The sequence below is a fragment of the Paraburkholderia aspalathi genome, from assembly GCF_900116445.1.
Taxonomy (GTDB): domain Bacteria; phylum Pseudomonadota; class Gammaproteobacteria; order Burkholderiales; family Burkholderiaceae; genus Paraburkholderia; species Paraburkholderia aspalathi.
In genome coordinates, this window is the sequence record NZ_FPBH01000046.1 from 1 (window position 1) to 57505 (window position 57505).

The 57505-nt window shown below is 62.5% G+C and carries 49 protein-coding genes (1 of these 49 cut by a window edge); 20 read left to right on the forward strand and 29 right to left on the reverse strand.

What is annotated here, in order from left to right; genetic code table 11:
* The first annotated feature begins 92 nt into the window (after window positions 1–92).
* Window positions 93–200 (forward strand): type II toxin-antitoxin system YoeB family toxin, encoded by a 108-nt coding sequence (locus tag BM438_RS46815; protein ID WP_279630583.1) that lies wholly within the window; start codon window positions 93–95, stop codon window positions 198–200.
* A 78-nt stretch (window positions 201–278) separates the two neighbouring features.
* Here BM438_RS46815 and BM438_RS40450 read toward each other — a convergent pair whose 3' ends face one another.
* Both BM438_RS40450 and BM438_RS40455 read right to left on the reverse strand, forming a co-directional pair.
* Entirely contained in the window at window positions 279–2417 is a 2139-nt protein-coding gene (locus BM438_RS40450) for a TonB-dependent receptor (protein WP_093646355.1), read from the reverse strand.
* 502 nt (window positions 2418–2919) lie between these two features.
* The gene (locus tag BM438_RS40455; protein WP_093646358.1) at window positions 2920–3840 is read right to left on the reverse strand and encodes a DMT family transporter; all 921 of its coding nucleotides are present in this window, start codon (window positions 3838–3840) and stop codon (window positions 2920–2922) included.
* A gap of 114 nt (window positions 3841–3954) precedes the next feature.
* Between BM438_RS40455 and BM438_RS40460 the strand changes: the two genes are divergently transcribed.
* Window positions 3955–4842: a LysR family transcriptional regulator gene (locus BM438_RS40460; protein ID WP_093646361.1), complete on the forward strand. Its 888-nt coding sequence runs from the start codon at window positions 3955–3957 to the stop codon at window positions 4840–4842.
* Between the two features lie 45 nt (window positions 4843–4887).
* Here the strand turns inward: BM438_RS40460 and BM438_RS40465 are convergent, their stop codons facing one another.
* The 6 genes from BM438_RS40465 to BM438_RS40490 form a co-directional block, all read right to left on the reverse strand.
* Complete coding sequence (locus tag BM438_RS40465; RefSeq protein WP_093646363.1) at window positions 4888–5946, reverse strand: ABC transporter ATP-binding protein; 1059 nt, start codon at window positions 5944–5946, stop codon at window positions 4888–4890.
* 39 nt (window positions 5947–5985) lie between these two features.
* The gene (locus BM438_RS40470; RefSeq protein WP_093646365.1) at window positions 5986–7590 is read right to left on the reverse strand and encodes an ABC transporter permease; all 1605 of its coding nucleotides are present in this window, start codon (window positions 7588–7590) and stop codon (window positions 5986–5988) included.
* Window positions 7591–8622, reverse strand: a complete 1032-nt coding sequence (locus BM438_RS40475) for an iron ABC transporter substrate-binding protein (protein ID WP_093646367.1) — start codon at window positions 8620–8622, stop codon at window positions 7591–7593.
* 82 nt (window positions 8623–8704) lie between these two features.
* Window positions 8705–10093, reverse strand: coding sequence for a Dyp-type peroxidase (locus BM438_RS40480; RefSeq protein WP_093646370.1), 1389 nt, complete (start codon window positions 10091–10093; stop codon window positions 8705–8707).
* An 84-nt stretch (window positions 10094–10177) separates the two neighbouring features.
* Entirely contained in the window at window positions 10178–11329 is a 1152-nt protein-coding gene (locus tag BM438_RS40485) for an NHL repeat-containing protein (RefSeq protein WP_093646373.1), read from the reverse strand.
* A gap of 100 nt (window positions 11330–11429) precedes the next feature.
* Window positions 11430–12953: a carbohydrate porin gene (locus tag BM438_RS40490; protein ID WP_425270763.1), complete on the reverse strand. Its 1524-nt coding sequence runs from the start codon at window positions 12951–12953 to the stop codon at window positions 11430–11432.
* A 404-nt stretch (window positions 12954–13357) separates the two neighbouring features.
* Between BM438_RS40490 and BM438_RS40495 the strand changes: the two genes are divergently transcribed.
* From BM438_RS40495 to hutC (BM438_RS40530), 8 genes are all read left to right on the forward strand, one after another.
* Window positions 13358–14197: an arylamine N-acetyltransferase family protein gene (locus BM438_RS40495; RefSeq protein ID WP_093646452.1), complete on the forward strand. Its 840-nt coding sequence runs from the start codon at window positions 13358–13360 to the stop codon at window positions 14195–14197.
* A 52-nt stretch (window positions 14198–14249) separates the two neighbouring features.
* A complete protein-coding gene (locus BM438_RS40500) occupies window positions 14250–14930 on the forward strand; it encodes a methyltransferase family protein (RefSeq protein ID WP_093646375.1) in 681 nt (226 codons plus the stop codon).
* Window positions 14931–15255: 325 nt separating this feature from the next.
* On the forward strand, window positions 15256–16080 hold the full coding sequence (locus BM438_RS40505) for a transporter substrate-binding domain-containing protein (RefSeq protein ID WP_425270764.1): 825 nt from the start codon (window positions 15256–15258) through the stop codon (window positions 16078–16080).
* 92 nt (window positions 16081–16172) lie between these two features.
* On the forward strand, window positions 16173–16895 hold the full coding sequence (locus BM438_RS40510) for an ABC transporter permease (RefSeq protein WP_054040266.1): 723 nt from the start codon (window positions 16173–16175) through the stop codon (window positions 16893–16895).
* A gap of 15 nt (window positions 16896–16910) precedes the next feature.
* Window positions 16911–17666 (forward strand): ABC transporter permease, encoded by a 756-nt coding sequence (locus BM438_RS40515; RefSeq protein ID WP_093646381.1) that lies wholly within the window; start codon window positions 16911–16913, stop codon window positions 17664–17666.
* Window positions 17667–17700: 34 nt separating this feature from the next.
* A complete protein-coding gene (locus tag BM438_RS40520) occupies window positions 17701–18492 on the forward strand; it encodes an ABC transporter ATP-binding protein (protein WP_028197383.1) in 792 nt (263 codons plus the stop codon).
* 54 nt (window positions 18493–18546) lie between these two features.
* Window positions 18547–20196, forward strand: a complete 1650-nt coding sequence (locus BM438_RS40525) for an HAL/PAL/TAL family ammonia-lyase (RefSeq protein WP_093646383.1) — start codon at window positions 18547–18549, stop codon at window positions 20194–20196.
* 227 nt (window positions 20197–20423) lie between these two features.
* Window positions 20424–21107 carry a histidine utilization repressor gene (gene hutC / locus BM438_RS40530; protein WP_093646454.1) on the forward strand — a complete coding sequence of 228 codons (684 nt, stop codon included), beginning with the start codon at window positions 20424–20426 and terminating at the stop codon, window positions 21105–21107.
* Window positions 21108–21147: 40 nt separating this feature from the next.
* Here the strand turns inward: hutC (BM438_RS40530) and hutC (BM438_RS40535) are convergent, their stop codons facing one another.
* From hutC (BM438_RS40535) to BM438_RS40555, 5 genes are all read right to left on the reverse strand, one after another.
* Window positions 21148–21948, reverse strand: a complete 801-nt coding sequence (gene hutC / locus BM438_RS40535) for a histidine utilization repressor (RefSeq protein WP_093646386.1) — start codon at window positions 21946–21948, stop codon at window positions 21148–21150.
* Window positions 21949–22018: 70 nt separating this feature from the next.
* Window positions 22019–22888, reverse strand: a complete 870-nt coding sequence (locus BM438_RS40540; protein WP_054040256.1) for an amino acid ABC transporter ATP-binding protein — start codon at window positions 22886–22888, stop codon at window positions 22019–22021.
* Between the two features lie 19 nt (window positions 22889–22907).
* Window positions 22908–23570: an amino acid ABC transporter permease gene (locus BM438_RS40545; RefSeq protein WP_093646389.1), complete on the reverse strand. Its 663-nt coding sequence runs from the start codon at window positions 23568–23570 to the stop codon at window positions 22908–22910.
* Between the two features lie 30 nt (window positions 23571–23600).
* Entirely contained in the window at window positions 23601–24251 is a 651-nt protein-coding gene (locus BM438_RS40550) for an amino acid ABC transporter permease (protein WP_054040252.1), read from the reverse strand.
* 27 nt (window positions 24252–24278) lie between these two features.
* A complete protein-coding gene (locus BM438_RS40555) occupies window positions 24279–25106 on the reverse strand; it encodes a transporter substrate-binding domain-containing protein (RefSeq protein ID WP_093646392.1) in 828 nt (275 codons plus the stop codon).
* A gap of 275 nt (window positions 25107–25381) precedes the next feature.
* On the opposite strand from BM438_RS40555, the gene BM438_RS40560 reads away from it, so the two are divergent.
* Both BM438_RS40560 and BM438_RS40565 read left to right on the forward strand, forming a co-directional pair.
* Complete coding sequence (locus BM438_RS40560; protein ID WP_093646395.1) at window positions 25382–26371, forward strand: isopenicillin N synthase family dioxygenase; 990 nt, start codon at window positions 25382–25384, stop codon at window positions 26369–26371.
* Entirely contained in the window at window positions 26368–27792 is a 1425-nt protein-coding gene (locus tag BM438_RS40565) for an FAD-binding oxidoreductase (protein ID WP_093646397.1), read from the forward strand. Before BM438_RS40560 ends, BM438_RS40565 begins: the two co-directional genes overlap by 4 nt.
* A 63-nt stretch (window positions 27793–27855) precedes the next feature.
* Here the strand turns inward: BM438_RS40565 and BM438_RS40570 are convergent, their stop codons facing one another.
* The 3 genes from BM438_RS40570 to BM438_RS40580 form a co-directional block, all read right to left on the reverse strand.
* Window positions 27856–28638, reverse strand: coding sequence for a substrate-binding domain-containing protein (locus BM438_RS40570; protein WP_093646457.1), 783 nt, complete (start codon window positions 28636–28638; stop codon window positions 27856–27858).
* Between the two features lie 203 nt (window positions 28639–28841).
* Window positions 28842–32252 (reverse strand): alpha/beta fold hydrolase, encoded by a 3411-nt coding sequence (locus BM438_RS40575; RefSeq protein WP_093646400.1) that lies wholly within the window; start codon window positions 32250–32252, stop codon window positions 28842–28844.
* 212 nt (window positions 32253–32464) lie between these two features.
* A complete protein-coding gene (locus BM438_RS40580) occupies window positions 32465–33256 on the reverse strand; it encodes a hypothetical protein (protein WP_093646402.1) in 792 nt (263 codons plus the stop codon).
* Window positions 33257–33610: 354 nt separating this feature from the next.
* Here BM438_RS40580 and BM438_RS40585 point away from each other — a divergent pair, with 354 nt between their 5' ends.
* Window positions 33611–35392, forward strand: coding sequence for an ATP-binding response regulator (locus BM438_RS40585; RefSeq protein WP_093646459.1), 1782 nt, complete (start codon window positions 33611–33613; stop codon window positions 35390–35392).
* A gap of 48 nt (window positions 35393–35440) precedes the next feature.
* Here the strand turns inward: BM438_RS40585 and BM438_RS40590 are convergent, their stop codons facing one another.
* The 6 genes from BM438_RS40590 to BM438_RS40615 form a co-directional block, all read right to left on the reverse strand.
* On the reverse strand, window positions 35441–36199 hold the full coding sequence (locus BM438_RS40590) for a response regulator transcription factor (protein ID WP_093646405.1): 759 nt from the start codon (window positions 36197–36199) through the stop codon (window positions 35441–35443).
* Between the two features lie 340 nt (window positions 36200–36539).
* Complete coding sequence (locus tag BM438_RS40595; RefSeq protein ID WP_093646407.1) at window positions 36540–36731, reverse strand: hypothetical protein; 192 nt, start codon at window positions 36729–36731, stop codon at window positions 36540–36542.
* On the reverse strand, window positions 36706–37710 hold the full coding sequence (cydB, locus tag BM438_RS40600) for a cytochrome d ubiquinol oxidase subunit II (RefSeq protein WP_093646409.1): 1005 nt from the start codon (window positions 37708–37710) through the stop codon (window positions 36706–36708). The genes BM438_RS40595 and cydB overlap by 26 nt, the downstream gene beginning before the upstream one ends.
* A gap of 35 nt (window positions 37711–37745) precedes the next feature.
* Window positions 37746–39158: a cytochrome ubiquinol oxidase subunit I gene (locus BM438_RS40605; protein ID WP_093646412.1), complete on the reverse strand. Its 1413-nt coding sequence runs from the start codon at window positions 39156–39158 to the stop codon at window positions 37746–37748.
* 386 nt (window positions 39159–39544) lie between these two features.
* Window positions 39545–39832 carry a helix-turn-helix domain-containing protein gene (locus BM438_RS40610; protein WP_093646414.1) on the reverse strand — a complete coding sequence of 96 codons (288 nt, stop codon included), beginning with the start codon at window positions 39830–39832 and terminating at the stop codon, window positions 39545–39547.
* Window positions 39819–40151: a type II toxin-antitoxin system RelE/ParE family toxin gene (locus BM438_RS40615; protein WP_054040239.1), complete on the reverse strand. Its 333-nt coding sequence runs from the start codon at window positions 40149–40151 to the stop codon at window positions 39819–39821. The genes BM438_RS40610 and BM438_RS40615 overlap by 14 nt, the downstream gene beginning before the upstream one ends.
* A gap of 611 nt (window positions 40152–40762) precedes the next feature.
* Here BM438_RS40615 and BM438_RS40620 point away from each other — a divergent pair.
* Window positions 40763–41584 (forward strand): alpha/beta fold hydrolase, encoded by an 822-nt coding sequence (locus BM438_RS40620; protein WP_054040238.1) that lies wholly within the window; start codon window positions 40763–40765, stop codon window positions 41582–41584.
* An 88-nt stretch (window positions 41585–41672) separates the two neighbouring features.
* On the opposite strand, the gene BM438_RS40625 is transcribed toward BM438_RS40620, so the two are convergent.
* The gene (locus BM438_RS40625; protein ID WP_093646417.1) at window positions 41673–42212 is read right to left on the reverse strand and encodes a DUF2867 domain-containing protein; all 540 of its coding nucleotides are present in this window, start codon (window positions 42210–42212) and stop codon (window positions 41673–41675) included.
* A gap of 419 nt (window positions 42213–42631) precedes the next feature.
* On the opposite strand from BM438_RS40625, the gene BM438_RS40630 reads away from it, so the two are divergent.
* Window positions 42632–43459 carry an NAD-dependent epimerase/dehydratase family protein gene (locus BM438_RS40630; protein WP_093646419.1) on the forward strand — a complete coding sequence of 276 codons (828 nt, stop codon included), beginning with the start codon at window positions 42632–42634 and terminating at the stop codon, window positions 43457–43459.
* Between the two features lie 29 nt (window positions 43460–43488).
* Entirely contained in the window at window positions 43489–44781 is a 1293-nt protein-coding gene (locus tag BM438_RS40635) for an MFS transporter (protein ID WP_093646421.1), read from the forward strand.
* Window positions 44782–44952: 171 nt separating this feature from the next.
* Here the strand turns inward: BM438_RS40635 and BM438_RS40640 are convergent, their stop codons facing one another.
* From BM438_RS40640 to garL, 3 genes are all read right to left on the reverse strand, one after another.
* Window positions 44953–47148, reverse strand: a complete 2196-nt coding sequence (locus BM438_RS40640; RefSeq protein WP_093646424.1) for a glycoside hydrolase family 28 protein — start codon at window positions 47146–47148, stop codon at window positions 44953–44955.
* A gap of 278 nt (window positions 47149–47426) precedes the next feature.
* Window positions 47427–48341, reverse strand: coding sequence for a 2-hydroxy-3-oxopropionate reductase (locus BM438_RS40645; protein ID WP_093646426.1), 915 nt, complete (start codon window positions 48339–48341; stop codon window positions 47427–47429).
* A gap of 11 nt (window positions 48342–48352) precedes the next feature.
* A complete protein-coding gene (gene garL, locus BM438_RS40650) occupies window positions 48353–49153 on the reverse strand; it encodes a 2-dehydro-3-deoxyglucarate aldolase (RefSeq protein ID WP_093646429.1) in 801 nt (266 codons plus the stop codon).
* Window positions 49154–49422: 269 nt separating this feature from the next.
* Between garL and BM438_RS40655 the strand changes: the two genes are divergently transcribed.
* A complete protein-coding gene (locus BM438_RS40655; protein ID WP_093646431.1) occupies window positions 49423–51006 on the forward strand; it encodes an aldehyde dehydrogenase (NADP(+)) in 1584 nt (527 codons plus the stop codon).
* 113 nt (window positions 51007–51119) lie between these two features.
* Here BM438_RS40655 and BM438_RS40660 read toward each other — a convergent pair whose 3' ends face one another.
* From BM438_RS40660 to kdgD, 3 genes are all read right to left on the reverse strand, one after another.
* Window positions 51120–51863, reverse strand: a complete 744-nt coding sequence (locus tag BM438_RS40660) for a FadR/GntR family transcriptional regulator (RefSeq protein WP_054040224.1) — start codon at window positions 51861–51863, stop codon at window positions 51120–51122.
* A gap of 198 nt (window positions 51864–52061) precedes the next feature.
* The gene (locus BM438_RS40665) at window positions 52062–53414 is read right to left on the reverse strand and encodes an MFS transporter (RefSeq protein WP_093646434.1); all 1353 of its coding nucleotides are present in this window, start codon (window positions 53412–53414) and stop codon (window positions 52062–52064) included.
* A 126-nt stretch (window positions 53415–53540) separates the two neighbouring features.
* The gene (kdgD, locus tag BM438_RS40670) at window positions 53541–54458 is read right to left on the reverse strand and encodes a 5-dehydro-4-deoxyglucarate dehydratase (RefSeq protein WP_093646437.1); all 918 of its coding nucleotides are present in this window, start codon (window positions 54456–54458) and stop codon (window positions 53541–53543) included.
* Between the two features lie 239 nt (window positions 54459–54697).
* On the opposite strand from kdgD, the gene garD reads away from it, so the two are divergent.
* The 3 genes in view from garD to BM438_RS40685 are tightly spaced (at most 34 nt apart) and all read left to right on the forward strand, a layout consistent with a single transcriptional unit that may run on beyond the window.
* Complete coding sequence (garD, locus tag BM438_RS40675; protein WP_093646439.1) at window positions 54698–56287, forward strand: galactarate dehydratase; 1590 nt, start codon at window positions 54698–54700, stop codon at window positions 56285–56287.
* Between the two features lie 34 nt (window positions 56288–56321).
* Window positions 56322–57164, forward strand: coding sequence for an NAD-dependent epimerase/dehydratase family protein (locus BM438_RS40680; protein WP_093646442.1), 843 nt, complete (start codon window positions 56322–56324; stop codon window positions 57162–57164).
* A protein-coding gene (locus BM438_RS40685) for an SMP-30/gluconolactonase/LRE family protein (protein WP_093646444.1) crosses the window boundary here: on the forward strand, window positions 57161–57505 show its beginning. 585 nt of this gene lie beyond the right edge of the window; only the first 345 of its 930 coding nucleotides appear in the window; it begins with the start codon at window positions 57161–57163; its stop codon lies off the right edge, out of view. Before BM438_RS40680 ends, BM438_RS40685 begins: the two co-directional genes overlap by 4 nt.

The following is a 57505-nucleotide window of genomic DNA, read 5'->3' on the forward strand; positions in this document are numbered from 1 at the left end:
CGTCTTTGCGTCATGCCAACCTGGCTCCACGATTGTCCTGGAGATATAACGCTTGAGACGCTCAACGGTTGTCATGATTTTAGGAAATATCAATAAGCGGGTTCTGGTCGCGACGTATTACGCACGCAGATCGCCTGGTCTACTTGCCGAGAGACGGAAAGATCTACGTGATTGCCTGCCGTTTCCACTACGACGACTAAAGCAAGAAACCGGGCGCAATGCCCGGTTTCTTCGTTTACCGCATCAACGCGTGCAGCACACGCCACGCATTACACCCCTCACATATGCCACCTTGCCGATACCGTCAGCGTACGCGGCGCTCCCGGCATGTTGTACATATCCGCGTTGCCGTGCGCCGCGATGAAGTACTTGCGGTCGAACAGATTATCCAGCGTCAATGCCACGTCCACGTTCTTGCCGTGATATCCCGCGCCGAGATCGAACGTCACGAAAGAAGGCAACGTGACCGCGTCGCTCGCAGAGGTATAGCGTGCCGACTGGAACTGCGCACCGCCGGCCGCGTAGAACCCGTACTTCAGATCGCGCTTGATCCACACGCTCGCGCTATGGCGCGGCATTAGTCCCGGCGTGTTGTTGTGCAGTACCAGTCCGGCTGAACTCGCTTGCGGCGAACCGTCGACGTTTCCGTTCAGGTACGCATACCCCGCATACACGGACCACTTGGGCGCGATTTCACCCGTCGTCGACAGTTCCAGCCCACGCACGTGCTGCGTGCCGATCGGCAGCGCGTAAGTCGGGTTGGACGGATCGGCGATCTGCTGATTGGTCTGCTTCATGTCGAACAGCGCGACACTCGCGCTCGCGCGGCCCAGATCGAACTTCGAGCCGATTTCGAAGCTGGTGGTCTTTTGCGGCGCCAGCGCCGAACCGTTGGCAAACGCGCCGCTGCTGATCAGCGTATCGGCGAGCGGCGAGAACGACTGGCTATACGACGCGTACAGCGACACCCAGTCGAGCGGTTCATAAATCAGGCCGATACGCGGACTCCACGCGCGATCGGTGCGGTCCAGATTCACGTGCGCCGAGGTGTAGTCGTTGCGGGTCTGCGTCAGATAGTCGAAGCGCAGGCCAGCAAGAATCTTCCAGTGCTCGGTCAGCGAGATCAGGTCCTGCGCGTAGACGCCGGCAAGTCCCAGCACGGTCGATGCATTCGTCTTCGCCGCCGTGCCCGGCTTCACACCCGGCAAATCGATGAGTTGCGGATCGTACAGGTTGTACGTTGCGACCTTGTTGGTCGAGTAGATGGTGTCGAATTTCTGCTGTTGCGACAGCTCGACGCCGTACAGCAGTTCGTGCTTCATGCCGAACAGCGTCGTTTTCTGCGTGAGTTCGAACAGGCCGTCCACGCCGTGATCCTGGCGGAAGCGGGTGCTTTGATCGAGCGTGACGACCGGATTCGTCGCCGTCTTGATCGGCTCATACGTCACGTAGTTTTTGCGTTCGAGCGAGAAGTCATACGCGCGCACCGCAGTGTGCAGCGATAGCGAATCGTTGAAGCGGTGATCGAGCGACACAGTCGCGCTCTTCGCATCGACATCGTTATAAGACGTGTTCGCGGCGTCGGCCGACCCGTAGTACGTGTTGATCGGCACGTTGACCGGCCGCCCGAGATAGGCGGGCAGGCCTTGGTCCGAGGTACGGCGGTCGTGCAGATAATCGGCTTCGATATTGAGGATGGTGTCCTTATCGATGCGGAATTGCGCGGACGGCGCCACGGCCTGGCGATTCAACTGGAACTGGTCGCGAAAGCTGTTCGAGTTTTCGGCAGCGCCGGTGATGCGAAAACGCGCGGCGTCGTTCGCATTCCAGCCGAGATCGAATTCGCCGCGCCGTTCGCCTTCGGTGCCGAGCGTCACGCCCACAGCTTGCTGTGGATTCGCCGTCGGCTTCTTCAGTACGCGGTTGATCAGGCCGCCGGCCGAGCCGCGTCCATAGAGCACGGCCGCGGGCCCCTTCAGCACGTCGACGCGTTCGACGTTTGACAGATCGCGATAGTAGAGCGCGTCGTCACGAATGCCGTCGACGTATTGATCGGTGATGTTGTTGAAACCGCGCAGGGTGATCTGGTCGCGCTGACCATCGCCGACCGAAAAGCCGATTCCCGGCACATTGCGCAACGCATCCTGCAACGAGGTCGCGTTCTGTTCGTCGAGCAGCGCGCGCGGCACGACGTTGACCGTCTGCGGCACGTCCATCAGCGACATGTTCATCTTCGTCGCGGTGTTCGAGGTGCTCGAATCGTACGAGCGGTCGGCCGCGGCCTTGACGGCGATGGCGGGCAGCGTGCTGTCGGCCGAGCCGGCAGCGGCTGTAGCTTCCTGCGCCAGCAAAGGTTTGGCGCTGGCAAGAGAGGTGGTGAGCAGCAGCGCTCGGTAAGTATTCTTTTTGACGTTCATGGCGACGTTCTTCGAGTATGGATCGGTGGTGTTTTTGGTTTTGGAGTACAGCGGAAGCGGTGCTACAAAAACGCGAGGCGGGCGCAAAACGAGGCGCAAGCAGGCGCGCACGGCGAGGCAAAGCCCGTGTGGTCGGTCAGGCGAGACAAAGTGGTGATTTCCCCTGTTGCTGTTGAATGAATTCGAAAATCGAAAACGGCCGGGGCGCCGTGCGTCAACGCAAGATGCGCTGGCGTGACATCGGCTGCCTCGGAATGGCATGTCGATGTGGGGATGGGAGGTGCAGCGGAAGCCGGGTCAGTGCCCGGCTTGTAATATTTGGAAAGTATAAACGAGAACGATTCTCGACTGTGCGGAATGAATGGAGAATGTGGGTTTTTTGCAGGGATTTTCTCGACGAAACGAAATCAACTGCCGGGAACGCGTGCCGTCGCCAGCAGACGGTCGGCTGCGGGCGACTGGCCTGTAACCCGCTTGGCGCCGCCGGTTTACTGCTTAAAGCTCAATCGGCGTGACGCCGCGCACGTGCGCCGGGGCGCAACATCGAAAGTAGCGGCCAGCCGAGATTCACACCGAGACTCGCGATGACGATCAATGCCATGCCCGCGAGTTGCGCCAGCGACAGCGCCCGCCCATATACAACCGCATCGACCACGATCGCCGTCAGCGGATAGACGAACAGCAGCACGGCGATGATCGGCGTGGTCAGTTTCGGCAGCGCGCCGTAGATCAGCACGTATGACAAGCCCGTATGCAGCACGCCCATGCCGATCAGCCAGAACCACTGCATCGGCCCGATATGCACGGCGGTAAGCGGCGCAATAAACGGCAGGCACACCACGCCGACCGCGCATTGCGCGAGCGTCAGCAGATGCGGCCGCAAATTGCCGAGTCCTTTGGCGATCAGCGTGACGCCTGCATACAGCACCGAGCCTGCCAATGCTTCGCCGATACCGATCAGATAGCTCGTATGCCCCTGCAGATTCGCGGTGGCCGCGACGCCCGAGGCCAGAACAAGCCCGACGAACGCGGTTGCGATCCAGCCGAGCCGGTCGACGCCAAGGCGCTCGTTGAACAGCGCCGCGCCCATCAGCACGACCCAGAACGGCTGCACATGAAACACCACGGTCGCCACTGCGATGCTGGTGCGATGAATCGCATCGAAGAAACCGACCCACTGCGTGACCATCAACACGCCGGAGAACAGCGCAAGCGCGACGGTGCGCCGCGTGAAATGCGCGCGTGTGAAGAAGCCTTTCCACGCGCAATACGCCGCGAGCGAAAGGAAACCGAACAGACAGCGAAAGAACACCAGCGTCAGCGCGCCGAGCCGCGCTTCCTCGACAAAGATACCGAGCGTGCCCATCAAAAGGCCGCCGCTGGCCAGCGTAATGGCGCCTTGTTGACGTTGGGTGAGGGACATGCGAAGCGGCTCCGGAAGTGGGTCACATAAGGGGGTGTCACGAGTATTGCGCGCCTTGCGCGGCATCGACAAACGAATTAAATTGAGCAATTCCATAAGCTGGATTGATAAATCATGCACCCCGAATTCGACGTCGATTTGCTGCGCACCTTCGTCGCGGTGGTGGAAACGGGCAGTTTCACAAAGGCTTCGGCGACCGTGCATCGCTCGCAGGCCGCGGTCAGCATGCAGATCAAGCGGCTCGAAACCATGCTCGGCACCACGCTGTTCGCCCGCAATACGCGCAATCTCTCACTGACGCGGCCCGGCAATACGCTGCTCGAATACGCGCGGCGCGTGCTGGCGCTGCATGAGGAGGCGTGGTCGGCGATCGTGCGGCCCGAGGTGACCGGGCGCGTGGTGCTGGGCGCACCGGACGACTACGCGTCGTCGCTGCTGTCGCCGGTGCTGCGGCGCTTTTCGAATCTGTTTCCGCACGTTGAGATCGAGATCGTCTGCGCGCAAAGCACGTCGCTCGCGCCGATGTTGGCGGATAACAAGATCGACCTCGCCTTCGTCACGCGTGACCGCAAATTGCGGGGCGAATTCGTGCGCAGCGAGCCGATGGTGTGGGTGGGGGCGTCGGTGGATACGCCGGTGCTGGCGGCATCACCTTTGCCCGTTGGGCTTTACGAGCCGGGTTGTATCGCGCGGCAGCATACGCTGGCTGCGCTGGACGGCGCACGTATTCGCTATCGGGCTGCGTTTAGCAGCGCGAGTCTGATGGGCTTGGTGGCTACGGTGGACGCAGGGCTTTCGGTGGTCGCACTCACGCGTTGCAGCGTGCCGTCGCGGCTGGCGATTCTCGGCGAAGCGCAAGGCTTGCCGAAGATCGCACCGGTGGAAATCGTGGTGGCGCGCAGCGCCAAATCGGATCGGCCGACGTGCGATTATCTGGCCGCGCAGATGGTGCAGGATTTGTCGCTGCGCCCGCAGGGGCGCGGAGCGGCGGCGTCCGTGTAGTCTCTATCGGCTCGCCTGGCGCGCGGTAGTTTGAAAGCGCGCCGCTCAGCCCCGCGGATAAGCGGTCACCTCGCCATCCACGGCAAGCCGCACGTGTTCGCCCGGCCGCGGCGACAGATAACCCGGCACGCGAGCGCGCACCACGGTCCGTGCGCCGGACTGTAATTGCAGCGCGACGCCCGCGTCCTGCCCCTGAAAAATCACCTCCTGTACGACGGCGTCATGAGATGCCACGCCATCCGGCATCGTTTCTTCAGCACGCAGCAGACGGATCTGCTCAGGCCGCACCATCACATCGACTGCGCCATTGCCCATCGGCGCACACAGCGGCAAATCGCCGAGCTCGCAGTCGACGCGATCCTGTTTGACCACGCCTGGCAACAACACTGCTTCGCCGACGAACGAGGCGAGTTCACGTGTCACCGGCCGGCGGTACAGCGTTTCCGGCGTGGCGGTCTGGATCAGCCGGCCGTTCCACAGCACCGCGACCTCATGACCGAGCGACAGCGCTTCCGATTGATCGTGCGTGACAAGAACGGCAGTTGCGCCCGCCGCGGCCAGGGCGCTGGCCACCGCTTGCCGCGTTTCGAGCCGTAAGGCGGCGTCGAGCGAGGAGAAGGGTTCGTCGAGCATCACGAGCGTCGGCGACGGCGCGAGCGCGCGAGCCAACGCCACACGCTGCTGCTGACCGCCCGACAACTGCTGCGGCGCGCGCGTGCCGAAGTTCGCCGGCAAGCCGACCAGCTCCAGCAATTCGGCTACCCGATGACGTGCGCGCCGCTGCGTCCGCGGCAAGCCGAACACGATGTTGTCCGCCACGGACAGATGCGGAAACAGCGCACCTTCCTGCGGCACGTAGCCGATGCGGCGCTGCTCTGAAGGCACATGCAGGTTGTCGCCGGCCACGCGGCGGCCGTCGATTTCGACGCTGCCGCTGTCCGCGCGTTCGAAGCCGCACAACAGCCGCAGCAAGGTGGTCTTGCCGCTGCCGGACGGTCCGAGCAGCGCGAGCAACGTGCCGCGCTCGACGGAGAGATCGATGCCGTGCAGCACCGGATGGCCGTCGAACGATTTTTGCAGGCCGCGGATACGAAGTTCGCTCATGAAAATCCGATGGAAAAAGCGGGCGAGGGCGCGCGGCGTTCAGCTGCGCTCGCCGAGTAATGCCGATTTGCCGAGCAATGCGAACAGGAGGCCGGAGGCGAACAGCGAAATGCCGGTGAGCAACGCCGCATAGGGCGCGGCGGCGGCGAACGCCATCGTGGACGTGTCGGCCCACACTTGGGTCGCGAGAGTTTGCGTGTCGATGGGAGAGAGCAGCAGCGTCGCATTCAACTCGGTCACGACCGAGATGAACACCATCGCCGCTGCCGCGCCGAGGCCGGGACCCGCGAGCGGCAACACCACGCGGAACAGGGTCTGCGACCAGGTCAGGCCGAGAGCGCGCGCAGTTTCTTCAAGGCGCGGCTGCGCCTGCATGAAGGCGGCGCGCACGCTTACCAGCGCCACCGGCATGAAGAGCATCGCGTAAGCGATCACCAGCAGCGTCGCGCTTTGATAAAGCGGTTGCAGCGCGTGCACCGCGAGCGACACGATGGCCAGCGCGATCACCAGCCCCGGTATGCCTTGCGCCAGAAACACGGTGCGTTCGAACAGCGTCGCGAAACGCGTCGGATAGCGCACCAGCAAAAACGCGAGCGGCACGACCAGCAGCGTGGTCAGCAATGCGGCGGCGAGCCCGAAACCGAGCGACGAGATCGTCGCGTTGAACAGCAGTTCAGGCGACACGTCGGCTGGGGTGACAGCAGCCGCGCCCGGTTGCGTAAGCCAGAAGCCGATCATGCCGAGCGGCACACCGAGCGTTGCGATCGCCAGCGCGGCAAAACCGGCGACGACAACCCAGCGCCATGCGCCAAGGTCGTAGCGCAACACCGCGCGACGTGTGCCGCGATCGACGCGTTCATAACGCGCCGCGCCGCGTACCCGAAACTCGAACGCCAGCACGACGAGGCAGATCACGATCAGCAGACACGCGAGCAGCGAAGCGCCGCCGCCATCGAAACTGGTGCGGTATTCCGCGTAGATCTGCGTGGTGAAGGTGCGAAAGCGCAGCAGCGTAAACGCGCCGAATTCAGACAGCACACCGAGCGCCACCAGCAGCATGCCGCCGAGCAACGCAGGGCGCAGTTGCGGCAGCACGACGCGAATGAACGTGGTCCAGCGATTGCAGCCGAGCGCGCGCGCGCTTTCTTCGAGCGCCGGGTCCATGCTGCGCAACGCCGCGGCGACGGGAAGATAGACGAGCGGGAAATACGCGGAGCTCAGCACCAGCAACGCGCCATTGAAGTCCTGCAAATCCAGGCTCAGCGATACCCAGGCATAGCTCGAGATAAAGGCCGGCATCGCGAGCGGTGCAGCGGCGAGCACGGCCCAGACGCGACGCCCCGGCAAATGCGTGCGTTCGACAAACCAGGCGGCCGCCGTGCCAACGGCAGCGCAGACGAGCGTGGTCGATACGGTGATCAGCAGCGTGTTGACTAGCAGCTCACCGACCAGCGGCCGGAAGATCAGATCGACCGCTTCGTCGATACCAAAGCTCGCCGCACGCCAGAAGGTAAACGCAATCGGCAGCAACACCAGCAAAGCGCTGAGTGCTGCTGCCGCAAACAAACCGCGCGGCGCGCGCGAACGGGCGCGCGCCGGGGCAGGGGTTACAGCCGGAGGCCCGGCTGACACGGCATCGCTCATTTACAGCAAGCCTGCCTGGCGCAGCAGTTTGCCTGCCTGGCTGTCGTCGCCGAGTTGCTGGATCGTCAGCGCCGGCGGGCTCAGTTCAGTGAAGGGCTTGAGGATCGGGTCCGGTGCGACGCCTGCGTGCAGCGGATACTCGAACATGACGTGGCTCTTCGCCATCAAGTCCTGCGCGCGTTCGCTGACCAGATAGGCCAGAAACTTCTGCGCGCCGTCCGTGTTGTGGGCCGACTTCAGCACCGCTGCGCCCGACACGTTCACCATCGCGCCGGCGTCGCCGTTGCCGAAGTGATAGATCGCGCTGCGGGTTTTCGCATCGCCGAGTTCGGCGTGCAGACGCGCCCAGTAGTAGTTATTGATGATGCCGGTCGCGACGCCGCCGCGATTGACGGCTGCCACCACGCCTTCGTCGTCATCGAAAATCTGCGAGTTGGCTTTCAGACCCTTCAGCCATGCGACGGTTTGCGCCTCGCCCTTCAACGCGAGCACGGCGCTCACCAGCGGCAGGAAGTCGCTGTCGCTCGGCGCGATGCCGACCTTGCCTTTCCATTCCGGCTTGGCCAGGTCAAACAGCGATTGCGGCAGTTGCGATGCCTGCACCTTGGTCGTGTTGTAGGCCAGTACGCTTTCGCGCGCGGTCACGCCCACCCATGCGCCGGTCGGCGAGTTGAAGCGCGCCGGCACGGTGGCGAGCGTCGAGCCGTCCACCTTGTTCAGCAGGCCTTTCTCTTCGAGCAGCATCAGCTCAGGCGAATTTTCCGTGAAGTACACGTCGGCGGGTGTCGCTGCGCCTTCCGCGACGATCTGCGCCGCCATCGCCGGACCTTCGCCGTTGCGGATCTTCACCGAAATGCCGGACTGCTTTTCGAAGTCCTTCGCGAGCAGATTGACGACCTGTTCGTGCTGCGCGTTGTACAGCGTGATCGACGCGGCGTGAGCCGTCGACGGCACGGTTGTGAGCGCTGCCAGCGTGAGGGCGGCGGCGCTGCTGACGAGGCGCAGGCGGGTGCCAAACCAGGAATGAGCCATGATCCTAAAATCCGTTAGTGATGTAGTTGTTGGTCTTCGAAGCGCCGCCAGCCTCATGGCCGGCGGTTTACTGCGGCCTGCATTACGTCTCGAACAAGCCCGCGCCGATATAAGAACCCGGCTTCGCGCCCGGCGGCACCGCGAATACCGCGCTGCCTACGTGCGTCGTGAACTGATTCATCATGTCGAACTTCGCGAGCTTGTCGTTGATCGGAATGAAGCCGGTACGCGGGTCGCTCTGGTGAGCCACGAAAATCAGCCCCGCGTCGTATTCGGTTTCCTGACGCCATGGCGGCCAGCGCTCGATGTAGAAGTTCGTGCCGTCGTTGTACGAGTACGAGCGACGCAGAATCTGCGCACCGTTGTTGCTCGCCTGATTCGACAGACGCACATGCGAGTTCTCCGGAATCACCGGATTGCCGTCCTTGTCCTCTTCCTTCAGGTCCACGGCGTCGAACTCGTTCTTCTTGCCGATCGGCGCGCCGCTGTATTTGTGGCGGCCGAACACCTGTTCCTGGAAGTCGACTTCCGTGTTGTCCCAGTGTTCGAGCGTGATGCGGATGCGCCGTACTACGGTGTAGGTGCCGCCTTCCATCCAGGGTGCGTCGGCGGTGGCGCCGGCCCAGACGAATTCGTTCATCAACTGCGGTTTCGCGGTCGACGGATTGTTGGTGCCGTCCTTGAAGCCCATCAGATTGCGCGGCGTCTGACCGCGCGGACCGGACAGGAAACCGGATTGGCCCCAACGCATCGCTGCGGTGCCGTACGCGAGACGCGCCAATTGCCGGACCGCGTGAAACGCGACCTGCTGATCGTTCGCGCAGGCCTGGATAAACAGGTCGCCGCCGGTTTTTTCGGCGATGAGCTGGTCGCCGTTGAAGCGCGGCAGATCGACGAGCGCGGCGGGGCGGCGCGAGGCCAGACCGTAGCGGTCTTTGCCGTCCTTCGTGAACAGACCTGGGCCGAAACCGAACGTGATCGTCAGGCCGCATGGGCCGAGGCCGAGCACGTCGCCGGAATCGGGCGCGGCTTTGGCGTTGGTCGGGCTGTAGGCCGTGTCGTTCGCCTTGGCGTCAGCCTTGGTTTCGACCTGCGTATCAATCTTGGTGTCGGCCAGTGCCGTTTTCGCAGCCGCGCCAGTCGGCAGTGGTCCGGCCGTGGCGCCTTGCGTCAGGCGCGCGGCGGCGTCGGTCCAGGCACGCAGCAGCGCGATCACGTCTTCGCGTTTCTCGGTCGTCAGATCGAGCGCGGCAACGTACGTGTGACTCTGCTGCGGCGTGACGATGCCGCCTTGATGCAAGCCGTAGAACGGCTCGACCGCCGTCTGCGGATCGGCACCGTGCGCCGGCGTCTTACCGAGCGCGGCCTGGGCGACGCCGGTCGCACCGAGGCTCGCGCCCGCTGCGACCGCGGCACTGCCGGCCTTCAGAAAACCGCGCCGTGAGGGCCGCGGGGGGTGATCGTTTGCCATGGTTCCTTCACCTTCATTTGGCCGTGGGGATGCCAGGGTTGCGTTCCGGCTCGTTGGCCGGATCTGCGTCCGTCTTTGCTGCTTTTACTTCGCGAGCACCAGGGTGTTCACGTCGTCCTGCACGTAGTAGAAACCGTCGCCTTCAGGCGTCATTGCGAGACCGAACAGATCGCCGTTGCCCGGGGGCGATTGCGCCTTGTCGGTGTCGATCCAGCGCGCGTAGAGTTGCTTGCCGCTGGCCGGATCGATTTCGACGATCTGGCCGTTCAACGCGTTCGTGACGAGCAGGTGGCCGTTCGGTGCGGTGACCATTGCGAGCGGGCGGTGCAGCAGACCATCGGCGGTCAGTTGGCGGCCCACGCCTGCGCTGGTGTCGCGCGTCATCGGTTCTTCGATTTCGGTGATGCGGTTGCCGATCGCATCGGAGACGTACAGCAGTTTCTGATCGTTCGAGAGCGCAAGTCCGGTCGGGCCGACGAGGAACACGCCCTTATCGGCCTGTGCGCCGAAACCGCTGCCTACCACGGTTTCCTTTTTCACGACGGGTGGCTTGCCGGCCGGCACGTCGAGGTCCAGACGCAGCACGGTGGCCTGCTTGAACACCGGCGGATTGCCGTTCGCACCGCCCACGCCGAAGCCGGCGTTGCTGACGAACAGCGTCGCACTCGTGCCGTTATCGACGACTGCCATATTGCCCCATGGATCGTTGATATTCGGGCTGCTGATGGTCGAAGCAACCTTGCCGTTCGGATCGATCACGATCAGGCAGCCGGCGCCCTTGGTGCCGGTGGTGCCGTCATTGCTCGGCGTGCTGCCGACGATTACATAGCCCGATTTGAGCATCGTCATCGCGGTCGAGAGGCCGATGCCACCCGGGCATTCCTTCAGATCGCGCGGCACCGTGGCGAACACCGTCATTTCCTTGGTGTCCGGGTGATAGTTGATGATCGTGCTGCCGGTGCCCTGCAGATTGGTCGAGTTATTGAAGTTGCCGACCAGGACGTCGCCTTGCTTGACGGTGCCTGCGGTGACCGGAGCGACCACCACCGCGTACGGATTCTGGTCGCCGTTCCCCGGCACGGTGTTGATCAGCGTGGTGTGATGCTTGACGGTTTCGAGGAAACCTTGCGGCTCGGCGTGCGCGACACCAGCTGTCGCGAATGCGGCAGTGCTGACTGCGGCGGCGATCAGGGCGCGCGCGGCGCGCGGCGAAAACTTGCGCGTGGGATTGTTCATGAGTGAGCCTCGGTGCCTGCGCACAAAGCGGTAGTTGCGGTCATGATCGAAAGCATGGGATTCGATGGGTCTTGAGCGTGTGTGGTGATGGCGAACGGCATCAGAACGTAATGTTGGTCCGCACGCCGATGACAAACGTATTGCGCAGCGGCTGCGTCGGATCGCTCGGGTTCTGGCCGGCTCCGGCATTGAACGTGTATTGCGCGTCGGCCTGCAGTTGCCACCACGGGTTGACCTGATACTGGTAGGTCGCTTCGAGCGTGGTTTCACTGGTGCGCACGCCGTAGGGGCCGCCGCTGAATGCCAGGTTATCCTGATCAAGACCATTCGCGTGGTTGCCGATCTTGATGTAGGTGAGCGCGATGCCCGCGCTGTCGTTGTCGCGGCCGGCGAACGGCGCCTTCAGCACGATGCCGAGGTTGGCCGCGACACTCACCAGGTTGCGGTCGCCGGGCGCGCCCATCACGCGCGCGAAGACGTTGAGGCTGCGCGCTTCGTCCGGATCCGGGCGCCAGATCATCTGGTCAGCGACCGCGTAGAAGCTATAGTCGCCGTGATGATTCTGCGCGATGCCGGTCGACGCCGGGTTCGCGAGCGAGAGGCCGGTGTTGTCGAAACGCTGATCGGCGAAGCTGCCGTTGTTGTACCAGAGCCCGAGCTTGTAGGTGCCGGGCAACCCGCCGCCGCTCGCGCTGACCATTTCGCCGTCGGCCGGCTGGTTGATCGCGTACTGCAACTCGCCGATGAACAGCGTGCCGTTGTGCAGGTTGAAGTTGGTGCCGCTCTTGTTGTTCGGGTTGTTGCCGAGCGGATCGCCGTCGAATACGCCGGCGAGCGCCGTCAACGAAGGCGTGATCTGTCCGCGCACGCGCACGCCAAGGTCGGCGAGCGGATAAGCGGGGCCACCGGACGGCATGTCGTAGGACGGCAGGGCCGGCCAGCCGAACATCGTGTTCACGAACAGCGCCGAATTCGTGCTGGTGATGAATTCCTGGTCGATACTTTGCTGACCGACCTTGACGTCGATGCGCTTGTTCAGGAACGACTGCTGGTACCACAGCTCCCACAGGCGCGTGGCGTCCTGGGCCTCGATACCGCTCGCCGTATTCAGCGTGCCGAGCTTGTTGGCGCTAAGGTTGGCCCCGTGGATCTGCAAGGCGCTGACGTTGAACAGGCCGCCTGGCAAACCGAACGCCTTTTGCGTATCCATCTGAACGGTCGCCGTGGTCAGGCCATCGTAGTCCGCACCGCGCGCGAGACCGCCGCGTACATTGGCGAGCACTTCGCTGGTTTCCGTGAGCGCGAACGTCACACCATATTTGCCCAGCCAGGGACGCAGACCGCCGATGTCGCCGAGCATCGTCGGGCGATTCCAGAAGCCGGTCCATTGATTCGTCTGCGTCGCCTTGATGTTCAGGTCGGCTTCGGGCGCTTCCGGCGCGGCATCGGGATTGGCTTCCGCCATGGCTGCGCCGGCGGTCAACGAGGCCCACGCGAAAGCCGTGCAGAGCGCGGCGCGGCGTAAGGAAGGCAAACGCGAACGGCGGGTGGCGCCGCCGTGCATGGCGGAGTCGTGAAGCGAACGCGCCTGAACGGCGAGCTCGACGGAGTGAGCGAACTTCATCGAAATCCTTATTTGTGTTGTATCGACTGATCTGACTATCGCGGCGCTACGTCACCATGGGCCTGCGATATGCCGCATCGGTTCGCGACGCCTGATGCGGCAGATGGCGAGATCGTACGCATGCGGAATAGGTGCGTCAACACAAATGAGAACGATTCGCATCAATATTACGAGGATGTAATTTTGAGCTTTACGTACTGCTGCTAAAGGTTCTTTGGGTGTAAATAAAAAAGAATGAAAACGTAATGATTTAGTATGGTTGCCGCCATATGGAACCAGTGCCGGGACCCGGGTCCTGGGCTGATAGCAAAAGACGCTATGATCATCTTCCGAAGCCGCGCCTTAGCGCGAAAGCCTTGAGTGCCTAAGTGCCGGGCGCGCAAAACCATACCGGGACGACACCGATGTCACACACAGTGAATCTGGAAAACTATTTCACCCGCATAGGCTACAAAGGACCTCGCGCGGCGACGTTGGAAGTGCTCCAGGAACTCCACCAGCTGCACCCCAGAGTGATCCCCTTCGAGAACCTGAATCCGCTCACACGCCGCGCGGTGAAACTGGATCTCGAATCAGTCGAACAAAAGCTGATCACGCAAAAACGTGGCGGCTATTGCTTCGAGCAGAACGCGCTCTTCGCGAACGTCCTGACGCAGTTAGGCTTCAACATCACGCCCCTGTTAGGCCGAGTTCTGTGGGGCCGCGAATCCGGTGCAATCCCGCCTCGCACGCACATGGTGTTGCGCGTCGACATCAAAGACGAAGCATGGATCGCCGACGTCGGTTTCGGCAGCGTGACGTTGACGGCGCCGCTGCGCCTGATCGCAGGCACCGCGCAGCCGACACAACTGGGCACGTTCCGCCTTGCCGATGCATCGCACGACGCGCTCTACCTCGAAGTCCAATCCCGCGACGACACGTGGGCCCGCGTCTACCGTTTCGACCTGCACCCGGTCGAGTGGATCGATTACGAAACTTCGAACTGGTACACCTCGACCGCACCGGATTCCGTCTTCCTGAATCATCTGATCGTTTGCCGAGTCCTGGCGGAGTCGCGGCTGACCTTGCTCGATGACCAACTGAACGAACGCGCCGCGGACGGTCAGGTCATCAGCGAACGGCAGCTTAAAAGCGCGGACGAACTCGCAACCTGCCTGCGTGATCAGTTCGGTCTGAACACGGGCGACATCGACATGGCAGATGTATTCGGACGGGTGCGCTCACCCGCGGCGGCTTCCGTCTGAGACGGCCGCGTATAAACGCACGTCAACAGCCACCAGCGGGCACGAACCAGCCATGATCACGCGCCTTGTCCTGCAAACCACAGCCTGGCTGGTATGCATGGGCGCGCTGCTGTTCGGCGCCGCGGGTACGCTCGCGTGGCCCGCCGGCTGGTGGTATCTGATCGAGACCGGCGGGCTGAGTTTGTGGGTCGGTTTCTGGCTGGCGCGCCACGATCCCGGTTTGCTTGCCGAGCGTCTCGCGCCGATCGTTCAGGCGCAACAAAGCCGCTGGGACCGCTACTTTATGGTGGCTGTGGCGGTGATGTGGAGCGCCTGGCTCGTCCTGATGGCGCTCGACGCAATGCGCTATCGCTGGTCGGCGCCGCTGCCAATCTGGCTCGTGAGCCTCGGCTCGCTGTGCATTCTTGTCTGCATCTTCATGTGCCTGATCGTCTTCCGGGCGAATAGCTATGCCGCGCCCGTCGTGAAGATTCAGGCCAGCCGCGGTCATAAAGTCATCGACACCGGCCCCTACGCCTTTGTCCGTCATCCGATGTACTCGGCCGCGCTGCTGTTGTTCATCGGCACGCCCTTGCTGCTCGGCTCGTGGTGGGGGCTTGCCTGCGTGCCGTTACTGGTGATCGGCATTGGCTGGCGGGCCGTGCGCGAGGAGCGCGTGCTGGCGGCGCAACTCGAGGGCTACACCCACTACACCACGCGCGTGCGTTACCGCTTCGTGCCGTTCATCTGGTAGGGCGCGCCATGCGCCAATTCGGAGCGTGTTCGCTCCTTTCACACCAACCTGTCTAGACAAAGCGCACCACGCTGGCGCACCCGGCGCTGGTCGCCGCATCGTCTTTGCCCTTTCAAAACTCCCTTAAAAGCCTTATCGGACGGCCTCATCTAGGGGCTTACCCGATGATTTCGACGATTTCGAAGAATTCCTCTTGCGATGGCTTTTTGACTCATGCAAGCTTGTCTATACAAATTAGACGGCAGTAAAAATCCAGCTCGACGGTTTCCTCAATCAAAGGAGTTTCGACGTGAAAGTGAAGCGCACGACGTTAGCAAAAGCATTGATGGGCGCCGTGCTCGGCTCCGCGACAATTTTCGCGGCACCGGTGCAGGCGAAAGACTGGAAGACGGTGACGATCGCACTGGAAGGCGGCTACGCACCCTGGAACCTGACCTTGCCGGGCGGCAAGCTGGGCGGCTTCGAACCGGAGCTGGTCGCCAATCTGTGCGAGCGCATCAAGCTCCAGTGCAATCTCGTGGCGCAAGACTGGGACGGCATGATCCCCGGTCTGCAAGCCGGCAAGTTCGACGTCCTGATGGACGCGATCTCGATCACGCCGGAACGCGAAAAAATCATCGCGTTCTCGAAGCCGTACGCCGCCACGCCGGCCACGTTCGCCGTGACTGACGCGAAGGTGCTGCCCAAGGCCGCGCCGACCGCTGCCGTCGTCAAGCTGTCGGGCGATCCGAAAACCGATCAACCCACCGTCGACGCCTTGCGCAAGCAGCTGAAGGGCAAGACCATCGGCATTCAGTCGGGCACGGTCTACACTAAATTCATCAACGATGGCTTCAAGGACGTCGCGACGATCCGCGTCTACAAGACCTCGCCTGAGCGCGACCTCGATCTGGCCAACGGTCGCATCGACGCCTCGTTCGACGACGTGACTTACTACGCCGCCAACATCGACAAGAAAGAGACCGCATCGATCGTGATGGCCGGTCCGAAGATCGGTGGTCCGATCTGGGGTCCGGGTGAAGGCCTCGCGTTCCGCAAGCAGGACGCCGACCTGAAAGCGAAGTTCGATACCGCGATCAGCGCCGCGCTTGCTGATGGCACGGTCAAGAAACTCTCCGCCAAGTGGTTCAAGACCGACGTCACGCCTTGATTCGCCTGAGCGTTCAGAAGTAACGGCAGGCGCGGCGTGAAAGCCGCGCCCGTCGGCTGGTTCGATCCGCCGTAATGGATGAGGGGTAGGGAATGGCTCTGATAGAGATGCTCGGCTTCGGGCCGGAAGGCTGGGGCGGCGTGTTGCTGCTTGCAGCGTTGATGACGGTCGCGCTTACGCTGGCGGCGCTCGCGGTCGGCGCGGTGTTCGGCGCACTGATTGCGGCGGCCAAGCTGTCGCGGTTTCGCACGCTGCGCGTGCTCGGCGATGCGTACACCACCGTGTTTCGCGGCGTACCTGAGCTGCTCGTTATCTATCTGTTCTATTTCGGCGGCTCGACGCTCGTGACCACGATTGGTCAATGGTTCGGCGCGGACGGCTTCGTCGGCGTGCCGCCGTTCGTGATCGGCGCGCTCGCGGTCGGCATGATTTCCGGCGCGTACCAGGCCGAGGTGTATCGCTCAGCGGTGCTCGCGGTATCGCGCGGCGAACTCGAAGCCGCGCGTTCGATCGGCATGCCCACCATGACGATGGCGCGCCGCATTCTGATTCCGCAAGTGCTGCGTTTCGCCTTGCCGGGCATCGGCAACGTCTGGCAATTGAGCCTGAAAGATTCGGCGCTAATTTCCGTCACGGGCCTGGCCGAACTGCTGCGCGCCAGCCAGGTGGCGGCGGGTTCGACGCATCAGTACTTCACGTTCTTCGTGGTGGGCGGCGCGCTGTATCTGCTGATGACCAGCATCTCGAACCGGGTCTTCAACCACGCCGAAGCGCGCGTTGGCCGATCCTTCAAGCGCAACTTCGCGCGCAACTGACGGGGACCGGACATCATGCATTTCGACTTCGATTTTCTTCTCGACACGCTGCGGCAACTGATCGCGGCTGTGCCGACCACGCTCGGGCTGTTCTTCTGCTCGTTGATTCTCGGCGGCTTGCTCTCGCTCGTAATCGTCACGATGCGCGTGTCGCCGCACTGGCTGCCGAACCGCTTCGCGCGTGCTTATATCCTCGTGTTCCGCGGCTCGCCGCTGTTGATCCAGATGTTCCTCGTCTACTACGGCATGGGCCAGTTCGGCGTGATTCGCGAGAGCTTCCTGTGGCCGGTGTTGCGCGAGCCGTACATGTGCGCGGTTTTATCGTTGGCGCTGTGCACCGCCGGATATACCGCGGAGATTATCCGTGGTGGTTTGATGGCCGTGCCGGTCGGTCAGATCGAAGCGGGCTATTCGATCGGCTTGTCGGGTTTCGCGCTGCTGCGCCGCGTGATCGGTCCGATCGCGTTGCGCCAGTGTTTGCCTGCGTACTCGACTGAGGCCGTGCTGCTTGTCAAATCCACCGCGCTCGCTAGTCTCGTCACCGTGTGGGAAGTGACTGGCGTCGCGCAGCAGATCATTCAGCAAACGTATCGCACCACGGAAGTATTCATCTGTGCCGCGTTGATCTATCTGTTCCTGAATTTCGTCATCGTGCGTTTGCTTGGTTTCCTCGAAACGCGCCTGTCGCGCCATCTGCGTGCGGCGCCCGCGCAAAGCACGCCGAACCGGCCGGTTTCGTCCACGACCGAAGCACGCCGCGCCGCGCCCTGAACGAACGCATATCTTGCAGAATCTGGAGAATCCCATGAACGCTACGGCACCTGTTGCATTGTCGGTCAAGAACATCCATAAGTCGTTCGGCGACCATCACGTGCTCAAAGGCATTTCGCTCGACGCCCATCAAGGCGACGTGATTTCGATTCTCGGCGCGAGCGGCTCCGGCAAGAGCACGTTCCTGCGCTGCCTGAATCTGCTCGAAACGCCGGATGACGGCTCGGTGGCGCTCGGCGGTGAAGAGCTGAAAATGAAGCGCCGCGGCGACGGCAAGCTGCAACCGAGTGACCGCCGCCAGGTGGACCGGGTGCGCTCGCAACTCGGCATGGTGTTTCAGAACTTCAATCTCTGGTCGCATATGACCGTGCTGGAAAATCTGATCGAAGGTCCGATGCGCGTGCAAAAGCGCAGCCGCGCCGAATCGGTTGAAGAAGCGGAAGCGCTGCTGGCGAAGGTCGGTCTCGCGGAAAAACGCGGTCACTATCCGGCACATCTGTCCGGCGGTCAGCAGCAGCGCGTAGCGATCGCGCGTGCGTTGGCGATGCATCCCAAAGTGATGTTGTTCGACGAACCGACCTCGGCGCTCGACCCCGAACTGGTCGGCGAAGTGCTGCGCGTGATGCGCTCGCTCGCCGAAGAAGGCCGCACGATGCTGGTCGTCACGCACGAGATGGGTTTCGCGCGCCATGTGTCGAATCGCGTGATGTTCCTGCATCAAGGTCAGGTGGAAGCCGACGGAACGCCGGATGAAGTGTTCGTCGAATGCAAGTCGGACCGCTTCCGTCAATTCGTGTCGAGCCACCAGGATCGCACCACGAACTAATCGATCAGCTTTGACTGGTTACCACTTCGTTACTTCACCGCACAGAGCACTATCATGGCCGTGATCCGTTCCGATCGTCCTCTCGACTGGGTTCAGGTGGCGGCGATCGCCGCCGGCGAACCGCTCGAGCTTTCCGCCGATGCCCGCTCGCGTATCCGTGCGGCACGCGTGCTTGTTGAACAGATCGTCGAGCGCGGGATTCGCGCGTATGGCGTGAATACCGGCGTCGGCGCGTTGTGCGACGTGATCGTGTCGCCGTCCGAACAGCGCACGCTGTCGCGCAACATTCTGATGAGTCATGCAGTAGGCGTTGGCGCGCCGCTCGGTGTTGCCGAGACGCGCGCGATCATGGCCGCGGCCGTCAATAATTTTGCGCACGGGCATTCGGGGATTCGCCTCGAAGTCGCGGATCAACTGGTTGCGTTGCTCAATGCCGATTGCCTGCCGGAAGTGCCGGCGTTCGGTTCGGTGGGTTATCTGAGCCATATGGCGCATATCGCCCTCGTCTGTATCGGCGAGGGGCATGTGCGCTATCGCGGTGAGCGTCTCAAGGGGCGCGACGCGTTGCAACTGCTCGGCCTCGAACCGTTGGTGCTCGAAGCGAAGGAAGGTTTAAGCCTTATCAACGGCACGCCGTGTGTGACGGGTCTCGCCGCGTTGGCGCTGGCGCGCGCCGCGCGTCTACTTGACTGGACTGACGTGGTTGGCGCGATGAGCTTCGAGAATCTGCGTGGTCAACTCGCGGCCTTCGACGAAGACTCGCTGGCGCTGCGCATTTCGCCGGGATTGAACCTGGTCGGCGAACGCATGCGTACCGCGCTCGCCGATAGCGGCATTCTTGCTGCGGTGGTCGGCCACCGCACGCAAGATCCACTGAGTATGCGGACCATTCCGCACGTTCATGGCGCCGCGCGCGACGTGCTCACCGGAACCGCCGACGTGGTCAACCGCGAACTCGCATCGATTACCGACAATCCGATCGTCGCCGGCACGCCGGAAAACCCACGCGTCTATTCGCAGGCGCACGCGGTGGGGGCGTCGATCGCACTGGCGATGGACAGCCTCGCCACCGCAATCGCGCAAGTTGCAGCGATGGCCGAGCGGCGCCTCGACCGTCTCGTCAATCCGCTCGTGAGCGGCTTGCCGGCGTTTCTCGCGGAGCCGGGCGGCACCTGTTCGGGCTTCATGATCGCGCAGTACACGGCGGCCTCGCTGGTCGCGCAGAACCGGCGCCTTGCGATGCCCGCGAGTCTGGACGGTGGCATTACATCCGGCCTGCAGGAGGACCACCTGTGCCATGCCACGCCCGCTGCGCTGAAAGCGTTGGAGATCGTCGACAACGCCGGGCGCATCGTCGCCATCGAATTGCTGGCGGCGGCGCAAGCCTACGATCTGCAAAGCATCGACGCACCGCGCGCACCGCACACGGACGCACTCTGGCAACGCATCCGTCGCGCCGTGCCGACGTACCGCGACGATCGGCCGCTTGCTGACGACATGAGCATCGCGTTTCGCATCATCGCCGATGAAACGCCGCCGCCGCTGCCAAACCCGGGTACTATTCGGCCCGGGCCGGAAGCTTCAGTCAACGGCAACGGCGCAGCGCTTGCCGCATTGGCGAACGTGACGAGCGTGGGCGCCACAGGCAAGCTTGGCGCCGACGCGGCGGCCAACGACGGCCGCGCCACTGCCCACGCAGGTTGACGACGCTCGTTGCTGCAATGGCGTGGCCGGCTCGAATGGATGAATCAGATAGATGGATTCGGATTGATGGAGACAGAGCCGGTGAGCGGGCTTACCCGCCGGTGAACCGGCCTAACGTGTACCACCCGCGTACCACCCACGAGGTCGACGTGAACACTATTACAAACGCGCAAACCGCAGACACGCAGGACCGCCCGGGTCGCACCGCTGAGACACCGGCCAAGGCGATGCCCGCCTATGAGCAGATCAAGCGCTATGTGATCAGGCGCATCAGCGAGGGCGACTGGAAGCCAGGCGGCCTGATCCCATCAGAAACGGAATTGGTTAAAGAGTTCGGCGTCGCGCGCATGACGGTATCGCGCGCGCTGCGTGAGCTCACCACCGAACGCGTGCTGACGCGTGTGCAAGGCTCCGGCACGTTCGTCGCGCCACAGCGCTACGAATCCACGGTGTTGGAAATCCGCAATATCGCCGACGAAATCGCCGCGCGTGGCCATCGCCATTCCGCGCGTGTGCTGACGCTCGAACCCAGCGACGATCCACACGCGCTCGAAGCGCTCGGTCTCGCCAGCGGCCCGGCGTTTCACTCGTGCATTGTGCACAGCGAAGAGGGCGAGCCGATCCAGTACGAAGATCGCTACGTCAATCCGAAGGTGTTCCCCGAGTACCTGGAGCAGGACTTCACGGTCGAGACGCCGAATCACTACATGGTGCGGCTCGCGCCGATCCAGCGCGCGGAGTTTCGAATCTATGCGCAGAAGCCCGACGCGTATGTGCGGCGGCATCTGATGATGGATATCGGCGAGCCTTGCCTGCAGCTATGGCGCCGCACATGGGTTGGTGACGATGTGGCGACGTCGGTGCAACTGTGGCATCCGGCATCGCGCTTCCATCTGGCGGGCAACGTTTGAGCGGCAGGACGTGGGCGCGGGCACGGCGGCGTGCGCGCCGCTAGCCCTGGCGTTGCGACAGATCCGGCGTGAATCGGCAACCCAGGCGATACCGCGACCCCGGATGTACGAAACGCGCGAACGTGACCGCAACGCCGCTCGTCCATGTGCGGCGCATCAACGTCAGACACGGCTCATCGGCACGAATTTCCAGCCACTCGGCTTCGGCGCGCGTCGGCAGACCCGCGTCGACGACATGCTCGACGTCGTGCGCCGGCACGGTCTCGAACAGATACTCGGACGGCCTTGCCGTGGAGAAATCCTGCTTCAGGAAGTCCGGCGCCGTGACCGGATTGACGTAACGGTCTTCGAGCTGCACCGGCAGGCCGTTCTCGCGATGCACGCAAATCACATGAAACACGGATGCGCCGGGCGCAAGCCCTAAAGCGTTCGACACCGTCACCGGTGCCGTTTCGCGTTGCGAGAGGACGGTGTCGTAACTGTATTCGTGACCCCGCGAGCGGATCTCATCGCCGATATGGGCGATCATCAGCAACGTCGATTGCGGCTTCGTTTGCGCGACGAACGTACCGACGCCGGACACGCGGGTGACGAGGCCTTCATCGGCGAGTTCGCGCAGCGCGCGGTTCACTGTCATGCGCGACACGCCTAACGTCGCGACCAAGTCCAGCTCGGACGGCAGACGGTCGCCCGCTTGTCGCTCGCCCGATTCGATGATCTGGCGGATGTGATTCTTGACCTGTTCGTAGCGGGCAGCCGGTGCATCAGTTGCCACGCGCGCGGTTTTCATCGCCGCGGCGGGCGGGGTGTCGTGAGCTTTGCTGCGGACGGTAGAGGACATCGGCGGCCTTTGCGCTACAGTCCGTTTGAACTGCACGAGTCAGCCGAATCGGGAGGGCATCGGCGCGAGTTCATACCGGCTCCGCATCATCCGGACCGCGCGCCCAGAAGGCGTTGCGGTCAAAGTAGTTTTGCAGGAACTGCCGCAAGCGCGGCTGCCCGGCATCGTGAAACACTTCGCGCGGTTTGCCTTGCACGGCGATGCGCCCCTGATCGATGAACATGACCTTATCGGCGACCTGCGCGGCAAAACCCATTTCGTGCGTGACGACAGCCATCGTCATGCCGTCGCGCGCGAGCTGCTTCATCACTTGCAATACTTCGCCGACCAGCTCCGGATCGAGCGCCGAGGTCGGCTCGTCGAACAGCATGATGTGCGGCTCCATCGCCAGCGCGCGGGCAATGGCAACGCGCTGCTGCTGGCCGCCCGAGAGTTTCGACGGGTAGGCGTCCCCCTTATGCGCGAGGCCAACGGTTTCCAGCATCGCATTCGCACGGCGGCGCGCTTCGTCGCGTGACAGACTGCGCACGCGCAGCAAGGCTTCCATCACATTGCCGAGCGCGGTCATATGCGGCCACAGATTGAATTGCTGAAACACCATGCCGACGTTGCGCCGCACGCGATTGATCTCGCTTTGCGACGCTCGCACGCGTTTTCCATTGCGCTCGCTGTAACCGAGCAGTTCGCCTTCGATGCGCACGTCGCCCTGATCGTAGGTTTCGAGCGCGGCGAGGCAGCGCAGCAGCGTGCTCTTGCCCGAGCCCGACGGGCCGATGATGCAGACCACTTCGGAGCGGGCGATCTCGAGATCGACGCCGCGCAGTACTTCGACTTCGCCGAAGCGCTTACGCAGGTCGCGCACTTCGATCAGCGGCGCGCCGGGCGGCGTATCGAAGGCAGCGGTGGAAGTGGAAGACGGCATGTCGGCGATAGCGTTCATAAGATGGTCCGGATTCCGTTCATGCCATGAAGCGCGCGATGCGGGTTTCGGCCCACATGCCCGCGCGCGAGGTCAGTTCGACCAGCGCGAGATAGCACACGCACAGCACCAGCAGCGTTTCGACAAATGCGAAGGTGGCCGAGCCGATGCCGGTCAGCACGAACGTGAGCTCGGGGACGGTGACGATCGACAGCACCGCGGTTTCCTTGCTCAGCACGATAATCAGATTGGTCAGCGCAGGCACGATCAGCACCAGCATTTGCGGTACCTGAATGCGCAGGACGGCTTGCCAGCGGGTGAGTCCGAGACAGGACGCCGCTTCGAGATGACCCGCCGGCACCGATTGGAAACCGGAGCGGAAGGCTTCGGCGAAATACGCGCTGCCGTATAGGCCCAAGCCGAGCACACCGGCTGTCATCGGTTCGAGCGTAAGGCCAAAGGACGGGCCGCCGTAGTACAGCAAAAACAGCTGCACCAGAAATGGCGTGCCGCGAAACAGTTCGATATAGAAGCGCAATACGCCGCGCACCCAGCGTCCGCAAAATAGCTGCAGCACGGCGATGAGAAAGCCGATCAGAATGCCGATCGCGACGCCCGCGGCCCAGGTGCCGAGCGTGGTCGCAAGACCGGCGGCAATCGGCTGCAGGTTGTGCGTGATGACGGTGGGGTCGAGCTTTTGCATGGCCTATTTCAGTCTCGAGCTCAAGGTGGGTCAGGCGTGCTGCAAACGGTATTCGGCGGCATGCGCGACGAGCGCCAGCGTGCCGCAGATCACGAAATAAATCAGCCCGGCCGCGACGTAGGCTTCGAGCGGCCGATAGGTGCTGGCCGCGATGTTCTGCGCAGTGCGGGTCAACTCGGCCACGCCCACCACCGAAATCAGCGACGAAGCCTTGATCAGCAGCACCATTTCGTTGACGAGCGAAGGCAGCGTCAAGCGAAACGCCTGCGGCACCAGAATGCGCCGCAGCATATCGAACGGTGACAGTCCGAGCATGCGTGCGGCTTCGAGATGACCCGGCGGAATGCTGAGAAACCCACCGCGCAGAATCTCGGCGATATAGGAAGCGGAACACAGCGACACGGCGCTGATCGCCGCGACGATGGGCGATACATTGATCCCGGCGAACGGCAGCAGGTAATACACCAGCAGCAGTTGCACCAGCATCGGCACCCCGCGAAAAAAGAACACATAGGCGCCGCCGAACATGCGCGCCCAGCGCTTCGGGGAGAGACGTGCAGCACACACGCCGATCGCGACGAAGAAGCCGATCAGGAGACCCGTCAGCGAAATGCCGATGGTAGCGAGCGCCGCATGCAGCAGCAGCGGCAGGCCCTGAAGGAAGACGGTCGTGCTGAACATAAGAGCCGCACTCGCTAGATCAGTGCATTAATAGTTCGGCGCCGGCATTGTTGTCGGCGCATCCATTGCGACCCCGAACCACTTTTTCTGCAAGGTCGCGAGGCGCCCGTCGTTGTGCATTTTCACGAGCGCGGCGTTGAAGGCATCGGCGAGCGGCTTGCTGTCCGCGTCTTTACGCAGGCAGTAAGCAAAGTACACCTTTGCGCCGAACGGCGGCTGCACTACGGCGAAGGTTTCAGGACGTTGTTTGGCGACGTACGCGATGTTGGTCATCGAGTTCGCGACCGCTGCGATGCGGCCGGCGGCGAGATCGGCGTAGGCTTGATTGTTGTCGACGTATTCGCGGATTTCAGGCGGCTTCGGCAAAGTGGCGACGTAAGCCTTCAACTGATCGAGCTGGGCCGAGCCCTTGCCCGCGCCGACCGTCTTGCCGGCGATATCCGACGATTGCTTGACGGCGGAGTCGTTGGCGCGCTTGAGCAGCGCGTCGGTGGCGTCCGCGATCGGCAGCGTGTACGTGTAGCGTTCCATGCGCGCCTTGGTGACCGTCAGCGGGCCGCCCACCATATCGAACTTGCCGGCTTCGAGACCCGGCAGCACGCTCGGCCACGGCAGGTCGATGAAGCGAACCTTCACGCCCATTTCCTTGCCGACCTCGGCGAACAGGTCCTTGTTGAAGCCCGCTTGCTGGCCGTTCTCAAGGAAGTCGAACGGCGCGAACTGCATCTCGGTGCCCACCACCAGTTCGCCTGCTTTCTTCACTTTGGCGAGTTGGTCTTCCGCGTGAGCGGTGACGCTTGCCGCGCACAACGCCAGCATAACCAAACGACACTTCCAGCCTGCAAGGATGCTCATGGGATTCTCCGGTTGGCAAAGCGGTGTCGCGCGAAAGCGGTTCGTCAGTAGGGACCGGCGCGAGTCATGCGTTGCAGTATATACCGCAGTTTTCGCGCGAAATAAATAAACTCGCGAGTAGAGAAAAGCCCTTACGTGAAGGCGTGCAAAGCAACTTGCGGGTCCGCTTTTGGCGGTATATACAACTGGAATGCGCGAGGCACGCGAACCTGTCGCGAACGATTCATCAGCCTCTTTCGTCAGTTGAATTGACTAGCCCACCAGGGAGCAATGCAATGCCCGTGACCCGCATTCCGATCATCGACCTTGCCGGCGTGCGTGCCGGCGACCCGCAGGCTTTGACGCGAGTAGCGCACGAAATCCGCGAAGCGTGCACGACGATCGGCTTCTTCTACATCATCAATCACGGCGTGCCGCAAGCGACAATCGATGCGGCCGAACAGGCGGCCCGTACGTTCTTTGCGTTTCCGGTGGAGACGAAGCGGCGCGCGGCGGTCAATCAACGGCATCGCGGTTTCAACGCTCTCGGCGACGCCACCATGTATCAGGCCAAGCGCCCCGACTACAAGGAATTCTTCAGCATCGGCCTGGAGTTGCCTGAGGACGATCCCGATGTGAAGGCGGGACAGGCGCTGCGAGGGCCGAACAACTGGCCGGATTTCATGCCGGAGCTGCGGCCTGCGCTCTACGGTTATTACGAAGCGGTCGCCGCATGCGGCGCCGACCTGTTGCGTGCCGTCGCTGTGAGTCTCGGCGTCGACGAACATTTCTTCGCGCCGCGCTATACGAAGCGGATGCAGCGCACGCAGATGGTCTACTACCCGCCGCAGCCGCCCCAATCGGACGCGGATCAGTTCGGCGTCGCACCGCATACCGACTACGGCTGCATTACCCTGCTGTGGCAGGATCGGGTGGGGGGCTTGCAGGTGCGCGAGATCGCCAACGATACGTGGGTCGATGCACCGCCGATCGAGGGCAGCTTCGTGGTGAACGTCGGCGATCTACTGGCGCGTTGGACCAATGATCGTTTCCGCTCCACCTTGCACCGCGTGATCAATGCGTCGGGGCGCGAGCGCTATTCGATCGCGACGTTCTATGATCCCACGTACGGTGCAACGGTCGATCCGCGCGAACTCGGTACGAGCGATGCCGAACTCAAGTACCAACCGGTCGCAGCGGGTGACTACATCCTCGGGCGGATCAACGATTCGATGGGTTATCGCAAGAAAGCGGCAACTGAAGGCACGCAAGGAACCCCTGCATGACAGATAACAGTTTGGCAAACGGCGCAACCCATAGCGCAGCGCCGCTTTCCGCGACGCTCGACGCGCTGCGCGCCGCGCTCGGCGCCGACGCGGTGCGCGTTGGCGAGCAGATCGGCGAACACGCGATGACCGATTGGACCCGCCACGACCCGACGCGTCCCGCCGCGCTGCTTTTGCCGCGCAGCACGGAAGAAGTCTCGCGTGCGCTGGCCATTTGTCACGCTGCGCACCAACCGGTGGTGCCGCAGGGCGGCATGACCGGACTCGCCGGTGGCGCGATTGCGCGCGCGACGGATATCGCGTTGTCGCTGGAACGGCTCACCGGCGTCGAAGAAATTGACGCAGCGTCGGCCACGCTGACCGTGCGCGCCGGCACGACCTTGCAAACCGCGCAGGAAGCCGCCGCCGAAGCGGGCTTCGAACTCGCACTCGATCTGGGCGCACGGGGTTCGTGCCAGATCGGCGGCAATCTGGCGACTAACGCGGGCGGCAATCGCGTGATCCAGTCGGGCACCGCGCGCGATCAGGTGCTCGGTCTCGAAGTCGTGCTCGCCAACGGCGACGTGCTGACTTCGCTCGGCAAGATGGTCAAAAACAACACCGGCTACGACCTCAAGCACTGGTTCATCGGTTCGGAAGGCACGCTCGGTGTGATCACACGCGCGGTGTTGCGGCTCCATCCGCCACGCGCGGCGCGCCACACGGCGCTCGTCGCACTCGACGATTATGACGCCGCCGTGAACCTGCTGCGCCGCCTGTCGACGCGCTTTGGCAACGACATCGGCGCGTTCGAGATCATGTGGCCGGATTTCTATGATTTCGGCGTGAAGCTGACGGGCACGCGCTCGCCATTCGCCGATTCGCACCCGCTCTACGCACTGATCGAACACGCGACTTTTGACGCGAGTGACGACGGCGAACGCTTCTCAGCCGTGCTGACCGAAGCGCTCGATTCAGAAGCGATCCGCGACGCCGTGATCGCGCAATCGGTGGCCGACGTGCGGGCGCTATGGGCGATTCGTGAATGCACCGCCGAGTTTCCGGTGCGGCTCGATCCGATCAACTTCGACGTGAGCTTGCCCATCGGCGAAATCGGCGCTTTTGTCGACCGTTGCCGCGCAGCGCTTGATCAGCGCTGGCCGGGCAACGTGTCGTATTTCTTCGGCCATATCGGCGATTCGAATCTGCATCTCACCGTCGACGGCCATTCGATTCCCGGCGTCGAGCATCACGCGGTGTATGCGTTCGTCTACGAAATGCTGGGGCCGTTGCGCGGTTCGGTATCGGCGGAACACGGGATCGGCTTGCTCAAGCGCGAGTTCTTGCCGATCTCGCGCTCGTCTGCTGAATTGGCTGCGATGGCCGCCATCAAACATGCGCTGGACCCGCACGGCATTCTGAATCCGGGCAAGTTGTTCTGAACAGGGTGTGCCGCGCACCAGCGGTTCGCAGGCTTAACGCGCGGCTACGCCCTGGCCGTTTCGTCAATGCGCCGCGACGGAATCCATTCCGGTCGACGTGACTGCGGGTTGCGCAGCGGGCGAGGCGAGATAGTCGAGAAGGGCCTTCGCCTCATTCGGATGCTCGGCGTTCACCGGGATGCCCGCGGCATACCGCGTCACGGATTGCACCGACTCAGGAATCTTTCCGACGAAGGTGACGCCCGGCACCGGCAGCACCTCGCTGACCTGCTGGAATCCTACTTCGTAATCGCCATTGGCGACCACCGAGGCGACCGGGATCTTCTGAATCCTCTTCGCCTTGGCTTTCACCTGATCCTCGATGCCGAGCTTCCTGAAGAGCTCGCGCTCGATATAGACACCGCTCGCGCTGTCCGAGTAGGCGATCGATCTGGCGTGGAGCAAGGTCTCTTTCAGCGCATCGACGGAGCCGATATCCGGTTTCGGCGCACCGCTACGCACGACCATACCGATGCGGGAATCGGCGAGTTCGACGCGCGATCCGGGAATCACCTTGCCTTGCTTGATCAGCTCGTCGAGCGCGTAGCCGACCATGATGACCACGTCCGCGTGCTCGCCGCGGTCGAGCCGGTTCGGAATGGCTTCGGGTGATTTGCCCATCGAAGGCCCGAGTATGGTGTCGAGCGTATTGCCCGTCGACGCCGTGAACTTGGGGCCGAGCAGTTTATATGCGGCGGTGAATCCGCCCGAACTCATCACGCGGAGTTCGGCGGCCTCCACGTGTGCCGTTGCAACGGTGCCGGCCAGCAGCCCGGCGGTCAACATGGTCTGAAAGAAGGGTTTCATCCGGATAAGCGTGGCAGTCTGATAGGGATAAAGGCGTGATCGGCTCACGAGCCCAGGCAAGCCGACCACAAAACGTGGCGACTCGCCGCCCTTATACATACCACACCTGAACCAGCGCCAGCACAGCGAGCGGCGCGCAACACTTGCACGCGCTTACGGGATACGCTGGCTCGACCCAATCGCAACGCTGCGCTCAACCTCCGTCAATGCGCATTCAGATACCGCGCAATCACCGGATAGACATCCACCGCCGCATTCTTGCCAAGGATGCAGTCGATGTGCCCATAGTTGGGAATCAGATGCCGCTCGTACGGCTGCTCGGGCCATTGTTGGACCAGCATGTCATAGGTCAGCAAGGTGCTCTTCGGCAGATAGGTTTCGTTTTTCTCGCCGTGAATGAAGCCGATCGGCAGGCGCAAGCCGTCCAGGCCCTTCATGCCGTCCGCGCCGCTCAGGTAGACGTCTTTGCCGTCGGCATCGACGACCTTGCCCGCTCGCACCATCGCAGCGAGATGCTTGAAGACGGCGATGTCGTGCACGCCGAGCAGTTCCTGCAGATTCGCATGAAGCGTCTCATTCAACTGCTCGTGTTCGTAGAGCAGGCCGTAAAGGAAGGTTGCCCGGTGGCAGATAGGGCTGCCGCAGCCTTGTTTATGACTGAGCGGGTAGAGCCGCAACGCTTCGTCGAGCAGGTTCTGGGGCCACGACCTGTGCTCCGTAAAAGCGGTCAGATCGAGCACGCCGAGATGCTGCATGATGTCAGGGACGTGCAACCCGCACTTGATCTTTTCCAGCGTGCCGGGCACCGGATGCGCGGAGACCTGCGAGATGACCGCCGAGCGCACGCCCTTGAGGCCGTGCAGCAGCGACATGGTCAAGGCCAACCCACCCATGCAGTGGCCCAGTACCTGAATGTCCGGCACCTTGGTCAACTCCCGCACTTTGGCGACCGCGGCCGGAATGTCCTCACGAGCGACTTTGTCGACATTGGTCGGCACCATCACGCTCGGCATTTCGATGCTGACGCGTAGATCGACGAGCCACACGTCGTAGCCGACCGCACAGAGATACTCTACCAGGTTGGTGCCGATCAGATCGGTGGAGTAGATCCGGCTCGACACACCCGAGCCGTGGATCAGCAGCACGGGGCGCAGCGGTTTGTCGGACGGCCCGGCGTAGCGCGTGAGTCGAAGCCTGGTCCCGTCGGCTGTGTCGAAGAAGACGACTTGCGGCGCGGGCGCGCGTAGCGCGCGCTTGAGGCGCGGCTCGGCCTTCGGATCATAAAACTGCAAGGGCGCGGCCACGCCGCCGTATTCGGTGAACAGCACGCCCGCAAAAAACTTGCCGAACTTCAGGGTCCATTCAAGGCGTGATGTCAGGTCAGGGGTGTTGGTGACCTCGAGCGTGCGTTGCTGCTTGAGGAAATTCTCGGGCGTAATGATCAGCGTTGCCTTGCCGATCGCCGGCGCATCCGCTTGCGCCGAGTCGCGTAGTTCGGCGTAGAGCGTGTTGGTCTGCGCCCATAGATTGATCGGCGACGTACGCGTGATGATTTTCTGTCCCGTCAGGTAGTACGTCTTGCCTTCCGTGGAGTTGAGCGTCATGCGGTAATTCATGTTGCGCTCGTCCACATCCGATTCGTCGACCACGAACAGATTGAAGGTGCCGTCCGTGATCGTCATCGGTTGCGCGGAGAGCGCGGGGCAGGTCAGCGTGCCCGTAGTGTGGGCCAGATGTTGCGGATTGCTCAGCATATCGGCCAGATCGTCCGATTCCACCGTCAGCGTGAATTGAATCGGACTGGTGGCGGCTTCGCCCGCCACGGCCGGCGTATACGTACCGATCATCGTTTCGGTGAAGCGCAGGCCGATCTTCTGGGGCGTGGGCGTAGCGGCCGCGCCCTTGGCCTCGTAATCGATGTTCCAGCCGCGCGCGTTGGCGAGCAGCGCGCAATTGCGTTCCGCCAGCGCGGAAATCGTCAGCAGCGGATTGACGCCGAGCGACATCGGCATGACCGCGCCGTCCATCACGTATAGCCCTTCGTGCACCGCATTTCCGCTCGTGCCGCTAAAGACTCGCCCCTGATGATCGACGACGCCACGCGCCGCGTCCTCGCCCATCCCGCAGCCGCCGAGCGGATGCACGGTGACAATCTGGTTGCCGAGCAATCTGGTCGAAATCGGGTTGCGCATGTATTTGCCGCCGAGCGGCGCCTGCGCTTTCTCGAGCGTTTCTTCGACGGTCTGGAAGATCGGCTGCTTGCCGGCGTTCGGCCAGGCGATGCGCGCCCTGCCTTTGTCGTTCACGCTGATCTGGCCGCTTTCGTCGTCATGCGCCATCACCAGGTAGGTTTGCGTGTGATTGAGCGCGCCGTGATAGGGGCCGCGCAGGAAGCTCTCGATCACGCGCGCGTCGTAGCCGAACGGTTCGTCGTCGGCGCGCGGCGCGGGAATGTCGACGCCTTCGAACGGCGCGGCGCCGCCGAGCAGGGCGACCAGCGCGGCGCCGACCGGCCCGGCGAGCGAGCCTTCTTCGATGACGAAGCCGTCAGTCACGTTAGCGGTGTTGCGGTGGTCGATGATGCCGGTAATCGTCGGCCCGACCGGTGGGATGTCGCCCTTCTTGTGGGCGCCCCAGCCGACGCCGTTGATCACCTCCTCGGTGTTGTACGCGAAGGCGAGCACGTCGCCGTTGCCGGTGAGGTGCTGGCCGAGCATGTCCGACACGCTCAAGCCCTCCTTGCGCGAGCGCAGCAGCAGGGCGGTCGAACCGATCGTGCCGGCCGACATGATGACGACATCGGCGCTCACGAACAGATCGGGTGCGTCATAAATCTCGCGGCCCAGCTTCACTTCCTGAAAGCGCACGATCCACTTTTGCGTGGCGGCGTCGCGCAACACCGAATGCACTGCGGCGCCCGTAAAAATATGGGCGCCGTGCGCGACCGCATCGGGAAGGTAGTTCATGTGTGTCGAATTTTTCGCGTCGTAGTTGCAACCCGAGTTGCAATCGCCGCATCCGACACAGGCTTTTTGCTCAACGCCCGCAGCGTTGATGCGGTCCTCGAAAGTGACCGTGACCGGCGGCGGATAAAAGCGATCTTCCATGCCCAGCGCCTGCGCGGATTTTTTCAGCGCCAGCAGTTTCGGCAACTGCAAAAAATCGCCGGACACCGCCGACGGCTGCAGCATGGCGCGAGCCAGTTCGTAGCCCTTGTCGCGTCCCGCCTTGTCGGCGCGGAGCGCAGCGGGCCAGCGGTCGTCGTCCCATAAGCGCGGTTCGGCTTCGAGCGCAACATTCGCGTTGATCAGCGAGGTGCCGCCCAGTCCGCAACCCACCACCGCATTCACGTCTTCATTCACATGCATTTCGAGCAGCGCGAGCGGTGAGCCAATTTGCGCGAGGGCGGTGTTGTATTGCACCTCGGCGGCGCCTTCGATCGGCGTGCGTGGATAGTCGCCGGCCATAAATTCGCGCCCGCGTTCCAGCACGCACACGTTTTTGCCGGCACGCGCCATGCGGCTCGCGGCAATCGCACCGCCATATCCCGATCCCACCACCACCACGTCGTAATGCGACTGCATTGCTGTCAGGGCGCTTGATAAGCGGTTCATTCAGACCACCTCGTCAGGAAGGGGATGCCGGGTAGGGGAACCCGGACTTCGGAAGGAAGACGGCGTGCGGCTGCGGCTTTTTTATCGTAGGCGGTGCGCGATGACAAAAAAAGGCGCATCGTACGTGGCGCGCGACACTTGCGTGGGGCGTGCCCGATTTCCGGGGAGGGGAAAAAGCCGCCGTCGGCCGACGCCGGTCTGTCAATGCGCTTTTAGGCGGCTACTTCATTCATTTCGCTGTCGCTCGATTCGGCGGCGAGCAGGTTCAAGGCGATCAGAATCGCCGCGCGGTTGTCGAGATCGATCTCGATGCCGAGCACGTCGATCAGCCAGCGGCCGATCTTGGTATTGGAAAATTCGTCGGCCCCGGCCGTCTTTTTCATGGTGACGCCAAGTTTGACGGCGCGATAGTGATACGAGGGGACACGATGCTGAGCAGCGACTGCCGAGAGGCCGCCTTTTCCTTCCGAGCACCAGCCAAGGCTGCCGGCCAGCACGATGCGCTCCGGCTCGTCGAGGCTGTCGATAAAAGTCCGGGCCGCGAGCCGCACGCGTTGTTCGTCGAGGCCGTATTGCAGCAACACGCTTTCGACCGGGTCTTCCAGCGCTTGCGCGTGCAGATCGATTTCCTGCGCCATGCCATCGTTTTCCATCGACACGTTGCGTTGATGGCCGGCGCTGCGCAGACAGTCGATCAGGTAACGGCGAAAATACGCGCACAGTGCGTAGCCGTTGGACGGCGCGCTGTCGGCGCAGGCATTCGTTTCCGTGTGGCCGGGCGCGAGGCGCAGAACTTTCGCGTAGATGAACTGCGCGACCAGTTCTTCCTTGTCTTCACCGAGCGCCTGCAGTTCAAGCGGGTGGTAGGTGCGTAGCGCCCGCTTGACCAGATCGACCATCGACACCATCTCGTCGGCGGACAACTGGGTACGCCGACGCCACAGGTCGGGCAGGATCGCATCGTCGAGATTGCGGACGAACGCGTGGCTCGGAACTGCGCCCATGAAAACCTCCATAAAGGGTTAGGCAATGAGCGCGGGGAGCCTCGACTGCAGGCAATGAAAGGGGTGTTGGAACTTTTGAGCCGCGCTGGAATGTGAGGCCAGTATGGTTTCCGGCGGGCGCTTCGCCTATATGGATTAAGTGGTAGCTGATGGGTAAACTGCCGGGTAAACCATCCGCGCGTCTGCCTGTTCGCCGTCTGATGACCGTGCGCTGCACCAAAAGGCTGCAGCGCGCGATGGAGCACCGCAACACCTGATGCAGCAACTCTCGCGCAGCACGTCAGGCCCGCCGTGCCTGCGTCGCTGAGCTTGCGTCCTACGCCATCGAATCCGGTCGACAAAGGAGACCGCATGATGCGGGCTGATCCAATCCAGCGTGCAATCGACGAAGACCTTGTGCGCGTGCTGTACGCGCAAGATCCCATCGCCTTCTTTTCGCACTGGTTCTCGATTGCGGTGCTGGTGGCGATCTACTGGCCGCACGTGCCGTCGCCGCCGCTGTTCATCGCGTGTTTCGGGTTTTATGCGGCCGCCAATTGCGGTGGCCTGGCGCTTTGGATCTGCAATCGCCGCTACCCGCACCTCGCGACGCCACGCGGCTGGATCAACCTGCATGCGCTGCGCGGCGTGCTGCTGTACAGCGCGCCGGGGCTTGCGGTGTGGTTCGCGTTCCAGAGTCCTCAAGCCGATTTGCCGCTGCTGCACACCGTGATGATCGTCACGCTGGCGGCCGGCGTGTTCATGTCGAACGGCTTCGATCTGCTGAACTTTTCGACCGCGATTCCGTTTCTGCTGTTTCCGGCGATCGTGCTGCATTTCGGCACGCATACGTTCGACCGGACCATTCTCGCCATCGTCCTCGCGTTCTTCTTCTGCGCGATCAACGTCTATGCGGTGAGTTATCGCAAGCTGTTCCAGCAGGTCGTGCAGGCGCGCGTCGATCAGCAGTATCTGGCGGAGTCGCTGGCGGCGCAAAAGCGTGTCGCCGAAGAGGCCAGTCTTGCCAAAACGCGATTTTTTGCAGCCGCGAGCCACGATTTGCGCCAGCCGCTGCATGCAATCGGATTGCTGGCGGCTTCGCTCAACGACTCGGCGGCGACGCTCGTGCAGCATGCCAGGACGGCTCAGCACATCGTTTACAACGTCGAGGCGTTGAATCAGCTGTTCAACCAGGTGCTCGATCTCGCCCGGCTCGAAAGCGGCGTGACCCAGGTGATCCGCTTGCACTTCCGGCTGTCGGAACTGTTCGAGCGGGTCGGCAGCCAGTACCGTCCGCAGGCGGCGGCCAAGGGGCTGGCGCTGCGGATCGCGCCGTCTTCGGTGGTCCTGCATGACGATCCGGTGCTGCTCGAACGTGTGCTGAGCAATTTGCTCTCGAACGCAGTGCGCTACACCGAGGAAGGCGCGATCTGGGTCGGCTATCGTCGAGCAGGGCGTCATTCGGGCGGCTATATCGAGGTGCGCGATTCCGGCATCGGCATTCCGGTCGAGGAACACGAACGCATCTTCGAAGAGTTCTACCAGGTCGCCAATCCGCAGCGCGACGCGCGTCAAGGGCACGGTCTGGGCTTGCCGACGGTGAAGCGCCTCGTCGAAATGCTCGGCGGCGAGTTGCAACTGCGCTCGGCGCCGGGCCGGGGCTCGGTGTTCCGCTTTCCGGTGCAGGTGGGCGACGCCGGCGGCATTGTCGCGAGCCTGAACGAGGCGGTGGCGGGCGGACCGTCGGCGCAGGGGCGGCGCGTGCTGTGCATCGACGATGAGCCGTCGATTCTCGAAGGCCTCACGAGTCTGTTGGGACGCTGGGGTTGCATCGTGCGTGGCGCACGTGACGAGGTCGACGCGCTCGTCGCGCTGGAAGACGGTTTCGTACCGGATGCCGTGTTGTGCGACTACCAGCTGGCTAATCACCGAACCGGCGCGCAAGCGCTCTCGGCCGTGCGCAATACGCTCGGGCGCGCGGGTCACGACGGTGTGGTGACTTTGCTGATCACGGGCGATATGGCCTCGGCCGAACTGGCGGCACTGGCCCTGCAGGGTATTCCGGTGCTGCACAAACCGGTCACTCCGGCGCGGTTGCGGCGGACCCTGGAAATGCTGTGGCAGCAGGCGGAACTGGATAAAGGGCGGGCGGCGTGAAGCGTGACATGAAGGGCGGCGGCATAAGCGCCGCCCGTCGATCCGTTATTACAGGGTTTTCCCGGCCTCGAGCCAGCCGTTGATCACGGCGATCGCCGTGGACCGGTTGTGCACGCCGAGCGCCCGGAAGATCACGGACAGATGCACCTTGACCGTCCCTTCCGCGACGCCCAATTCACGCGCGATCATCTTGTTGGTCCAGCCGCGATGCACCAGCCGCATGATGTCCTGCTGTCGCGGCGACAGGTTCTCCAGCAGATGTTGCTGATGCGGCTGCAGCGCCGAGATTTGCGTGATCGGTTCCGTGAGTGCGGTACCGCCCTGAGTCGGGGCGTGCCCAGCGTCATGGGCGGCAAGCTCGGCGGGCGCTTCGGCGCGCACGGGTGCGGCTTGCGTCTCGCGCGAGCCCAGCAGGCTGAGTGCCTCCATCGGCACATAGGCGCCGCCTGACAACACCAGCTCGATCGCCTTGAGCATGACGCTGGCGGGTTGCCGCTTCGGCACGAAGCCGAGCGCGCCCGCGGCCAGCACCGCGCGCATCTCGTCGGGCGACTCTTCGGCGGAGAGCACGACGACCGGCAATGCCGGGTTCGCCTTCAACAGCACTTCGAGCGACGACGCGCCGGTCATACCTGGCATATGCAGGTCGACGATGGCGAGGTCGTGGTCGGCGTCGGGCCGCGCAGCGGCGGCGAGGGATTCCCAGCTATCGGCTTCGTCGAATTGCGCGTCGGGATCGAGCCCGCGCAATAGTCCTTTGACGCCTTGCCGGATCAGTTCATGGTCGTCGGCCACAAGAAACTTCATGATGTCTCCGCGAGTCGGGACTGCGCGTTGTGGACTGCCACGGTCGTGCTGCTGGCTCTACTTCCCGTTTTACTTCTATTCTCGATTCGCGTCATTGCCGGCTACCCCGCGATCATATGCCGATCGGTGGTGCGGCGCGCCTTCCGGTTTGCCGCACGAATGAACATCTATTTATGTAATCGCCGGCTGGTTCGATGCACCAGCATTATGTGTAAGGTAGGTCTCCCGCGCATAGGTTCCGGCTTGTTACGAAGACGAGCCGCACGGCGCAATTTTTGAAGCCGTCCACGCGGGAATCCGCAGGTTATGCGCGCCAGATGAAATTAGGCAAGTGCATGATTCACTTGATTGCAAATAACGTCGCATTCATCAGAAGCTTGAACGCGAAGCCGAGCGACATCGCTGAGGCAACGCCTAAGCACCATAGCGCGACGAACCACAGCCAGCCCGGCAGCCGGCGCCCCGGCGTTTGAGACGCGCCGCGTGCGGCGCTGTCGCCCGTGTTCTTAGTGATAGTGATGTTGGTCGCCATGACGCACCTTGCCACGAAATACCCAATAACCCATCGTCGTATAAGCGATGATGACCGGCAGAATCACTGCCGCGCCGACTAGCGTGAACATCTGGCTCGAGCGCGGCGCAGCGGCTTCCCAGAGCGTCATGCTCGACGGAATCGCATACGGCCACAGGCTCACCAGCAGCCCGGCATAACCGAGCAGCACCAGCAGAAGCGCCAGCACGAACGGCGTGTTGTGATGCCGCGCACGCACCGCACGGTGCATGAAGAACGCGCAGATCGCCACGAGGAACGGCACCGGCAGCAGACGGTAGAACAGATTGTCGTGGAACCAGCGTTGCGCGATAGTCGGATCTTGCAGCGGCGTCCAAAGGCTGACCATCGCGATGAAGCCGAGCAGCACGAGCGTTAGCGGCCACACCACGCGATGCAGCCGGCGTTGCAGATCGCCTTCGGTTTTCGCGACCAACCAGCAGCAGCCGAGCAGCGCGTAGGTGATCACCAGACCGAGACCCGTCAGCAGACTGAACGGCGTGAGCCAGCCGAAGGCATCGCCCGCATAGCCGCCGTCGATCACCGGAATGCCTTGCAGGAACGCGCCCAGCACGATGCCCTGAAAGAACGTCGCGCCCGCCGAGCCACCGATGAACGCCAGATCCCACAGATGTTTCGTGCGCTTGGCCTTGGCGCGAATCTCGAACGACACGCCGCGGAAAATCAGGCAGACGAGCATGAAGATCAGCGGCAGATACAGTGCAGACAGCACGGTCGAGTAGACCACCGGAAACACCGCGAACAGCGCGGCGCCGCCGAGTACCAGCCAGGTTTCGTTGCCGTCCCACACGGGCGCGACGGTGTTCATCATCAGGTCGCGTTCTTTCTCATCGGGGAAGAACGGGAAGACGATGCCGATGCCCAGATCGAAGCCGTCCAGCACCACGTACATGAATAGGCCCAGCGCAATGATCGCGGCCCACGCTACGGTTACGTCCATTTTCTTTCTCGCAAGCAGGAAGTGAAGCAGTGAGGTTAGGCGGCGTCGATCATGTGATCGGCGGCGGACAGCGGGCGGCGCGCGGTCTGATTCGGCATGTGCTCAGCCACGCCGTGCGGTGTCTGTCCCGGCAGTGCCGGACCCGAGCGCATCAGTTTGAGCATGTAGTAGATGCCGGTGCCGAACACGAGGAAGTAGACGACCACGAAGGCCATCAGCGAGATGCCAACCTGCTGTGTGGTGAGCGGCGATACTGCCTGCGAGGTGCGCATGACGCCGTACACCACCCACGGCTGACGGCCTGCTTCAGTGGTGACCCAACCCGCCAGCAACGTGATGAAGCCGGTCGGGCCCATGGCCACGGCGACGCGCTGGAACCACTTCGCTTCGAACAGGCGTTCGCGGCGGCGCAGCACCCATGCGGCCAGCGACATCAGGATCATCAGCACGCCGAGCCCGGCCATGATGCGGAAGCTCCAGAACACCACCGTCGAGTTCGGTCGGTCTTGCGGCGGGAATTCCTTCAGGCCGCGAATTTCGCCATCCCAGCTATGCGTGAGGATCAAACTGCCAAGGTGCGGAATCGATACGGCATAACGCGTGGTCTCCGCCTGCATATCAGGAATGCCGAAGAGATTCAGCGCGGTGCCGCCTTTCTCGGTTTCCCACAGACCTTCGATCGCGGCGATCTTGGCCGGCTGATATTTGCGCGTGTTCAAACCATGCTGATCGCCGACGAATGCCTGGATCGGCGTGAGGATCAGGAGCAGCCAGAGCGCCATCGAAAACATCTTCTTGACGGCAGGATCGCGCCGGCCACGCAGCAGATGCCACGCGCCCACCGCCGACACCACCAGCCCCGCGACGATGAATGCCGCGAGCGCCATATGCGCAAGCCGGTACGGGAACGACGGATTGAAAATGATCTTGAACCAGTCGAGCGGCACGACGTGGCCGTCGACGACTTCAAATCCTTGCGGCGTTTGCATCCAGCTATTGGACGCGAGGATCCAGAAGGTCGAGATCAGCGTGCCGATCGCCACCATCAGCGTGGCGCCGAAGTGGGCGCGCGGACTCACGCGCTGCCAGCCGAACAGCATGATGCCGAGGAAGCCCGCTTCGAGGAAGAACGCGGTCATGACCTCGTACATCAGAAGAGGTCCGGTGATGGGCCCGGCGAAACTGGAGAAGCCCGACCAGTTGGTGCCGAACTGATAGCTCATCACGACGCCGGACACGACGCCCATCCCAAAGGCGACTGCGAAGATCTTCGACCAGAACAGGCAAAGATCTTTGTAGTACGCCTTGCCGGTTTTCAGCCAGCGCCATTCGAGAACGGCGATGAAGCTGGCGAGGCCGATGCTGAGCGCCGGAAAGACAATGTGAAACGAAACGGTGAACGCAAACTGAATGCGGGCGAGATCGAAGGCCGAGATTGCGGAGTTCATGAGCGTGAAGGTCGTGACGCCCGGGAGGGCGGACTACGCGCGTCGACCGTTGTCGGTGCGCACTGCGCTGGGCAGATGGCGCAAGAGTAGGGGATGAAGAAATTTTTTGCTGCAATGCGACGTGCGTCAAAAAACCACGTTGTTTTGCGCGTATTTTCGTTTTTGAGACGGCAAGGCCTTGATAGGTATCAAGTTTTCCTGAGTACGTCCTTGCGCGCGTCTCTCGGGGTCTGCGCGGAACTGCGGCAATAGACCGCGCTGCAACAACGTGGCTCCGGCGTCTTCGTGGCTAAGTCCTGCGCTGCGGATGCCGCATTCCAGTCATGTCAGTCAGCAAGAGATCGCCGCACCAGGCGGCGCGGGCGCTCAACAGCGCGCGGCGAAGCCTAGGCGATCGAGATAAACAGCTGCTTGCCACACGCGGCCGCGTATCTGCGCAGCGTATCGACAGAAGGCGAATGCTGCCCCGACGCAAGCGCGCGTTCCAGCCGGGTGATGGCCGGCGCTTTCGTGCCCATGCGCTCGGCGACTTGCGCTTGCGTCAGGCCGGCTTCGCGGCGCGCGGCGAGCATCTGGTCGAGCAGCGCGAATTCTTCGCGGTTCAGCCGCTCGTATTCGGCGCGTACTTCGGGATCGGCGAGCGCCTGCTCGCGCATTGCCTTATAGGTTGCCATTTCTGATCTCCAGCAGTCTTTTGCGCGCGACGTCCAGTTCGTTGCGCGGCGTTTGTTGCGACTTCTTCACGAAGCTGTGAAGCATGACGATTTTCCGTTCCACGATCGAGCAGTAGAACACTCTGGCGATGCCTTCCGCACCTTTGAGGCGCATTTCGAACAAGCCACCACCCATTGATGCGGTGTGCGGCTCGCCGAGATTCGGTCCGTATTCCTCCATGCGATCGGCCAACGCGATGAAGCGTGCAAGCAGCGTTTTCGGCAGGGAAGCAACGTTCACTTTGACCTTTTCGTTGTAGAAGTCGATCGTAAATGCCATTGGATTCAATGATAACAAATATGTTATTAACGCGCAAGCAAGCCACCTCGCAGTTTGTTGCTGTCAGTCAGCAAAAACTGGGCGCATTGCCTGGCAGGAAATCGAACGACAGGAAGAGGGCGAAAGCAGGACCGCGATGAGCGGTTACAACGGCGTTGGCGCAACCAGGGTCATTCGTCACCATCCGACAATAACGCCGTTCGCGCCGACTTTCTATTAGCCGGTTAGCTAGCCAACAGGCTAGTTTGCTTCTAACATGCAAGCAGCTAACCGGCGGTTCCTTCGGCGTCATCGCATACCTGAAATGGATGCGCGCCGCATCGCCATCCAGTTTCATTCCTGATAGTCATTTCGAACACCACGTGAACCGACTGGTTCTTCGTGCGCCCGTCATCAAAATGCGTTGCAGACCGTGTCATGCTTGAGCAAGCGTCTCATCGTGCATCGACTGGTCGTTTCCCTCGCATGCCACTCACGCGCGTCGAGTTCGTCCTGCATTCGCTGTTAACGGTTTTCGTTGGGCGGCACGGCTTGTGCTGCCCGACCGGTTTGAGCGTCACGCTTCATCCACCTGCCGGTGACGGCAGACTTCATCCAAAAGGAGTCGACAGATGAGCACGATCACCACGAAAGACGGTACGGAAATTTTCTACAAGGATTGGGGCAAAGGGCGCCCGGTTGTCTTCTCGCACGGCTGGCCGTTATCCGCAGATGCATGGGACGCGCAGATGCTGTTCCTCGGCAGCAAAGGCTTTCGCGTGATCGCGCACGACCGGCGCAGCCATGGCCGTTCAGCGCAGACGTGGGACGGCAACGACATGGACACCTATGCCGACGATCTCGCCGCGCTGATTGAACACCTCGACCTGCAGGACGCCACGATGGTCGGCCATTCGACCGGCGGCGGGGAGGTCGCGCACTACATCGGCCGTCACGGTACGAAACGTGTCGCGAAGGCTGTGCTGATCGGCGCGGTGCCTCCGCTGATGCTGAAGACTGAGGGCAATCCGGAGGGCACGCCGATCGACGTGTTCGACGGCATCCGCAAGGGTGTCGAGGCGGATCGCTCGCAGTTTTTCAAGGATCTCGCGCTACCGTTTTACGGTTACAACCGTCCGAACGCGAAGGTGTCGCAAGGTGTGATCGATTCGTTCTGGGCGCAAGGCATGGTTGGGTCGATCAAGGGCTTGTACGACTGCATCAAACAGTTCTCCGAAGTCGACTACACGGAAGACCTGAAGAAGATCGACGTGCCGACTCTGGTACTGCATGGCGACGACGACCAGATCGTGCCTATCGATGCTGCAGGCCGCAAGACTGCGAAGATCGTGAAGAACGCCACGCTCAAGGTCTATCCGGGCGGGCAGCACGGCATGTGCACGGTGGAGGCGGACAAGGTGAATGCCGATCTACTGGAGTTCATCGGCTCGTAATGCGTTGATGTAGCAAGTGCGGCTGGCGAGGGGCGATTGTTCCGCGCTGGTGCTGGCCGCGCCCGTACCCGCGTACGGCGGTCGCCGCTCAGGCAGTTGGCCAGCCGATGCGCGCCGCTCGGCGCAATGTCGAGCGAACCACCAACCGGTGGAACGGAGCGATGGCGAGGATATAAAAACGCCCAAGCCCGTTGTGACAGTGCACGACCGTGGACAGAATCAGATAGCGCGCGCTGCCCTCGTGCGTATCGCGCGTTTGCTGCAATATCGAAAGCCGGAAGTCCAGATGGCTGTCGTTCTCGCCGAGAATGATCTCGCGTGCGCTGCGCGCGTAGATTCGGAAGAAGTCGACCCGATCCCTTGAGCCGGGTGGATTCGCGATGCGCAACTGTTTCGACGTCTTGAGCCCGAGGCGGGCGACTAACGCATCACGCAGCCGCAGCAGTTTCCCTATCCATCCCGCCTGATGGGCGAACATAAAGCGCGCGAGCAATTCCGGGTCGTCGATTGCGTTGTCCGGCAAGCGGACGGCGTACGCGTCTGCGAGGTCCGGGGCATCGTACATGCGGGCCACGCCGGATTCGGCCGGCACGGCAACGGAAAGCACGGAACGGTTGGCATCTGGCATAGGAAGGTGCTGCGCCGAAAAGAGATCGAGGTGGACAGGGCGATTTCGCCGCGGGGTGCCGCAGTTCGATCGCGCACTTGCGCGTCAAGTCTACGCGTGCTCGACGGCGCGCGCTCAAGCATCGGTGTCTATTGCGGCAACCGGCCGCATGCGCTGGATGACGTATACGGCAGGCATCAATATGCGCATCAAGTTATACGACGTCACATAAATTAGTGGCGACGTATGTGTTTGTTTGCAAAAGATAAATCGCCATACATGTCACGCTTATACGGGTAAATGCCTGGTTGAAATCCACCTTGGAATCGAAGATAGTACGTTATCGTACAACTAAGGGCTGGTTCCAGCCCGTTGCCGCCACGGCTCGACTGCTTGCCGTCCACCGGCTCTAATCGCGCGCGGCGCTGTAAAGGATCCTTATGAAGAAGATTGCCCTGAGTGGAGCCGGCGGCCAGCTCGGCTCGGTAGTGCGGACGGCGCTGGTCGGCCGCGGCATCCCCTTGCGTTCGGCGGCGGGTTCGAAGCCCCTCGTGCCGCTGGTGGAAGGCGAGGACGTGATGCACGGCGACCTGCGCGACCCCGCCGTCGTGGATCGCCTGCTGAAGGGTGTCGACGTGCTGATTCACTTCGCCGGCACGAGCGTGGAACGTCCGCTGCCTGAAATCATCGACAACAACCTGCGCGCGCTGGTCGAGGTGTACGAAGGCGCGCGCCGGCAAGGCGTTCGGCGGGTGGTGTTTGCCAGCTCGAATCACGCGATCGGCATGTATCCGGTCACCGAGCATCTCAGCCTCGATTGCGCACTGCGTCCGGACGGTTTCTACGGCCTGAGCAAGGTGTGGGGTGAAGCACTGGCAAGAATGTATTGGGACAAGCACGGCATCGAGAGTGTTTGCGTGCGCATCGGCAGTTGCCTCGAGCGGCCCACCGAGCAGCGACACCTGAGCACCTGGTTCGGTCATCGCGATCTGCTGCATTTCCTCGACCGCTGTGTCGAGGCAGAGGACATCGGCTTCATCACCGTGTGGGGCGTGTCAGCCAACACACGTAGCTGGTGGGACAACAGCGGCGCCGAGCGCCTCGGTTATCAACCGACCCAGGACGCCGAAGCCTACGCCGAGGAAATCCTGGCACGGCCGAATCCGCTCGATGCCCTGGGTCAGCGTTACCAGGGCGGCAGCTTCGTCGGCATCGATTACTCGCGCGACGACAACGCAGGCAACGACACAACGGGCCAGCCGTCCTGATTGGTTAAGGAATACGAGGAGACACAGTCATGAAAATCAAGGGCATCCGCTGGTGGATGGTGAGCCTGGTCGCGGCCGGGCTCATCATCAATTACCTCGCGCGCAATACGCTGTCGGTTGCGGCGCCGACGCTGATGAAGGATCTCAACATCACCACCGCGCAGTATTCGCATGTCGTGGTGGCGTGGCAACTTTGTTATGCGTTCATGCAGCCGGTCGCGGGCTATGTGCTCGACACCGTCGGCACCAAGATCGGCTTTGCGGCGTTCGCGCTGGCCTGGTCGCTGGCCTGTGCCGCGGCGGCATGGTCGACGGGCTGGCGCAGCCTGGCGTTCTTCCGTGGCGTGCTCGGTATCGCCGAAGCGGCGGGCATCCCGGCCGGCGTTAAGGCGACGAGCGAGTGGTTTCCGGCCAAGGAGCGTTCCGTTGCGATCGGCTGGTTCAATATCGGCTCGTCCGTCGGCGCGCTGCTTGCGCCGCCGCTGGTCGTTTGGGCGCTATTGCACGGTCAATGGCAATGGGCTTTCCTGATCGTCGGCGTGGCGGGGATTGTCTGGAGCGCGCTGTGGATGCTGCTGTACAAGCACCCGCAGAAACAGAAGCTGTTGAGCGACACCGAGCGCGATTACATCCTCAGCGGGCAGGAGGCAAAGCACAGCGACGCCGGCGCGGTCAAACGCAGTTGGGCTTCCATGCTCGGCAGCCGTGACTTCTGGGCAATCGGCATTCCGCGGATTCTTTCCGAGCCGGCCTGGCAGACCTTCAACGCGTGGATTCCGTTGTACATGATGACCGAGCGGCACATGAACCTGAAGGAAGTCGCGCTGTACGCGTGGATGCCTTTTCTTGCTGCGGATATCGGCTGCGTGCTCGGCGGCTATCTCAGCCCGCTGTTTCATAAGTACGCGAAGGTCTCGCTGTTCACGTCGCGCAAGATGGTGTTCGTTGTTGGCGCGCTCTGCATGATCGGGCCGGCTTGCGTCGGGTTGGTGGCGAGTCCTTATGCGGCCGTCGCACTGCTGTGTGTCGGCGGCTTTGCCCACCAGACCCTGTCGGGTGCGTTGTATGCGATTACCTCTGACATGTTCGGCAAGAACGAAGTTGCCACTGCCACAGGCATGGGCGGCATGGCGGGTTACCTGGGCGCAGCGGCGTTCACGGCGCTGTTCGGCGTGCTGGTCACGCAGATCGGCTACAGCCCGTTGTTCGTGGTGCTGGCTGTGTTCGACATCATTGCGGCTGCTGTGGTGTGCCTGCTGGCCCGAAGCGGTGATAAGACGATCGACCCGCGCTGGGTGGCAGCGACTGTAGCGGCCAAGTGAGTCACGGTTAGGCCCGGGCCGCGAATGGCGTCGGGTAATGAAAATGGCGGCGCCCGAGGGTGCCGCCATTTGTTTTACCTCGCGCTTTAACCCTTAACCCTTAACCCTTAACGCTGATCGACGGTCGACGTAAGGTCTCCAGCATGACGCATGCCGGAGACCGCTTGCCCATCAGCCCACCAGCGAGCTGTTATACGTGACGCCACCGATCACCACGTTGCTGAGCGTGATGGCTTTCACGTTGCTCACAAAGACCGGCCCCGGCGTGGTCGTAGTTGCGGGTCCCACGCAGATCGGCGTTCCGAGGTTGCAGTTCGAGATCGTCACGCCGGTAATCGGCTGCACTGTCGGCACGGGTAGCGGACCGTTGTAGTCCGCAGCGACCGGCCCCTGCGCGACGATTGCCTGGAAGCACGAAGCCGATGTCGCGGAGAAGCCTGTCGGCATCGCGTAACTCACCGTACCCGACACGTTGGTCGCGTTCACGTTCGTGATGTTGACGTTGTTGATCGTCGCCGGGTTCCAGCGCACCGAATCGCCCGAGGGGCTGTAATCGCAGTCGAACGTGATCAGGCCGCCCTGTCCGGTAGACGGGTTTGCCGCGAGACCGACCGTGCCCGTACCGGGGACCGAACCCGGAACGCTCGAGCCCAGCGCGCCGCCGCCGTATTTCCCCGCCAGATTCACGCCATTGGCCAGCGTTACACCATTGATCCACACGTTGTTGATGAAGCCACCACGGTTCATGTTGGTCTTGAAGCGAAGCGCGATATTCAGCGGATTGGTCGCCCAGTTCTCGTTCTGCATCGTCAGATTGCGCGCGTAGACGTTTTCCACACCCGCGCTCATTTCGCTGCCGATCGTGAGGCCGCCATGGCCGCTCTGCATCGTGCAGTTCTGGACCACGATGTTCTGCATCGGGCCGTACTCCGTGTCGAGGCACTTGCCGGATTTGATCGCGATGCAGTCGTCGCCGGTGTTGAACTGAACGTTCTGCACCAGCACGTTGTTACACGCATCCGGGTCGAAGCCGTCGTTGTTCGGGCCGATGCTGTCGGCAAACACGCCGTCGATCACCACGTTCGTGCAATCGGTCGGATGGTGCTGCCAGAACGGCGTGTTCTGCGTGTGGTAATTCTGCAGCAGCACGTTGGTGCAGCCGATGAATTCGACCATGCATGGACGCAGAAAGTGACCGAGGCCGAAGACGCGATTCACAACGGGCACGCCGAGTTCCGACAGCGCGGGCAGATAGTTCTGGTCCTGATTCCATCCCGAAACGGTGAGCAGATTCATCAGTGTCGTCGTCGTGCCATCCTGATTCGTGAACGACACGTTGGCTTGCGGATTCGTGACCTGGGCCGCGGGCAGACTCGTCAGGGCAGTGCTGGCCGGGTAGGTGCCGGCGTTGGCCGGGTAGGAGGTGGTGCCCGTGTTGGCGTCGGCTTGCGAAACCGGTGTGCCTCCCGAAGCCGGTTTCACGTAACCGTACGCGCTACTCGTGCCCTTGAAGGTCCACCAGCACGACGTCGGCGGCTTGGTGCTCAACTGCATCGGCGTCATTGCCTGACCGTTCAGAACGCAGGTGTTGTCGTCGGCGGTCAGCGCGATGTTGTTCTGCTGATACGCATAGATCGGCGAGCCGAAGTTCAGGCAGTCGTTCGCTTGCCAGCGCGTCCAGTACAAATTGCCGTTCGCAGTCGGGTACGGACCATTCTTCGCGTAGTCAGCCGGGTTCGGGCTGAAATAGATCGTGCAACCGGAGCTCAAATGGAAATTCACGTTGCTCAGGAGAACGATTGGGCCGCCGCAGTACCAGTTGCCCGCAGGCACCACCACGCGCCCGCCGCCCACCGCATGCGCGGCCTGAATCGCGGCATTGAACGCGGAGCACGAATCATAGCCGGTGTCCGTCATATCCCACGGCACCATCACGTTCGAGCCGGGGCTTTGCGGCGACGTTGCAGCCTGCGAGCCCGTCACCCATGAAATCGCGCCACCGGGCCACGCGCTTGCCTGGATCAAGGCGGACGCCGGCAGCGTCCGTGCGCCGTAGCCCGTCACCTGGAAATCAACCGCGGGGAACGTCGACGTGGTGATGCCCGCAAGCTTGTTGATAATCGCCGTTGCCTGGCCGGTTGGTCCCCAGATTGGGTCCGCAGCTGCGGTTGGCGTAGTCGACACGGGTGTCGTAGCGCTTAAAGAGCCGCTGCTGCCGCCGCAGGCGGACAGCCCGCCTAGCAGGGTTGCGCCCGCGGAGGTTCCCGCGAGCACGATAAACGCTCTGCGTTTAGGTGAGTTGGGTTCGTCCTGGCTGCGGATTCTCGATGTCGCCGGCTTGCCGTTGTTTTTATCTTTAGATGCCACGGATGTCTCCTTGCCCTTTGCGGGCGTTGTAAGTGATCGTCAGTTTTCGATGGGCCATGCCTCTTCAATCCGTCGCTTGATTAAGCGGCGAATATCGAACCCATTTGCATGGCCGTCAGTCATCCTTAATATTTGTAATGAAACTTTGTTGATGAGTGTGGTTGGGTTGCTGTGAAGATTCGCGAGGACGCCTAACGCGGCGTGCGCCGTTCCATCTTCTCTATTTGCATAGAGCAGGCGGAAACGGCGCTGCGGATTGGGCTTGCGGCCTTGCAGGTTCAGGCGGTCTTCTGGCCGATCTCGTGATTGGCGAGTATTTCGAGCGCGCGCACCATGGCGGAGTGATCCCATGCTTTGCCGCCATGCGCGACGCAGGCGTTGAAGAGCTGCTGGCAGGTGGCCGTATTCGGCAAGGAGACGCCGAGCGCCTGGGCCGTCGAGAGCGCGAGATTCAGATCCTTCTGGTGGAGCTCGATCCGGAAGCCCGGGTCGAAGGTGCGCTTCGTCATCCGTTCACCGTGTACTTCGAGAATGCGCGAGGACGCAAAGCCGCCCATCAGTGCTTCGCGTACACGCGCCGGATCGACACCGGCTTTGGAGGCGAGCAGCAGCGCTTCGCCGACGGCCTCGATCGTCGCGGCGACGATGACCTGATTGGCCACCTTGCACACCTGGCCCGCGCCGACGGCGCCGATCAGCGTGACGTTCTTGCCCATCATGTCGAAGAGCGGCTTCACGCTATCGAAAGTCGCCGGCTCGCCACCCACCATGATGGTCAGCGAACCGGCCTTGGCGCCGACCTCGCCGCCTGAAACGGGTGCGTCCATATAGTCCGCGCCGCGCTCACGGACGCGGGCTGCGAAGTCACGGGTGGCCATCGGCGAAATCGAGCTCATGTCGACCACCGTCTGTCCGGGGCGCAAGGCCTCGGCGAGGCCGTGTTCGCCAAACAGCACGCGTTCGACGTCCGGCGTATCCGGCACCATGACGAAGATCACGTCGGCATGCGCGGCCACGGCGGCTGGGCTGTCGCACGCGACGGCGCCGGCCTGGGTGAGTTCGTCTGGAACGCCGCTGCGCGTAAACGCCGCGAGAGCCACGCCGTTCTTGAGAAGGTTGGCGGCCATGGGCTTGCCCATGATGCCGAGTCCGATAAAGCCTGCTTTTTGCATGGAAATCTCCGGAGATGTCATGGTGGCCGTCCTTACTTCCGGTCCGCCTGTTTCTGCATGAAGTGTTTTTGAACGGTCTGCGCTGCGGCTTTCAGCAGCCCCATATCGGCACAGACCGCGATGACGCGGCAGCCCATCGAGATATAGCGCTCCGCGTCGGCCTGCACGGGCGCGAGGATGCCGCTCGGCTTGCCGGCCGCCTGTGCGCGCTCGAAGACGCGCGCTATGGCCTGTTGCACGTCGGCATGGTTCGGGTTGCCGATGTGGCCGTAGGCAGCCGCAAGATCGGACGGTCCGACGAATACGGCATCGACGCCGTCCACGGCGAGGATCTCGTCGATATTATCGACCGCCTTGCGGCTCTCGATCTGAACGATGACGCAGACGTTGTCGTTGGCGATATCGAAGTAATTGGCAACGGTCGCATAGCGATTGCCTCGTTGGCTCACCGAGACGCCGCGGATACCCTGCGGCGGGTAACGCGTCGCGGCGACAGCGCGCACCGCGTCTTCGGCGCTATCGACGAACGGCACCAGAAAATTCGAGAAGCCGCTGTCGAGGAGTCGCTTGATGAACACGCTGTCGTTGGCCGGCGGCCGCACCACCGGCGCGCTCGGGCTGTCCTTGAGCGCCATCAACTGGGGGATCAGCGTCAGAACGTCGTTCGGTGCATGCTCGGCATCCAGCAGCATCCAGTCGAAGCCGACAATGCCAAGCAGCTCCGTAGCAATCGGGCTGGCAAGCGAAGCCCAGCAGCCGATCAGGGTTTCGCCGCCGCAGACGGCGCGGCGAAAGCTATTGGGCAAAGGCTGGTAAGGCGTGGCGGCTGTCATGGGTGTCTCCTCGAGCTGCGATTGAGCGGGCAGGTAAGCTGGCAAATAAGCTGGCAGATAAGCTGGCAGATAAGCGGGCAAGCTCCGACGTTTACTGATTGAAATGTTATAGGTCGTCGTACATCTTAACGAAGATTAGCATCGGACCGATTGGTTGTAACGGCCACGTAAACCCGAATTCCTCGCTGAGCAAGGGTTTCAGGTTGCGCATAGGTTACTCAATGTTGTAGGATGACCTATATCTAAGATGTCCATCCAAGGAAAGCGAAATGTCTATTACCGGCGAAATGCTGATTGGCCGCAAAGCAGTGCGCGGCGAGGAAAAACCCTTGCGCGCGTTCAATCCCGCCACGGGATCCGACATCGCCGAGCCGGTGTTCGGCAGTGGCTCGGTCGCGAATGTCGAGCTTGCCTGTGAACTCGCACAGAAAGCGTTCGACCCGTACCGGCATCTGCCGCTCACGGTGCGCGCCGAGTTTCTAGAGCGTATCGCGGACGGCATCACGGCGCTCGGCGACGCGCTGATCCAGCGTGCGCACGAAGAGTCCGGCTTGCCGAAGGCGCGCCTCGAAGGCGAACGCGGCCGCACGACTGGCCAGCTCAAACTGTTCGCGCAAGTCGTACGCGCCGGCCAATGGCTCGCCGCCACGCTCGATTCACCGTTGCCCGAGCGCAAGCCGCTGCCGCGTTCCGACCTGCGGATGCAAAAGATTCCGCTGGGCCCGGTCGCCGTGTTCGGCGCCAGCAACTTCCCGCTCGCGTTTTCAGTGGCGGGCGGCGATACCGCTGCGGCGCTCGCGGCAGGCTGCCCGGTGGTGGTGAAGGCGCATCGTGCTCACCTGGGCACCTCGGAGATGGTCGGTCGTGTGATTCAGCAAGTCGCGCAGGACATGGACTTGCCTGAAGGCGTGTTTTCGATGATCGTCGGCGCCGGCAATTCGGTCGGTGAAGCGCTGGTCGCGCATCCGGCGATCAAGGCGGTGGGCTTCACGGGTTCGCGCGCAGGCGGCACGTCGCTGATGCGCGTCGCGGCTGCCCGGGCCGAGCCGATTCCGGTCTACGCGGAAATGAGCAGCATCAACCCGGTGTTCCTCCTGTCGAACGCGCTGTCGCAACGCGGTGAGACCATCGCGCGTGGCTTCGTCGATTCGCTGGTGCTCGGCGCGGGCCAGTTCTGTACCAACCCGGGGCTCGCGATCGCCATCGACAGCGATGCACTCAAGGGCTTCGTTGCAACGGCGTCCGAGGCGCTGAGCGGCAAGCCGGCGCAGACCATGCTGACCGCCGGCATTCACGCGGCCTACGAAGAGGGCGAGGACAAGCTGGCGGCGACGCGCGGCGTCGAGGCGGTTGCCCGCGGCATTGACGCGACAGGACCGACGCAGGCTTGCGCAGCCCTGTTCGTGACCGATGCGCAGACTTTCCTGTCCACGCCGGCACTGGAGGATGAGGTTTTCGGGCCTGCGTCGACCATCGTGCGCTGCAAGGACGAGCAGGAATTGCTCGCCGTCGCCGAACACTTCGATGGTCAACTGACCGCCACGGTGCAGATGGATAACGCGGATCTCGCGGCGGCGAAGAAACTGGTGCCGATTCTCGAGCGCAAGGCCGGCCGGATTCTGGTCAACGGTTTCCCGACCGGCGTCGAGGTTTCGCACGCGATGGTGCATGGCGGCCCGTTCCCGGCGACGTCCGATAGCCGGGCGACGTCAGTAGGGACGACGTCGATCGAGCGCTTCCTGCGTCCGGTGTGCTATCAGGATTTTCCGGCTGATCTGCTGCCGGAAGCGCTGGCTGACGCCAACCCGCTGGACCTGTGGCGCCGTCGTGACGGCGAGATCACGCGCAGCTAAGCGAAGCCGTGAGCGGCGCCCAAGTGGGCGCCGCATGAGACAAAAAATGGCCGAGATATCCCGGCCATTTTTGCATTCAGCGTGATGAATCAGACCTTGCTCAGCGCAAGGAATCAGCTATTTGCTTCCGCCGCTTCGTTGGCGCGCCGCAGCCGCTCGCGGCTATTCGACAGGTGCATACGCATCGCCGCGCGCGCGCCTTCTGCGTCGTGCCGCGTGATCGCCTCGAGAATGCTTTCGTGCTCCAGGTTGACGAGCGACAGATACGCGTCGGGTTCAGCACGCGCGATCCCCGCCGAGTCGAGCCGGTTGCGCGGAATCAGCGCGCTGCCCATTTGCGTGAGGATGTCGACGAAATAGCGGTTGCCGGTTGCGCGCGCCACGGAGATGTGGAATTGCAAGTCGGCATCGACGCTATCCAGCCCGTTGTGGCGGGTGGCTTCGATCGCGTCGAGCGCGGCGCGCATGCGCGCGAGGTCGTCTGGTTTGGCCCGTTGAGCGGCGAGACCCGCGCATTCCGTTTCAAGGCTGATACGCAGTTCCAGGATCGACAGTACGTCGCGCAAGGTGGTGGCGGGCACCATGTCGATGCCCAGCTTTTCGCGCTGCGGTTCCAGCACGAAACTGCCGATGCCATGGCGCGTCTCGATGATCTTGCCTGCCTGCAAGCGTGAAATCGCTTCACGGATGACGGTGCGGCTCACGCTCAGCGTGACCATCAGTTGCGATTCGGTCGGCAGTTTGTCGCCGGGCTTCAAGGCGTTAGACGCGATTTGCTCGGTGACGTAGCTGACGACAAACTCGGCAAGATTGCGCGCGCGCCGTGGCGGTGCTGCGGATGCCAGTGGTGTAGCCATCGAAAACGCCCCTTGAATCAGATAGTTGCAGGTACTTCTTGCGATTCATTATACCGTCGTCTGACGACTGATTATATAAACGCCGGATCAATTTCGGCATCGGTGTCGGACCTGGCGTCGATGCCCGGTTTCAGGCGCCTGGCGGACAAGCCGCGTTAATTTGTAGGCGCCCCGGGAAGTACGATAACAGCCTGACTGCTAGCCGCGGCGCAGTTCGACCCGTTTGATGTCTTTCACGATCACGAGATAGCTGAACACCGTCAACAGGGCATTCAGGCCGACGAAAACCAGCGCGCCGTTGAACGACCCGGTCTTCGCGACGAGATAGCCGATCACGATGGGCGTCACGATGCCGGCGACATTGCCGAACATATTGAAGATCGCGCCCGACAGACCGAGTGCCTCTTTCGGCGATGTATCCGCCACTACGGCCCAGCCGAGTGCGCCGATACCCTTGCCGAAGAACGCGAGCGACATGAGCGCGACGACGATCCAGTCGGTCGAAACATAGTTGCAGCCGATGATGCACACCGACAGCAGCATGCCGCCGACAATCGGCACCTTGCGCGCGATGGTGAGCGAATGCCCGCGCCGGATCAGCCCATCGGACAGGACGCCGCCCAGCACGCCGCCGGAGAATCCGCAGATCGCCGGCAGCGATGCAACCAGACCGGCCTGCAGAATCGTCATGCCGCGGGCCTGCACGAGGTAGATCGGAAACCAGGTCAGGAAGAAGTAGGTCAGCACGTTGATGCAGTACTGGGCGAGATAGACGCCGACGAGCATGCGGTTAGTCAGCAGTTGACGCACCAGCGACCAGCCACCGGTGCTGGCGACGTCCGCAGCCCGGGCTGCTTTCGTGTGCCCGTTCACCACGCCGCCGCCCTGTTCGATGTAGTCGAGTTCGGCACGCGAGACACGCGGGTGATCGGCGGGGTTCTTCATCACCTTCAGCCAGGTGAGGGCGAGTAACAGTCCGGCCACGCCCATCACGAGGTAGACCGCGTGCCAGCCGAACGCATGGGTCAGCCAGGCCATCAGCGGCGTGAAAATGACCGCTGCGAAGTATTGCGCTGAATTGAAAATGGCGGAGGCGGTGCCGCGTTCGTTGGTGGGAAACCAGCTCGCCACGACTTTGGCATTGGCCGGAAACGCCGGGGATTCAGCGGCGCCCATGGCGAAGCGCAGCACGAACAGCGCGATGACGGCGGCGGCTGCGCTGCCCAGCAGGCCGATCGAGCTTTGCAGCAACGTAAACAACGACCACAGGAAAATGCTCGCCGCGTAGACGCGCCGCGCGCCGAAACGGTCGAGCAGCCAGCCCGCCGGCAATTGCGACAGAACATAGGCCCAGCTGAACGCCGAGAAGATGTAACCCATCCTGATCGCGTCGAAACCGAACTCGGCGCGCATCGCGGATCCGGTTACTGAGAGCGTGGCGCGGTCCGCGTAATTGAATGTCGTGATCACAAAGATCAGCAACAGAATCCCGTAGCGGACCTTGGTGCGCTTTGCGACATGGGCGGGGCTCGCGGTGCGGCTCATTTCCATCGTCATCTCCTGAACTTTTTATCTGTGAAAAAGCGCCCGGTGACGTTGCCGTCCCGGGCGCTCTTTACGGTGCCGCGTGCTCGAGCCAGGTTCGGCCAGGCTCGCACGGCTTGGCGCCTTGCTGTGTTACTGCGCGCCGAGCTTCTTGATCAGCACGTCGAGTTGCGCCATTTCTTCTTCGGTCAGATCGGTCAGCGGTGCGCGCACCGGACCTGCGCTGTGGCCGACCAGCTTCGCGCCGGCCTTCACGATGCTGACCGCGTAGCCCTGGCGGCGGTTGCGGATCGCCAGATACGGCAGGAAGAATTCGTCGATCAGCTTGCCGACCGTCGCGTGGTCGTTCGCGGCAATCGCGCGATAGAAGTCCATCGCGGTCTTCGGGATGAAGTTGAACACGGCCGACGAGTACACCGGCACGCCCAGCGCCTTGTAGGCCGCGGCGTAGACTTCAGCGGTAGGCAGGCCGCCGAGATAGGAGAAGCGGTCGCCGAGGCGGCGGCGGATCGACACCATGTTCTCGATCTCGCCCACACCGTCCTTGAAGCCGATCAGGTTGGGGCAGCGCTCGGCCAGCCCTTCGAGCATGTCGGCGTTAAGCTTGGAGTTCGCGCGGTTGTAGATGATCACGCCCATGTTCGGCACGGACTTGCAGACTTCTTCGGCGTGCGCCGCGATGCCTTCCTGGCAGGCTTCGGTCAGGTAGTGGGGCATCAGCAGAATGCCGTTCGCGCCGTGACGTTCGGCTTCCTGGGCATACGCGATTGCGACGCGGGTCGGGCCGCCGGCGCCGGCGAGAATCGGTACTTTGCCTTTGCAGACTTCGGTTGCCGTACGCACGACGTTCGAGTAGTCGTTATGCGTGAGCGAGAAGAATTCGCCCGTGCCGCCGGCGACGAACAGCGCCGAGGCGCCGTAAGGCGCGAGCCATTCGAGGCGCTCGGCATAGGTGTCGGCGCGGAAATCGCCTTGTTCGTCGAAGTCGGTAACGGGGAAGGACAGAAGGCCTTCCGAAACGATCTGCTTCAGTTCCTGCGGTGTCGTCATGATGAGTATCCAGGGCGTCGAATGGGGTTGGTATTTAGAAATGATGATTTCTTATACGTCATCGTACAACAACAATTCGGCTAACTCAACGATGTTTTCACGGCATAATGCGCGCCATAGGGTAAATACGGAACGTCTGGGCAATCTTTCATGTTGTAGGATGACGTATGAATGATTGACGCAACAGTTGGCGCAACGGTTGGCGCAGCAGGCGTGAAATCGCCACAAGGATCGATGTCATGGAACAAACCCCGCTCTACATTCGCGTTCACCCCAATGACAATGTCGCGATCGTCGTCAACGACGGCGGTCTGGGTGAGGGCGCCGTATTTCCCGATGGCCTCGCGCTGCGCGAGCGTGTGCCGCAGGGGCACAAAGTCGCGCTGGCCGATCTCGCGGAAGGCGACGAAGTCATCCGCTATAACGTGGTGATCGGTTACGCGCTCAAGGATTTGCCGAAGGGAAGCTGGATCAACGAACACGTAATCCGCATGCCGAGTCCGCCGGGGCTGGAAGATCTGCCGATCGCCACCATCAAGGCGCCGGAAATGCCGCCGCTGGAAGGCTTCACGTTCGAAGGCTATCGCAATGCCGACGGCTCGGTCGGCTCGCGCAACATTCTGGCCATCACGACCACGGTGCAATGCGTTGCTGATGTAGTTCAGCACGCGGTTACGCGTATCAAGGCAGAACTGCTGCCGCACTATCCGAACGTCGACGACGTGGTGAGCCTCGGCCATACCTATGGTTGCGGCGTCGCGATCGACGCGCCGGACGCAATGGTGCCGATCCGCACCGTGCGCAACATCAGCCTGAATCCGAACTTCGGCGGCGAAGTGATGATGGTCAGCCTCGGCTGCGAGAAGCTGCAGCCTGAACGCCTGATGCCGCCGGGCACGATTCCGATTGCCGCTGCTGCGAATGTCGCTGAAGTGGCCGACATCGGCGACGTCGAAGGCGATCTGAATGGCGATGTGGTAGTGCTGCAGGATGATGCGCACGTCGGCTTCCAGTCGATGATCGAGTCGATCATGCGAATGGCCGAAGGCCACCTGAAGCGGTTGAACAATCGTCGCCGCGAGACCTGCCCGGCCTCCGATCTGGTGATCGGCGTGCAATGCGGCGGCAGCGATGCGTTTTCCGGGCTGACCGCCAACCCCGCCGTGGGCTTCGCTACTGATTTGCTGGTGCGTGCCGGGGCGACGGTGATGTTCTCCGAAGTCACCGAAGTGCGCGACGGTGTCGATCAACTGACGGCACGCGCGGCCAACGCGGACGTGGCGGCTGCGATCATCCGCGAGATGCAGTGGTACGACGATTATCTGAAGCGCGGCGGTGCGGACCGCAGCGCCAACACCACGCCCGGCAACAAGAAGGGCGGCTTGTCGAACATCGTTGAAAAGGCGATGGGCTCGATCATCAAGTCGGGCAACTCGGCCATCTCCGGCGTGCTGTCGCCTGGTGAAAAGGTCAAGCAGAAGGGCCTGATTTACGCAGCCACGCCGGCGAGCGATTTCATCTGCGGCACGCTGCAGGTCGCGGCGGGCATCAACTTGCATGTATTCACGACCGGCCGCGGCACGCCGTACAGCCTTGCTGAAGTGCCCGTCATCAAGGTCGCGACGCGCTCCGATCTCGCGCGCCGCTGGCACGATCTGATGGATATAAACGCCGGTACTATTGCGACCGGCGCAGCGACGATCGAAGACGTGGGTTGGGAGCTGTTCCGCCTGATGCTCGACGTCGCAAGCGGACGTAAAGAGACGTGCGCGGAGAAACTCAAACTCCACAATGCGTTGACGCTGTTCAATCCGGCGCCGGTGACCTGATAGTACCGATCGTAATCACGACAAAGACTGAGACATGACTGACTCGAACCTCGACCGCCCGGCGGCGCAGAAACCTTTCCGCCGTCTTCTGCTCACCGGCGCTGCCGGCAACCTCGGCCAGCAGTTGCGCGGTGCGCTCGCTGCATGGGCCGATGTCGTGCGCGTCACCGATATCGCGCCGCTGGGCGAAGTGGCGGCGCACGAAGAAGCATCGATCGTGGACCTCGCAGATGAAGCCGCCGTTCACGCGCTGCTGGAAGGCGTGGATGCGGTCGTGCATCTGGGCGGCATCTCCGTCGAGGCGCCGTTCGAAGATCTGCTCGAAGCGAATATCCGCGGCCTGTACAACCTTTATTCGGCGGCGCAGAAGCAGGGCGTGAAGCGCATCGTGTACGCGAGCTCGAATCATGCGGTGGGTTTTCATCCCACGACGTCGGTGGTCGATATCGACGCGCCGCTGCGTCCCGACAGCCTGTATGGCGTGACGAAGTGCTTCGGCGAATCGCTGTCGCGCTACTACTTCGACCGCTTCGGTCTCGAGACGGTGTGTCTGCGGATCGGCTCGTCGTTCGAGCAGCCGAAGAATCCGCGCATGCTCGTCACCTATCTGAGCTATCGCGACTTTATCGAACTGGTGCGCTGCTCGCTGTTCACCAACCGGGTTGGCCACGCAATCGTTTATGGCGTGTCGGATAACCGGACCAAGTGGGTCGACAACACCAAGGCGGCGTTCCTTGGTTTTCGTCCGCAGGACAGTTCGATCGAGTTCGAGCACCTCTTTCCGGTCACGGCGCCCACCACCGACCTCGACGATCCGACGCAGCATTTCCAGGGTGGCCCGTTCGTGCTGGCCGGTCCGATGGAGCCGAAGCGGTGAGCGGCTTGACGAACCCGCGGGTGGAGCGTGTCGAGGCGGCAGGGCAGGCGCCCGCGTCGGTCGGCGAGAGCCCTGTATGGCGTGTTGCGGAACAGGCACTTTACTGGGTGGATATTCCGGCGCAAAAGATCGTGCGGCTACGGCTCGAAACGGCTGAGCGCACCGAGTGGCAATTGCCGGAGAAGGTGGCGTGCATCGCCTTCGATCATCACGGCACGGTCCTGGCTGGCTGTGAGACGGGGCTCTTCGCTGTCACGCTGACTGAAGGCGCGCCCCGTCGCGAAGCGATGAAGGTGACGGGCAGAAAGCTCGCCGCGCCGCACTTCGCTTTCGACGATATG

Coding starts and splice junctions, on each gene's coding strand:
- BM438_RS40450 (WP_093646355.1), bottom strand. CDS start 2,417: ATGAACGTCAAAAAGAATACTTACCGAGCGCTGCTGCTCACCACCTCT.
- BM438_RS40455 (WP_093646358.1), bottom strand. CDS start 3,840: ATGTCCCTCACCCAACGTCAACAAGGCGCCATTACGCTGGCCAGCGGC.
- BM438_RS40460 (WP_093646361.1), top strand. CDS start 3,955: ATGCACCCCGAATTCGACGTCGATTTGCTGCGCACCTTCGTCGCGGTG.
- BM438_RS40465 (WP_093646363.1), bottom strand. CDS start 5,946: ATGAGCGAACTTCGTATCCGCGGCCTGCAAAAATCGTTCGACGGCCAT.
- BM438_RS40470 (WP_093646365.1), bottom strand. CDS start 7,590: ATGAGCGATGCCGTGTCAGCCGGGCCTCCGGCTGTAACCCCTGCCCCG.
- BM438_RS40475 (WP_093646367.1), bottom strand. CDS start 8,622: ATGGCTCATTCCTGGTTTGGCACCCGCCTGCGCCTCGTCAGCAGCGCC.
- BM438_RS40480 (WP_093646370.1), bottom strand. CDS start 10,093: ATGGCAAACGATCACCCCCCGCGGCCCTCACGGCGCGGTTTTCTGAAG.
- BM438_RS40485 (WP_093646373.1), bottom strand. CDS start 11,329: ATGAACAATCCCACGCGCAAGTTTTCGCCGCGCGCCGCGCGCGCCCTG.
- BM438_RS40490 (WP_425270763.1), bottom strand. CDS start 12,953: ATGAAGTTCGCTCACTCCGTCGAGCTCGCCGTTCAGGCGCGTTCGCTT.
- BM438_RS40495 (WP_093646452.1), top strand. CDS start 13,358: ATGTCACACACAGTGAATCTGGAAAACTATTTCACCCGCATAGGCTAC.
- BM438_RS40500 (WP_093646375.1), top strand. CDS start 14,250: ATGATCACGCGCCTTGTCCTGCAAACCACAGCCTGGCTGGTATGCATG.
- BM438_RS40505 (WP_425270764.1), top strand. CDS start 15,256: ATGGGCGCCGTGCTCGGCTCCGCGACAATTTTCGCGGCACCGGTGCAG.
- BM438_RS40510 (WP_054040266.1), top strand. CDS start 16,173: ATGGCTCTGATAGAGATGCTCGGCTTCGGGCCGGAAGGCTGGGGCGGC.
- BM438_RS40515 (WP_093646381.1), top strand. CDS start 16,911: ATGCATTTCGACTTCGATTTTCTTCTCGACACGCTGCGGCAACTGATC.
- BM438_RS40520 (WP_028197383.1), top strand. CDS start 17,701: ATGAACGCTACGGCACCTGTTGCATTGTCGGTCAAGAACATCCATAAG.
- BM438_RS40525 (WP_093646383.1), top strand. CDS start 18,547: ATGGCCGTGATCCGTTCCGATCGTCCTCTCGACTGGGTTCAGGTGGCG.
- hutC (WP_093646454.1), top strand. CDS start 20,424: ATGCCCGCCTATGAGCAGATCAAGCGCTATGTGATCAGGCGCATCAGC.
- hutC (WP_093646386.1), bottom strand. CDS start 21,948: ATGTCCTCTACCGTCCGCAGCAAAGCTCACGACACCCCGCCCGCCGCG.
- BM438_RS40540 (WP_054040256.1), bottom strand. CDS start 22,888: ATGAACGCTATCGCCGACATGCCGTCTTCCACTTCCACCGCTGCCTTC.
- BM438_RS40545 (WP_093646389.1), bottom strand. CDS start 23,570: ATGCAAAAGCTCGACCCCACCGTCATCACGCACAACCTGCAGCCGATT.
- BM438_RS40550 (WP_054040252.1), bottom strand. CDS start 24,251: ATGTTCAGCACGACCGTCTTCCTTCAGGGCCTGCCGCTGCTGCTGCAT.
- BM438_RS40555 (WP_093646392.1), bottom strand. CDS start 25,106: ATGAGCATCCTTGCAGGCTGGAAGTGTCGTTTGGTTATGCTGGCGTTG.
- BM438_RS40560 (WP_093646395.1), top strand. CDS start 25,382: ATGCCCGTGACCCGCATTCCGATCATCGACCTTGCCGGCGTGCGTGCC.
- BM438_RS40565 (WP_093646397.1), top strand. CDS start 26,368: ATGACAGATAACAGTTTGGCAAACGGCGCAACCCATAGCGCAGCGCCG.
- BM438_RS40570 (WP_093646457.1), bottom strand. CDS start 28,638: ATGAAACCCTTCTTTCAGACCATGTTGACCGCCGGGCTGCTGGCCGGC.
- BM438_RS40575 (WP_093646400.1), bottom strand. CDS start 32,252: ATGAACCGCTTATCAAGCGCCCTGACAGCAATGCAGTCGCATTACGAC.
- BM438_RS40580 (WP_093646402.1), bottom strand. CDS start 33,256: ATGGGCGCAGTTCCGAGCCACGCGTTCGTCCGCAATCTCGACGATGCG.
- BM438_RS40585 (WP_093646459.1), top strand. CDS start 33,611: ATGCGGGCTGATCCAATCCAGCGTGCAATCGACGAAGACCTTGTGCGC.
- BM438_RS40590 (WP_093646405.1), bottom strand. CDS start 36,199: ATGAAGTTTCTTGTGGCCGACGACCATGAACTGATCCGGCAAGGCGTC.
- BM438_RS40595 (WP_093646407.1), bottom strand. CDS start 36,731: ATGGCGACCAACATCACTATCACTAAGAACACGGGCGACAGCGCCGCA.
- cydB (WP_093646409.1), bottom strand. CDS start 37,710: ATGGACGTAACCGTAGCGTGGGCCGCGATCATTGCGCTGGGCCTATTC.
- BM438_RS40605 (WP_093646412.1), bottom strand. CDS start 39,158: ATGAACTCCGCAATCTCGGCCTTCGATCTCGCCCGCATTCAGTTTGCG.
- BM438_RS40610 (WP_093646414.1), bottom strand. CDS start 39,832: ATGGCAACCTATAAGGCAATGCGCGAGCAGGCGCTCGCCGATCCCGAA.
- BM438_RS40615 (WP_054040239.1), bottom strand. CDS start 40,151: ATGGCATTTACGATCGACTTCTACAACGAAAAGGTCAAAGTGAACGTT.
- BM438_RS40620 (WP_054040238.1), top strand. CDS start 40,763: ATGAGCACGATCACCACGAAAGACGGTACGGAAATTTTCTACAAGGAT.
- BM438_RS40625 (WP_093646417.1), bottom strand. CDS start 42,212: ATGCCAGATGCCAACCGTTCCGTGCTTTCCGTTGCCGTGCCGGCCGAA.
- BM438_RS40630 (WP_093646419.1), top strand. CDS start 42,632: ATGAAGAAGATTGCCCTGAGTGGAGCCGGCGGCCAGCTCGGCTCGGTA.
- BM438_RS40635 (WP_093646421.1), top strand. CDS start 43,489: ATGAAAATCAAGGGCATCCGCTGGTGGATGGTGAGCCTGGTCGCGGCC.
- BM438_RS40645 (WP_093646426.1), bottom strand. CDS start 48,341: ATGACATCTCCGGAGATTTCCATGCAAAAAGCAGGCTTTATCGGACTC.
- garL (WP_093646429.1), bottom strand. CDS start 49,153: ATGACAGCCGCCACGCCTTACCAGCCTTTGCCCAATAGCTTTCGCCGC.
- BM438_RS40655 (WP_093646431.1), top strand. CDS start 49,423: ATGTCTATTACCGGCGAAATGCTGATTGGCCGCAAAGCAGTGCGCGGC.
- BM438_RS40660 (WP_054040224.1), bottom strand. CDS start 51,863: ATGGCTACACCACTGGCATCCGCAGCACCGCCACGGCGCGCGCGCAAT.
- BM438_RS40665 (WP_093646434.1), bottom strand. CDS start 53,414: ATGGAAATGAGCCGCACCGCGAGCCCCGCCCATGTCGCAAAGCGCACC.
- kdgD (WP_093646437.1), bottom strand. CDS start 54,458: ATGACGACACCGCAGGAACTGAAGCAGATCGTTTCGGAAGGCCTTCTG.
- garD (WP_093646439.1), top strand. CDS start 54,698: ATGGAACAAACCCCGCTCTACATTCGCGTTCACCCCAATGACAATGTC.
- BM438_RS40680 (WP_093646442.1), top strand. CDS start 56,322: ATGACTGACTCGAACCTCGACCGCCCGGCGGCGCAGAAACCTTTCCGC.